Genomic DNA, 54,263 nt, shown 5'->3' with positions numbered 1-54,263 from the left:
GCTGTCGGTCTTGGCGATGTAGGCCAGTGCCTCCTCCGGCATTCCCGCCTTCCGTGCTGCGCTGGCTAGGCAAGCCCCGCCGTCCTTGTTGGAACTCTCAGTGCCTTGGAGGACAAGCTTGTCCAGTGCCTCGCCGAGGGCCATATCGGTGACCTTGACGGTGCTCACGGTCGGACTCGGCGCAGACGGCGCCTGGATTGTGCTGCCGTCGCCACTGGAGCATCCGGCGAGTAGAACGCCCGCTGCCACAGCGAGTGCTGCGGCCGCGGGCGCAGCCTTCCTCGTCCTCCAGGTCTTCATCGCTTCTCACCTCGCCTCTCCTCGCCTGTTGCCGACCAGTCCGATTGGATCGACTGGTCTCCGAGGGTATCTTATGCGAATGCCTATTGAATGGCGGTCTGCGATGAGTCAGGATGTCACGAGATAGAGGACGCGGAGGGTGCGCCGAGCGGGGCTCGGGCGTGCAGGGTGCCTGCGGGGCTGTTTGGTGCTTGGGGATCAACGGAGTTGATCCGGAGGGCTCTGTGACACGTCGTGCGCGTGTCGGCTACGGGTGGCCCCTTCTCGGGCGGCTGTTCGTGGGCCTCTCGTCTCCTCCTACGAAGGACTGCTCGACATGACTCCTCTTGCTTCTGCTCGGGCCACCACCGACGTCGATCTGCTGACGCTCACGCTGCACGTGAGCGATGACCAGAAGACCTGGTGCCGATCGTCTTCGAGGGCGAGAACCCGGTCTACGTCGACAAGCGGGCCTCCGCCTGGCTCAAGGAACGGCCGTATCTCGCCGTCGAGATGGACGGCTCGACCTGCTGCGGCTAGTTCCCTCGGACCTTCAACGCGGTGTTCGCGTCCATCACCCGCGACCAGCAGCTCGTGCAGGTGTACACGCTCTGACGCGCGCCCGCTTCCAGAAGGAGAGCACCGGCCATGACTATGCATGCTGCGCACGTCCCCGCGCCCATGAAGCCCGGTCCGGTCGTCTACACCGACCGGCAGCTCCTACGCGTGCTCATCCGCCTGGCGCAGGGGGAGAGAACCCTCGGACGTCGCACCTTCGAGCAGCGCCGCAGGAGCACTGATCCATCGGCTCCGCTTTACGAGCGCCGCTTCGGCAGCTGGAACCGTGCGCTGGACCTCGCGGGTCTCACTGTGACCGAACAGCCCCAGCAGCTCCGGACTGCGACGACGAAGTGGACCCAGGAGCAGCTCATTGCCGCAATCCAGCAGTGCCTGAGGGAGACGGGATCCACGACGCTAGCGGCCTACGAGGCATGGCGCAGGGATTCGGCGGACCTGAAGGGTGATGTCCCGCCGGCCACCACCATCCGCTTCCGAATGGGCAGTTGGTCGCGGGCCACGGAGCTGGCTTGCGGCTGCAGCCCGCCACCACCCGCGTCGCCCTACTCGCCGCCACCCTCGCCGCCTAGACCGGCTTCATGGGCGCAGCAGACGACCCACACCGCTTGCAAGGAGCCTCCGATGTCCGAGCCTGTCGACTTCCATCGCGTGATCGTCCGCGCACCCAATTCCGTCACAGCCGCCGGCTGGCACATGGTGATCCCGCCCGCCGACGCCTTCGACCCTGCACTCGTCCGCGTGGTCCCGGTCGGCGAAGTCCGCCCCGGCGACATGGTGATCGGCACGATCCAGCCGCACTACGACCATCTGCTCCGGCCGCTGGACCGCGCTCAGTGGGTGTCGTACTTCTCGCACGCGGCCAAGCCGCAGACCGGCGGTACCCGCCCGTTCGACCTGCAGCACTGCAACCTGTGTGCCCACGAAAGCTACGTGCGTGGTATCGGCGCCGGCTCCGGTCACTGGACCGTTGACGGCTGTACCACCTACCGGCCAGGCAGCCTCCTCCTCGCCATCCGCGGCAACCGCGCCTGAGCGGTTCCCGCCCTACTTCTTTTCGCGCTGTGCGCTGTCCAGCTCTGCGCAAATCCCGCCACGACCGAGCCGAGAACCCCATGACCGTCATCGCCGCACCGATCACTGACCTCTTCCTGACCGACGCCGCGTCGGCCGCGATAGCCCGTGCAGTCACCGCGCCTGAACTGCGCGGCGTCGCCGCGCAGCTGCCCGAGCTGGAGTGGTGCCCCTTCTGCTCCTACGACGAGACCAGTGAGCCGGGCCTGCCCCGCGACATTGTCAAATGCACCGTCGAACCCGCCCTGCCGCCCGAGGACTGGGAACCGGGCTGGGGCCAGGGCCCGCTGTACGAGGTCACCTACCTCTCCTGTGGCCACACCCTCGCCGAGCTCTGCGAGTCGGCGGCTTCACGCTCCGCTCACCGAAAGGACCTTCCCTACGTACCCCCTGACACCCTTACAGAGCCTGGCGCTCCTCTTCATCGTGCCGGCCGTCGTCGCCTGCATCCTCCGGATCGCCCGTGAGATCAGCACCCAGACCCGGACGCCGGCACCGGCCGCGCAGCGCCCGGAAGCCGACGGGTCCACACCCATCGTGCACATCGCGGTCCACCGGCCGGACGAGCCCTCGACCACGAGAAACACGGTCTCTGAAGCCCAGCACTCCATTCATCTGACCGCCCTCAACTCCCACGGCTGGGGCTGCGGTCCATCCTCGAGAAGGAAGGAATCCGCACGGCATGGCCAATTCCCGACGGAATCGGATCACCACAGTCGAGGGTCGGCAAGGGGCCATGGCGTGCGGCCAGTCGCCGACCCGTCACGAGTCGCACCTGGTGCCGGTGAATCTGACCAAGCCGTACGTCTACGGGCAGAGCGATCCGGCATCCCGGCCGGTGGTGCCGGAGGTCAAGCGGCGTAAGCGGCGCAGCGCTCGGGACGTCGTCAAGTCCGTGCTGTTGCGGGCGACGCGCATGGTCGAGCCGCCCGCCGAGCGCTCGGAGGGTGAGCCGGCGGTCCGGGAGCAGCTGACGTACGCGCGCATCGTGATCGACGACATGCTCCTCGACCTGGACGCCGGTGATGTGAAGGAGCAAGACGCCCGGTCCCTGCTGCGGACGGTCGAGGACATCTGCGCCCAGGCGTCGGGCGTCGAGGTGATCGAGGTCGAAGGTGCGAGCGCGTCAGCAAAAGGGCGAGCCTCGGTTCCGAATGAAGGTCCGTGAGCGCGAGGGGCTCAATTTCAGTTAGGCATTTGTTGTGCACGTCGATGGAACGTGCACGCCCATTAGTGGGGAGGAATGAACATGGCGAACAAGGAGACCGAGACGGACAACGAGCCGGAGACGTATGTCAGGTATTCGGCGTTCAGCAGGGAGGTTCGGCCGATCGGTGAGCCGATCACTCATGCCGAGGACTCGGCAGAAATGCTGGCGGAGAACGGGACGCTGGTGCGGGCCCGGCCGCATTACCGCGTGCCGACCAGCCAAAGTTGCCTCACGGTGGTCCGGTCGCCGTTCTCCTTTGAAGCGTACGTAAAGCGTGTGATCTGCGACGACATGGTCCTGGTCGAATTCGCCTGGAAAACAGAGAGCGCACCGTGGCAGATGACGGGCGCGTTCAAGCCGAGCGAACTGCACAAGGTGCATTTCTGCGAGTGTGCCGCGTGCAAGGGAAAGAACGGAATCCAGGAAAAGGACGGGGTGTAATTCAATGCCGCAGATTACCGAACTGGGCATGGATGACGACCTTCCCGGTGCGCGATGGGCCCGCGAGACGAAGGCGCAGATGACCACGGACGGTGCGGAGCCAGGCATCCACCAGTTCGAGCGGCTGCCGTCCTACGAGGGCTACGCCGGTATGTGCGCGTGCGGGTTCCGGACGCCTCAGCCCTCGTACGAGCACATGGGCGACCTGACCAGGCTCATCTGGGAGCACCTGGAACGGGACGTCTTCCCGCCGGTCGATGAGGCCCTGCTGCTGAAGGAAGCCCAGTTGATCAAGCTCGGCGACCTGATCGGCTACCACCGCCTGGTCGAGGCGACCGAAGAGCACGGCATCCGGCACCTGGGCTGGCTCGTCGCCGGGACGCGCGGATCGATGCGCCTCAAGGACGGCGCGGAGTTCGGCGTCTTCCAGGGCTCGTGGATCAAGTTCAGCAACGAGAAGCAGGAGGGCTGAACATGGCAGTCGTCGGCTACACGTATGCACACGACAACCTCTGCGCCTCCTGCACGGTCGGACGGATGCGAGCGAACGGCATCAAGGTCGCCCGCAGCAGTGAGCAGGACGAGGCCATCCGACGGGCCGCCGAGCGGGTCGGAGTCGACTACAGCGACGAGCGTTCCTACGACTCCAGCGACTTCCCGAAGACGATCACCAGCCAGCAGACCCGCACGGAGCTGACCGAGCTGCCGGACGGAGAGCGCGGCGAGATCGACGACGAGAAGTGCGACCGGTGCGGGAAGTGGATGAAGCTCGGGGAGAAGTCGCCGACCGAGGTCGGTCTGACCCGCTGGGTCCGCGACGACTACGAGCTGCCGCAGGCCCTGGCCCGAGAGATCGCCAGGAAGTTGCGCGAGTGGGGCCTGTCGCACCCGGAGTTCATCACGGAGGACAACGTCCGCCAGGCCGCCGTGATGCTCCCGCATGACTACGCCACCGTGCACGCCGAGGGCAACCCGCAGCGCATCGTGTTGATGCGCACGCCGCAGTACGACGACGACCCCTGCTTCTACTGCGAACAGCCCTGGGAGAAGCACACGTTCACCTGCACCACCTGCGGCAACCACGTGCCGGCCGATGCGCCGCACGGCCACGAGGTCCAGGTCAAGGGGCAGATCAAGTTCCGTGAGGCCAAGCCCACGACATGAGAAGGATTCGAGGAGTAAGTGTGGCGGAATTCGAGTACGAGGACATCACGGTCGACGCGGAGTTCCCGACGTTCCGGGTGTGGTACAAGGCCGGGTGGGGACTGGACCTCCTCGGCGTGCTTCGGAACACCAAGAACAGCCTGGCGAAGAAGCGGTTCCCGGACTCGCCGCTGCTGTGGACGGCGGCTCTCGCGATCGAGGCCGACCCCCAGACGTGGGACAAGAAGGCCACCAGCTCCGTCTACACCCAGCGCGAGGGTGCGATGTGGCTGCTGGGGTGCCGCGACGCGATCACCAAGCCGAAGAACGACGCGGCGAGGGCCATGTTGGAGGAGGACCGCAGGCGCAACGCCGCCGACAACGTGTGCCCGGTGTGCGGGGGCAAGGTGTCCTCCAAGTTCATCGACGGCAACACGACCAAGTGCGAGTCCTGCGAGGCGGAGCTGTACCGCATGGAGGCCGACCGCACTCCTTTCCAGAAGCCGCTGTGGAAGCAGGCCGGCAAGTAGCAGCAGACGTACAGATGGGGCCCGGCGATTCCGTCGGGCCCTTTCGATTTCTACGGGAGGTTGCGATGTACCGCATTGTGGTTGCGCAGCAGCCCCACATGTCCGCAGCCCAGAACCGCGTCTGCTCGTCGGCGACCTCCTCGAAGTGCGGGTACTCGCCCACGGCGTCCGGCGGGACCGTGAAGTTGATCTTCTCCGCCTTGGTGGCCCAGTCCCCGGTGGGAATCCTCATCTCCATCCGGATGGCCGCCACGACCCTGAACCCGGCCTCGATTGCGGCGGCGTCCGCGGCGTCGAACTCCTCCAGCAGACGCCCACGCCACGCTCGAAGTGCCGGCGGGGGTGAAGGCCCGGTTCGGCCGGCCCATGACCCCGTGCACGGTGGTCGAGACCGAGACCGAGACCGAGCCCTACGACCTCGGCCTTCGACGTGCCGGCTACGTCATCGTCCGCGCCACGGGCGGTGAGCGGCGCCGCGTCTCGGCGGAGAAGGTCTCGGTCGAGCCCGACGAGGCGTGACCCATCCCCGATTGTCCGAGCCCCCGTGCCTGATGTGTGGGGGCTCCGTCGTGATTGGAACGAACAGAATGCAGACGGACAACACCTACACCTACGCGGGGCGCCCGGTCGTACACCGAACCCCGATGCCGGACGGACGGATGTTGATCATCGCGGTCGGCGCCGGTCTCCTGGACCCCTGGACAACCGGCTTCCTCGGCGAGGGCAACGGCACATACTTCACCACCGACAGGGCCGCGTGGAGGGACTACGCGAAGCGCATGGCCGAGGGCCTGGGGCTCATCGTCGCCCCCGGGGGCTCCGTGGTGCTCACCCCCGGGCACATCAAGCAGGTGCAGGCGCAAGTGACGAAGTTGGCGAAAGCGCACGACGACTTCGAGAAGGTGCTCGGGACCGACAACTGCGACGCCGACAGGTGCCTGTCGGCCGAGGACGGCATCGCCGAGGAAGCCATGCGGGTGGCCGACCTGCTGCGGGACCTCGGGCTCTACAAGCCCGCCGAGCCCAAGGACGAGCCCGACATCGAGGCGATCGAGCCGCGGCAGTACACCGCCGCCGCGTTCGTCGAGGACGTTACCGGCGGCTCGAACTGGAACAAGTGAGGTAGGCCATGCAGAACCGAGTGAAACTCCCCTGCGGCCTGACCACGGGTTCGGGACCGGCGTACAACAGTCGGGGCACGCTCGTGACGTGCAGCGACGTGTTCTGTGACGACGAGCCCACGCATGTGATGGAGCACCTCTCGTGGGAGGGCGAGGTCATCCGCTGGGGCGCATACTGCGAGCCGTACCTGATCAAGCGCATCGCCCCCGCGGCCGAGGTCGAGGCTGCCCTGGAGTACGGCGTTAGGCGCCAGGGTGAGAGCTTCGATACCACGCGACTGCCGTTGTCGGACAAGGACTGGCGGTACCGCGAGTTCACCGATGAGGAGCGGGCCGAGATCGAGCAGATCAAGGCTGGGGAGCTGGTGGAGACGTACATCAGCCCCGGCGACTTCGAGTGGCGCGAGCCCGACAACGAGAACGAGGGGGGCACCAACTGATGACCGAGCTGATGACCGAGCCGTACTTCGACTGGTTCGAGGACCTGGCGTCCGAGCGGAAGCTGGAGCGCCAGGTCCTTCTCGTTGCGGGCACCCACGGGGATTCCCGCGTCGAGTCCGACACCCTGCGCAAGACCCTGCGCCGTGAGCACACCAACCCGATCGCCAAGCTGGTGGACACCACCTGGGACCTCCAGCGCCGTGGTCTGCTCCACATCGCCCCGGAATCTGACGACGCGAACGGCGGACCGTGCACCTACACACTGACGCTGGCTGGCAGCGCGTTGGCCGGCGAGATCCGGGAGCAGGCCCTGGCCTACAGTGATCACTGGCTCAAGCAGCGGCTCTACCCGCAGGTCGAGGTGATCGACAAATCCGAGGGCAACGGCACCCGGACGGTGTCCTTCCAGTCCCACAACCTGGTGAACGAGTCGGGCTCCCGCCCGTTCGCGACGTGGACGTGCGGCGAGCACTACGTGCGCCTGTGGAGTGCGGAGGGAACGTTCCGCGACGTGATCGGGTGGACACCGCAGCGGCCGGTGTCCTCCGAGTCGGTGCAGGAACTCGCGGGTGTCTGGGGGCCGGTTGGCCTCCGCATCACCAGCACCGCATCTACCCCAGCGCGGAGGCGTGATGCTCGCTGAGAACATCGAGTTCATCGACGCCACCAACAGCTACACGTCCGGTTTCCTCGTCGTCGGCGTCGCCGACCACGACGAGGTCCACGGATACGTGTGGGAACACCGGCTCGCGGACGGCACCACAACGTGGGTGGCCCAGCCGGACACAAAGTGTGGCGGCGATCTGGTCGTCCCCTCCCACGTCTACGCGGGCGGCTACCCCTGGTGCGACGAGTGCGTGGTCGAGCACGGGGTGGACGGGCTGCGCTGGCCCGGGTTCCCGCTGGTCCGTATCCGTCTCGACGAGAACGGCGAGCCCGTCCACCAGGCGTGGCAAGCGTGGGACAAGACCTGGACGCCGATTCCGGGGTTCGCTTCGGCCGGCCGGATCTTCATGGCCAAGCCGTACTCGGAGGGTGGCTACCCTCACGTCATCACCGAGAGGCAGTTCCGGAACTCCTGCGTCGAGGACACGTACGACGGCTACCTTCGCCGTGCCTTCGACGTTGAGGGGCCGAGCGGAGAGACCGTTCACATCATCACGTGCACCGGCGTGAGCACCGGCAAGATCCTGCGTGTCTACTGGAAGGAAGCGGAGAAGTGAGCCTGGCTCGAACGGTGGAAGTGGTCTGGTACTACCGGGACCCGCGTGGCGGCCTGGGGCAGGACGAGACCGCGGAGCGCAAGACGGACGTGGTCCGGCTGGAGAAGTACGCCGACGAGCACAGCATGTCACTGGACGTGTTCGGCGAGGTCCGTCGCTCCCTGGTCGTGAAGTACTTCGGAGAGAGCCTCAAGGGCAACAACATCTTCGCCGACAGCGTCACGAGCGTCTGCAACTGCGAGCCGACCGAGGCGTGCGAGTACGCCGAGTTCGACGGTCGGCGGTTCAGCCTCAGCGACGGCTCGCGTATACGCAGCATGACGATCCGCGAGAACGTGCCGAACCCGCACGAGGGCTACCCGAACCCAGACCCCCGGCGATGAGGACGGTGCCGGCGCGTGGGGCGACCCGGATGTGGCCATGCGCCTGGCCGAGTTGATTCTCGAAGAGAAGAGCCGCGTCCCGGAGCATCCGAAGTTCGAAGAGGGCGGCGAGCAACTCACCCTCGCCGACGGCACGCCGTGGCACCCTCGCTACAAGGACGCGGTGAAGTTCGCGCACTTCACCGTGACGCCGGTGCCGGGCAAGACCGACCAATGGTGGGTGCACTTCGACACTCACGGCGTCGGCAAGGCGGTCGGCACGATCCGCCAGACCGCCGACGGCATGTCCGGCAGTAGGACCGCCGGCAGGAGTCCCATGAAGATCGTCCCGGCCGTGAACCTGGACATGACCTTCCTCCGCCTCATGACGCACTTCGACCCCGCACCCGGCATCTATTGATGGGAAACTCTTCGACTTCCATCGCGCAAGCCGCTGACCTGCGGCGACGCATCGTGAGAGGCAGAACCGCAAGAGTTTCTCATCAATAGCTCGTCAGAGCGACAACAAGCGCGGGACTGTAGACGTTCGACCTGACAGACCCACAAGCGCGCTGCCTCGGCTGGGCCGTAGGGCGTACGGATTCAATGAAAGACAGCCCCTTCGGGACTGTCTTTCATTGTGCCCGCACAGAATACGGAGGAATAAATGAGCCAGAAATTCGCCTACGATGCCAAGCTCGACTGCGTCCTGCGTGTTATCGCCTTCAACCGTGAGGAGGCCGGCGAGAAGATCCACGCGATCGTTGAAGGCGAGACCGAAACCGGCGCTAAGTGGGACGACGGCGTCGAGCTGACGACGGGGTCCGTCAACGAGATGGCGGATTACTTCGAGACGGAGATCATCCGCGAGCCGGACTGTCGCGACGACGAGTGCCGCGACAAGAAGTGCACCGAGTCCACCGAGAACGGCGAGGGCTGGGACGGGTACTGCGGCCACCACGCCGACGTCATCTACGCCCACGAGGAGGGTGAGCACGCCAACACCCCGCACGATGACTGCCCCGACTGCACAACCGCCTGATCTGTTCCCATTCCGCCTGTGACGGCGTGATCGAGGTCCGCGTCCTCTTCTACTTCACCGTCGAGTACCAGAAGTAACCGCACCGCCTCTTTTTCTCTGGCATCGGCATCAACGAGGACAGCGTCGAGATCGTCGCGAACTGCTCCGAGTGCGGCGCGTCCCCGGCCCGCGTGATATACCCGTCGATCTTCGAGGCCGTGCGCCAGCTCGCGGGCAACCCGCCCACCCTTTGACTCCCCGAAGGGACACCCCAGGATGAACGCCCTGGACAAGGTCGCCGCCGCCGTCACCGACTTCCGCGAGCGCCGGAGCTCCATGTTCGACGCCGCCTGGCAGCTCAAGCCCGGCTACACCACCGAGCAGGCCGAGCGGTTCTACTCCGACTTCGGACAGAAGGCAGCCGCACTGCTGCCCGAACTGCTCGACCATCTGGCCCTGAACCGGCCGCGGATCGACGTGACCGTGCACATCGACAGCGACGGCAACCCGAGCACGTCGGTCTTCCTCGACGGCGTGAAGCTCGACGCCTCGCTGCTGCGCAACATCCACGAGCACACCATCGACGGCGGCCGATCCGGTGAGGACCACGAGTGGGCGTGCTCGATGTACGAGCAGGCGACCAACCCGGCGCTCCCCAAGGCCGTACGTGCCGAGTTCGCCTCCGCACTCGCGCACACGCACCACGACTGCACGAGCGAGTGGGAGAAGTGCGAGTCCTGCGAGAACTGCGGCGATGGGCTGTGTCCCGTGATCACCGCCGCCAATAGCACCGAGGAGACCTCCAAGTGAACGACACTCTGATCCCTGTCGCCGAGACCCGTGCCACGCAGAACCGCCGCCTGGAGCTGCTCGGACTCGACCCGGTGTCCGAGACGGAGTACGAGAACATGCGCCACCGCAGGCGTGGTACCCCCGAACTGCCCCATCCGGTCCGTGCGACGTTCGAACAGATCGCCGCGATCGACTGGGACAACGTCCCCGTGGACGGTGACGACCACAGCGATGCGCGCGCACTCGCCGGACGTATCCGCGACATCAACGAGTACTACGCCCCCGAGAACACCCACCTGCGCTCCATCGTCGAGGGCTGGCTCACCGATTACTCCGCCGCCCACACCTACCGGGAAGAGAACTGACCATGCCCCGCTACACCATCGCCGAGCACGAGACCCTGGACCATTTCGTCGTCGCCGTCGCGGTCACCCCGAAGCTGGGGACCAAGGCCAAGCAGCACGTGGGCGTAATTTTCGGCGACTACGCGAAGGCCGGCGCCGCCGCCGACGAAATCAACGACTGGGCCTGCGTCCAGACCGCCGGCGTCGAGCCGCTGCACCCGAACCGCGGCGCACACCTGACCGGCTTCTGCTCGAAATGCCGGATCGACGGACGCCGGCTCTACATCCCGACCGTCACTCCCGACACCGCGATCAAGGAGCGTTGACCGTGCAGAAGCCGAAGTTCAACCCGCCCTACGGCGGTGCCATCAGCCACGTCGCCGATCCCGCCGAGCACCACGGCTATCTGCACATGGTCGCCTGGGCCGTAGAGATCGGGTCTCACGCCGAGTACATCAAGGACCGGTGCGCGAAGGTGAAGGCCGCAGGCGCCCCTCTGGACACCCTGTACGAGCGTTCGGGTCCCTGCGGGGTCGGTACCGGAGAGTGGGTGCGGTTCAGCGACATCAACACCACCGGCCACGACGCGGCCCGCGGGTTCGTACGCATCGAGCAGTACGTGCGGGAGCTGGTGCGCTACCAGCACGCCGTTGCTCAGTACCCTAAGTGGCGCAGGACGGCGCCGCCGCTCAAGACGTTCACCGTCACGATCACGGCTCCGATCACCACGACCGTCCGTGCGCTGGACGAGGAGGACGCGCGCCGGACGGCGATGGCCGGCTGGGGACCGAGCCCGGACGGCACCGCAACGGCCCGCCTGACCGGACCGCCCGGATCGTGGGTCGCGAAGTTCAACGGCACCCCGAGCGTCAAGGAGGTCCGGCGACGACCCCGATCGAGGTGCGCGCGCTGATCCACAAGGACCTGAACGCGCAGGCTGGCACGCAGTGCAGAGACATCCTGACCGTCGAACCGATCCCGCCGGTGCCTGGCGAGCCCGTGCGCCTGCGGGTGCAGGCATCGGCTGATGGGCGCGATCCACACCGACCTGATCGAGATCAGTGAGGAGCGCTGACGCCGCCTGCTTCCGTCGTTCCCGGCCGGTGTGGAGGGGGGACTTCGGCGCCTACGGTGCCTGGCTCGCCCGGGTGCTGGCTGCCGCCGGTGTCACCGTTGGGGACATGGACCGTCCGGACCGGACCGCATGAACGCCGCTGGGCTCAGAAGGGCCACGGCGGGTCAGTCCCCCTTGGCCGAGGTGAAGTCGTCGACGAAACCGCCCTCGCCGGCCGGCTCGTCTGTCCGCTCGCGGGTGCTCATGCCGTACGCGCCGGCCTCGCCGACCTGTTCATCGCCTGCCCGCTCGACGGCGCCCCGCAGCCGCTCGTACGTCACGGCGTCGAGGGTGCCCTCGGCACGCAGCACGTCGAGCACGCCGAGGGCGTTGTCTTCCAAGGTGCGGCCGGCGTCGTCAGACGCTTTGAGAACCTTCGCGATCCCTTCGAGGCCGACGTCGCCGTCGGCGTATATGACGGTCAGCTCGTCGAGCACGCGCCCCGCGTCGTTGGGCACGAGGTACGGCCGGTAGCCGAAGGGGCGCCGTACGCGCGTCTCGCGGTCGTCCTGGTGGCTGGTCTGCTCGGTCACGGTGTCTCTCCGGTGTTCATCGGCGCGGGCCGTTCTGCGAGCGAAAGCCTGCCAGAAACCCCACGGTTGTTCGGGATGTGCAGTGGCGCCCTGCGGGACCCGCCCGGCGGGGTGCCGAGCGGGTGCTGCAGGGGCGGCCGGTCAGTCTTCCCAGTGCATCTGAGGTACTGCGGGCAGCCCGGCGTCTTCCCGGCGCTGCATCTCACGTCGTACTGCGTCGGCCGACTCCTCACTGAGCCCGCCGAAGTGCTGTCCAAGCAGCGTGTCGCGGTGCGCGTCCGATTCGGCGTCCATGTCGTCGATCGTGACTGCCTCTGCTGCTACTTCCGCCCAGAGCTTCCCGTTCACGTCCTCGATCACTCGGACATGCATCGTGGCATCGCCGGAACTGCCCAGGGATCCGTACCACTCTCCGTGTTCACGCGTAGCGGCCTTGACGTCTCCGGAGGCGAACGCCCGCTTCACATACCTCGTATCACGCACGAATGTGCTTGTCGCCTGATTCAGGCGACTGTCAATCGCCGCGAGCTGCCTCGCCGGCCTCTTCGATCGTCGCGTGCCGCGTGAATGCCCCGTTGATCGACAGCAGATAAGCAGTCATGACCGCATTGTCGCGTTCCACGGTCAACGGGGCCGCCCATTCTGTGACTTCCAACCTGCCTGAACCCGCGGTTGTCCGTGACGTATGTCGTCGACGCGCCCCCACGTCTGCCGCCCGCGGTCACCATACGACGGCGACCACGGCGGCGAGTAGCCGCACGAGGTTGCCGACGAGGATCTGCAGCGCGAGCATGCCGAAGTACGAGCCCGCGCCCGCGCCCACAGCGAACACGCCCTTCGCGGCTGTGCGCTGCGCCTGCGGGTCGAGCCCGGACGGCGCCGGGGGCGGGGCGTAGGCGACCGGATGATACTCGGGCCCGTACTGCGGGTGCAGCATGCCGTCGATGCGCACATACCCGATCACGCGCATGCCGGGCGGCGGGGCGGACGCGAGGTGCTGCTCGGCGGCGGGCACGACCTCGGTCACGCGGGCGATGCGGGCGAGTGTACGGCTCGGGCTGCATCTGTTCGGCGTCAGCCGCGAGACCGCCTGCCAGCTGCTGACCTCGGCCGGGGACAACCCCGAACACATGCGGTCCGAGAGGGCGTTCGCGCACCTCGCCGGTGTCGCTCCGATCCCGGCCTCGGTCGGCCGTACCCACCGCCATCGCCGCAACCGCGGCGGTGACCGGGCCGCGAACAACCTGCTGCACACCATCGTGCTGGTCCGGATGCCCTTCGACGAGCGCACCCGTGCCTACGTCGAACGCCGCACAAAGGAAGGGCTGTCCAAGAAGGACATCATGCGCTGCCTCAAGCGACTCCTCGCCCGCGAGGTCTACCGCGCCCTGACCAGCACACCGGCCACGCACATTACTCAAAACGACCTCGCTCCAGCTGCTTGACAGCTCTAGGAGCATCCTGAGAACGGAAAATCCGATGAGCACCGAGCTGTATGACGGGATGCGGCTGACCGCGCACGCGCCCGACCTCTTCGAACTCACCCGCGTGATCTCCAAGCGCATGCGTGAGGTCTTCCGCGAGCTGGCTGTGCCCGTCATCGCCAGGAATGTCGCCCGCGTCGCCGATGACACCGAGGTGCGTGAACGCGACATGGGCGGCCCCCTGCACAACTACACCGTCTACCGGGCCCAGAAGCTTTGGCTCGACGAGCAGGCCGGGCTCGATGACCGCATGACGTTCCATGACCCGCTGCGTTTCAGCATCGTCTTCGGCCAGGTCGACGACGACTACGGCACGCGCCGGCTGGCGTACCCCTTCGCCGGGAACCGCGCGTACACCGACGCGCTCATGGCTCTCGAAGCCGACGGCCGGCCCTTCTTCGTCGACTACCACTACCAGAACCAGGCTGACCGGCCGAAGGAGATCCGGAAGGACGAGTGGATGCGCCGGCGCGACGACTGGAACCGTTTGTTCGACGCCAACGACCGCGAGACGGACGGCACCTTGGGACATCTCCCCGGCTGGCAGCTCCCAGACAGCATCGAGGGCGTCTTCGACGCGGTGCTGCTCGGATGCAAGGACACCACCATCGATCTGAACGCGCACTGCACCATCGAGCACCGCATGCGCCGGGCACTCAACCGGGCGGTGACCCTCGACCTGGACCTCGACGAGGTCAACGGCATCAGCAGAGTGCTGACCCGCAACAGGCGTATCGAGCGCGCGATCGAGCTCTACCTGAGCACTGCCGACGGAGCAGCGATGCTCCGACCTGAACCGTTGCCGGATGCCCGAGACCTCGACATCGCACTCAGCGAGCTGCCGCCGGTCTATGAGCCTCCAGCTGAAGCCGTTGCCCGGATCAGCGAGCTGTATCGCGAACAGGTTCCGGTCGGTGACTGATCTGGATCGACGTAGTCGATCCGGAAGTAGATCTGCAGAGGCATCGGCATCCCCCTCGCCCACGGGCGCGATTGCTTCGTGGGTTCGAATCCCACCGCTGTGCCGGAGCCCATGAGGTCGGTTGTCTTCCTGCCGCTACGAGCTCAACGCCGGCGTAGCCGCAGTCGCAGTCGCTCACCTCATCGGACAGATCACCTTCTGAACCAGGAGCACGTCATGTTCGGCATCATCCGCACCCGCACCAACCGGCAGCTCAACACCGCGATCCAGGAGCTGCACGAGCGTGCTGAGTCCGAGCGACGCTAGCGCCTGACGACCGAGCAGCGCATCGAGCGGGCCCTGGCGCTGCTGGAGGGTCAGGACACCGACCTGGCCGCCCGGCTGCGCGCCGTACTCCAGGGGGACCAGCCGTGACCGCGTCCGCCCCTGCCTTATCGCCCGTGCTTCAGGCCCACGGAGCATGCGAATGCGGAGGAGGCATCAGCTGATCGCGCCCATCGGCGTCCACAATCCACATCACGAGAAGAGAGAGACCACCATGGCTGAGTCCACGACCACCGTGAAGCACGACGTCACCGTCGACTTCGGCGCCATCGAGCTGACCGGAGCGCTCGTGCACGACGACGAGAACCGTGTGCTGGAACTCGAAAACGCAGAGGGCCCCGCCGAGCCCATCTCGATCAGCCTGCAGGGTTACGGTCTCACGCCCGAGCCCGGGAACGTCTTCATCAAGGACTGGTCTGAACACTCGGGCTTGACGGCTCGCCTGGCGCAGGCAGGTCTGGTGACGCCCATGCACGCACTCACCGTTGGGCCTTACCACTCGACGGCCTACGAAGTGCAGGTGACGCTGTGAGGACTTCCGCCCCTGAGTTCCTCGGGCCGTTCCTCGTAGGCGCTCTCATCATCTTCGCAATGGTCCTGGTGTTCTGGTTCACCACCGCAACGCTCCACCGGGCCAAGATCGCGGATCTCGAACACCGCTACCCGGCTCGCCTGCACCAGAGGCGACACCGCCAGAGCGGGCCGGGTAGAAGCGGAGCTGCGGGACATCCGGACATCACGTCGGGGGTCTGGTCGGGGAAGTGGCCGGTAAGCCAGCGAGAAGCACGAGTCTGATCGGCGAAGCCGATTCGGGACTCGGAATGACAAAGCATTCGATCAGCGCAGCTGATCCGGATGGTGGCATGACAGACAACTGAGCATTTTAACTCAACCCACCCAACTGTGCGTGCATCGACGACGTCGATCCGTGCGCTGGGCTGTCCTCAAGGAGAATCCACCATGTCGAACCCGAACAGCACCGCATCCGTCATCGGCCGCCTGGCGAACGACCCGAGGGTCTTCGAGAACAAGGACGGCTCCAAGAAGGTCATGCTCACCGTCTTCGTCGACCGCAGCTACACCGATGCCCAGGGCAACCGCATCTCCGATGCCCTGCCGTTCGAGACCTTCGTCCGCGCCCAGGCTACGGGCATCGGCCCCTTCGCACATGTGCACAAGGGTGACCTGGTGGCCCTCAGCTACGAGCCGCGCATGAACCGTTACACCAAGAACGGTGTGGAGGTCTTCGAGGTCAAGCTGGAGATCCAGAACATCTCCTCCCTGGAGTCGCGTGCGACCACCCAGGCCCGTCTGGCCAAGCGCGTCACCAAGGCCGAGGCCCAGAACCAGAGCCTGCAGGCACAGATCGCGCCCGTCGCGGCTGCCGCTCCGGCAGTCGCGCACGCCAGCGCCGTGCAGGACGAGCAGCTGCCCTTTCAGACCGCTTGACGATCTATAGAACTTCGCCATCACCGGCTTCCCCAGCGCCCCGGTGCGCGCTCTGCCTTCGGGCAGCAGCTGCGCCGGGGCGCTGTGTTTTTTCTTCTTCGGGGTTGGCCTTGCTCGTCCCGTGAAGGCAGTGAGCACAAGGGATCAGCGGAGCTGATCCGGATCTGGCGTTGATGAACATCCTCGTCACGTCAGGAGCCGAGCCATGAACTGCCCGAACTGCACCATCGACATGGAGTCGAACACCCACGGCGTCCGCGCTAGCAAGAAGGCCGAGAAGGTCACGCACACGTGCTCCGAGTGCGGCTACAGCGAGACACGCTGACCAGCGGATTCCTCCCTCCGACTGCGATCTCGAAAGAGAACACGCTCTTCGCCGAGATGGCCAAGGACGCATCCGCCGGAAGCTCCTCGTGATCTCTGCCGCTCCACCGGATGCCACTCGCTGTTCGGCAGCAAGAGCGTGCGCCCGCTGCACGCCGGCGACCGGGGCGCCGTGCACGACCTGCATTCCGATCGCGCCGGAGCAGATCGCCCCTTTCGTAGCCGGCGTCGTCGTCGGCTTACCCATCATCCGGTGCTTGCTGCGGCATCAAGACCGGTGTTGCGGCAGCCGCCGATATCGCCGCCTTGGCCGCGCACTCCATCCGCCTTCCGTGGACCTGATCTTGGCCTGGCACGGCCGCACCCCCAGAGGGGAACCTGACCACAGATGGAGCACCAGTGCCTTCTACCGTTGCTACGCCGCAGACCGCCCCCGACCCCGATGCCACGGCCCGCCGCTGGCCGCCCATCATCTGGGCGGCACTCATCGGAACCTTCACCATCCGCGCCTTCGGCTTCGCCTACCCTTTCCTCCCCTACCACGCCAACAGCCTGGGCTTCTCCGCCCATATGACCGGCTGGATCGTGGCCAGCTTCGGCGCCGGCTGGCTCGTTGGCCAGGTCGGGTGCGGATGGCTGTCCGACCGATTCGGCCCACGCGCGACGCTCGGCTACGCCATGGGAGCAGCTACCGTGACCCTGCCGGTGCTTGCTGAAGTGCAGTCTCCAGTGGCACTCCTCGCAACGACATTCCTCACCGGAGTGGTATACGACGCAGCACGGCCGGTGATCACGGCACTCATCGACGACACGTTTCCCACCAAGGCGCAGCGGGTGCTCGTGAGCGGGTGGCGTCACTTCTGCGTGAACGTCGGAGCCGCGCTCACTGGATCACTGGGCGGGTACCTTGCCGGCGCCGCGGGACTGCCGACGCTGTTCTGGATCAACGCCTGCGCCTGCGCATTGTTCGGGCTCGCTGCGGTGCTTCTGCTCCCGCCCCCACCCCGAAGCCGAAGAGCCGGCCCGGGCCTGGACTGCAGCCGTCCGAGCTACTCCGACGCCCTGCGTGACAGCCGCCTGTGGTTGCTCTCCCTGGTCAGCCTCTGTGCTCTCACCTGCGCCGGCAGTGTTTTCACGGCACTGCCGATGCTTATGAGCTCGGACGGCCTCGACGCGACCGCGTACGGGTGGACGCAGGTGGCAAACGCAGCCGCCGTACTCCTGCTCTCCCCCTTCTTGACCCCTTGGCTCAGCAGACGCGCTGCACAAGGTGAACCCATGACAGGCCTACTCGCTGCCAGCTCCATCCTGCTCGGCATCGGCATGGGTCTAGCCGGCCTGGCCGACTCCACGATCGGCTACTGTCTTGCCGCTGCCGCCGCTGTACCCGGCGAGATCATCCTCTTCATCGCGGCAGGAGATCTTGTCAGCCGTCTTGCCCCGCCCGGGGCACACGGACGGTACGCCGGCCTGTGGGGCAGCAACCTTGCGCTGGCCGTCATCGCCGCACCGCTCCTCGCCGCGTGGTCCCTCGACCACGGCGGCGGCATCACCGCGACTTGGGTCATCTGCGGTACCGGAGTGCTCGGGGCCGTCCTGTGCTGGCCCTTGCACTCCAGCATCCGCACGACAGACGCATCTTCTCCGCAGTCACCGAGTCGGGCTGACCGCACAGCCAGGTAAGGAAGAGGCCTCAGCTTCCAAGGCAGCCTTTCGCCGCCGGCTCCCCGACGACCAGTGCCTTGCTCTCCTCCGGCAGGAACGGCATCGCCGTCCGCCATTCACGGAACGACATTGACGGAGCCGAACGAACTCGTTCGCTAGGACCTCGCCGCTCTGGAGGCCGCACGCATCTACAGCGTGCGCTGCGAACTCGACGAACTTGAACACTTCTCATCCGCGTCGGTTGTCCCGACCAAGCACTGACCAAGGAGAACTGACCACCATGAGTTTCCTCAGCCGCATCGGCTTCATCGAGACCGAAGAGCAGGAGCAGTCCCGACTGGCCCAGGCCCCCGAAGGCTCGCTGAACCACTACCTGTCAACTTTGCCCGTGACCATCGACGAGTGGCCCAAGGACCTACTCGTCGAACTGCCCTGGCGGCAGCCGCGCAGTGACCAGGCCTACCGCGTCGTCGTGGTGCCGATCGAGTTCCGCAAGGACGCTCTGCCTGAGAGTGTCGAGGAGGAGCCGCTGCCGCGCAAGCGCCACGCCGGTTCCTGGATGTGCGCCGTGGTGTTCTCGACCCACCCGAGCTACCCGGCCAGCGGCTTCCGCATCGACGTCCCGGCCGCCGAGATTGCCCGGGGCCGGAAGATCGACCTCGCCGAGCCCGCAGCATGAGCACGACCCTCGACCGCCCCGGCACCAACACGGACACCGGCACCCTCTTCGACTCGATCGTCGAGAACGAGGAGCGGGTGAAGGACGACGGCGCTGGTGACCACAACCGCCCGAGCCACTACGTCAGCAAGGAGGACATCGTCCGCTCCTCCATGACGGGCGAGCCCGTCTTCGCCCTCTGCGGCAAGAAGCGGACCCCATCGAAGAACCCGGAAGTACCAGGTCTGCCCAGAGTGCAAGGAGATCTGGGAGAGCCTCAAGGAGGCGTAGCACCATGACCATCGGCGAGGAGCAGAAGGTCGCCGCCGCCCACAGGCTGAGCGTGATGTCCGAGCGGCACCCCGAACTGAAGCGCCGCGTGGCGGACGTCCGGCGCGAGCTCGCTGCCACCATTCTCGCCATGGACGCCGTGGAGGAATGCATCCAGGCCGGGGAGAAGATCCATTTCCTCCAGGAGCAGGCCGCCGTCGAACAAGCGAAGAACGCCCATGCTCAGGCCTTGGCGGAGCTCCTGCGAGGCGAGCGCTGAGCCGCACTGGCTCGTCTCCGCAACGATCACCGAACTGCACATAGGAGGCTCCGTCATGCCCGCTGCACCCGAATACACGCCTCGCAGCATCTACATGCTGGAACCGCACGCTGATCTTGTGACCGCCGAGAACGGATACATTCCGATCGAGGCCATCGGCGAGCGCGTCTACGGCAAGCCGTACAGCTCGCTGCGCGGATGCCAGCGGGACGACGAGCACATCGGCAATGACAGCGTGAAGCTCTACGAGCTCACCTCCGACGGGGACTACCTGCAGGCACTCGGCGACCTCGACGGCACCGAGATCTACCTGGGCTGGGACTCCCGCACCGGCGAGAGCGTCTTCAAGACCGGCATGACGGAGCTGGACTACTGGCTGAGCATCCGCGTCGCCGACGAAAACACACCAGCCACCGTCGAGGCGAACCCGCCGGCGACGCAAGACCTTGAGAACGCCGTGTTTGAGGGCCGGTTCTTCGCTGATCGCACTTTCTCGCCGTCGCTGCGGATGGTCCTGGCGGATCTGATCCGCCGTGGCGAACTGCCGTGCGGTGACTACCTGTTCCGGCACTGGTGGTGATCGAAGCGGAATGAAGGTTGGAACCATCGCTCAGTCTCAGACATCCGTCTTCGACGTCGCCGGGTACATCCTGCAGAAGCCCGCCGCGGCCGAGCCCGATCGGCCGGCGATGACCGCGATGAAGCTCCAGAAGCTCGTCGACTTAGTGCCAAGCCTGGCACCTCGCCTGGGAGGGCAGAGCCCTCTTCCCGGAAGCGATCCAGGCCTGGGCCTCCGGGCCCGTCTGCCCTGAGCTCTACGGGCTGCACCAGGGCCACTTCACCGTCCAGGCCGGCTTCTTCGCCAAACGGCTGCGAATGCGCAGCGACCTCGGAACCGCCTGAGCACCAGCAGAAAGAGAGAGACCACCATCATGTACAACATCCCCTTACGCAGGCGCTCGCTCCTTCGCGGCTGGGCGATCTCGATCGCGATAGTTGCCGCCCTGGTCGCAGGCGTGTTCCTCTGGCTCAACCACGTCAAGGAGCAAGACGCCCAGGAGCGGGCTGCCATGGTGAACACGAAGATCGTCTACGTCGCGGACCCCGTGCAGAAGCTCGTCAAGCGCGTCGACGGCAGCTACTACAGGGCCACGACCGCCTCGGAGTATTCGTCCGACATCAGCTACGACTACACGACGGTCCAGGACCAGGACGCCGTCGTGCCCGGCACGGTGACTACCCAGGAGCAGAGGCCGACGGGCTTCCTCTGGTAGCAGAAGACCTTCGCCAACGACATCACGGTCCGGATCATCGATCCGCACGAAGCAGACCAGACGCCGCGGCTGGAGCGGCTGCGCTGCACGGTCGAGCCCGTCGATGCGTCGAAGCCGAGCTACACCGGCGACCCGCACGACAGAAGTCGGCTGAAGATCGGGCCCGACCAGGAAGGCGCGGACGCAGGAAGCCAGCAGCTGTGCCAAGACCGGATCACGATCCTCGTGCCGGACGGCAGCGTCCAGCCGTAGCCGACTGGGGCTCGCCTCTGGGCGTCGGCAGGTGAATTCCGCAGAACTCCCGTCTGCTGAGCATCACGCTCGCCGGGCGGGGGTCCTTCTTTGTCTGCCTGATCAGCGGAGCTGATCCGGTCTGGTCTTCAGGGTATGAGGACCCGTGCACGGCGCGCGGCAAGGCGGCCCGCATCGCGGCGGTCGCCGAGCTGCACGACGGCAACGCCCCCGAGGCTCCGGCCCCGGCGGAGTACCGCAACGGCGCGGGCAGCAGCCTCGGGCAGACGGAGGCCGCGCCGGTCGAGGCGGAGACCACCCAGGAGCAGGGAAACGGCCGAGACCGCGCGCACGGAGGTCACGGCGGAGGCTGCCCGCTCTGGCCGCCCCCACCTCAGAGGCACGGCCCCCGCGTGCCCGGCGTGCCCCTCAGCGGCGGGTGAGCCCCGAGCGCCGTATGGCGATCAGCGCCGGTCTGGTCCCCGCCCCTCCGCACGGACCAGGACGCGCCGCTTCCTCTGATCCACCCGCGCCGCCCGGTAGGCCGGTTGCCCGGCCGAACCGGGCCGCACGCACTCAGCCCACCCCCACCACGTCGATGTGAGAGGTACACCATGACTTCCTGGCCCCACGACCTGAGCAAGACCGCCCCCGCCGCCGCCGAGCGCACCGGCGCGATCCTCAAAGCCGCGCTGACCGCGCACGGCGTCACCTTCCGCGTGGTCAAGCCTTGGCGCTCCCTGCCCGGCGCCTCCCTGGTGACCACCGCCCCGGGCCAGCCGGACGTGTGGATCGACGCGCACTCCTACACCAACGGCCCCGCCGTGTCCGGCTACGACGTGCCACTGGCCGGACTGTTCGGCATCAGTGCTGTGATCACCGACGATTTCAACACCCGTCATGTGCACTACGACTTCACCGAGGCGCCCGCCGACATCACCGACCCGGCCGCCGCCGCAGACGCCATGGCATCGGCCGTCGCCGCTCACCTGGCGGTCTATCCGTCCCTGACCGGCGCGCGGTGGGTCACCATCGCATCCCACCCGGCCAGCCGCACCGAATACCGGGAAGTCGTCACCACATACGGCACGTGGGCGCACGCATCCTCCCCCACCGGCTACACCACCGGCCCCAGCCTGGACACCGCAAGCGTCTGGGGCGCCTACCAGCGGCGCGTGGCCGACCTCACCGCCGAGACCCCCTGAACCCGCGACCGGCCGCGACCGCGACGAACTCTTCTGGTGGTACCGGCTCGGCTCCACCTGGGACCTGATCCCCGCCTACCGCACCGCGCGCGGCCTGACCGGCCACGGCACCTGACGCTGCCCCAACCCTCTTGCGGCGCCCTGCACCTGGGTGGGACGTCCACGGCCGCGTAACCCGAACCAACCCTAGGAGGAACCCCCGCATGTCCAAGCTCACCGCATGCCCCAGCCTCACCAAGACGCACCCCGCGTATGACGGCCACACCGGCGCCATGCTCCGTGACGCGCTCGAAGCGCTCGGGATCGTGCACCACGTGGACCAGCCGTGGCGCGGGCTGCCTACGGAGTACCTGGTGTGCAGCGTGCCGGGGCGTGCGCAGGTGTGGATCCACTGTGTGGCCGACCCGTCCGCCCGCACTCCGGAGGGCCGCCGGTTCGCCGATCACTACGACCTGCCCACGGTCGCACTGCGGGCCGTGGCCGCCATGGTCACCGACGACGAGTCAACCCGGTTTGTGTTCAACGGGTTTGGCGACGAGCACGAGCCCACGGCGAGCGCGGGTATGCAGGCCGGGCAGTGTGCTGCCGCCTTGGCCGAGCACTTCGGGCTGACGATGTCGGAGCCTGAGTACACCTGTCTGCACTGCGCGCGCGTTATCGAGTGGATCGAGGCCGACGGGCAGGGCGCTTGGCACGACTCGTCCAACTGGATCGGGTGCGTGGACGGCGAGAGCCTGCACGCCCCGGAGCCGCTGTGCGGCTGGTGCGAGGACTACGGGCTGATCGAGGTCTTCGACGACTCCACCGACGCCCTGAAGGGGCACACCACGTGCGACAACGCGCCGTGTGTCGCCCGGCGCATTATGCGCAGCAATCAGGCCGAGCGCGAGCGCCAGGCCGCGCAGGCGCAGGCCGCCGCGCACGAGTGCACCGGCCCCCTGTGCTGCCCCCCGTTCTAGCCCTCATAGCGCCCCCGACCCTGCGACAAGTGCGGGCAGGTCGGCCGGTTCGAGAGCGGCCGGGGGCACTCAGCACACACCCGACCACGGCAGCAACCCGAGAGGAAACCCAGCATGACCACGCAGGCCCGCAGCATCGTCCGGGAGACCGTCAAGCCCGAATACACCCGGTACACGCCGACCAACGGCAAGAAGCCTGACGGCGCTGACTTCGGTGTCGAAGGCTGGCTGTTCGCGCTGCCCGGCGAGACGCTCGGCGGGGTCCGGTTCCCGCAGACCATGTACGCCGCCTTTCAGGTGAGCGAGCGCGGCGCGCTGTTCTGGAGGGTGCGGGAGGTGGGGGGCGAGCGCAGGCAGATCGGATCCGACAGCACGACGCGTAAGGGCGCGCTCGCGCTCGCGGTGAACGCGGTTGCCCAGCAGCGGGAGAAGGCCGCCGCGCTGGCAACTCGTGACCCGGGCACCCGTGCGCGCGGTGCCGCGTGGTGCCTGGCCGCCGAGGGCGGCGAGCGTTCCCAGGTGTCGGCCACCATGACCGAGCGGCTAGCGCGGATGCGTGCGGGCCAACTCGCCGCCCTGCCGACCGTCGCGGAAATCCGGATGGCGTACCCGCTCGCCGGTGGGGGCGCCACGCTGCGGCTGATGACCGCCGAGGGCAGCACGGTGGAACGCCACATGATCCCGCTCACGGAGCAGGGCGCGGCCGGTCGGGAGAACGACCCCGCCGGTATCTACCTGGACGCCATCACCGACGGCGCGAACACGGAAGGGCTGAAGGCCGCCGCCGGATGGCACTTGATGCGGCTCGGCTTCAACTACGCGCGCGGCGCGGCCTGGGCGCCGTACGCCGGCAGCGCGAGCAGCGAGGCGCAGTGGAAGGAGTGGGCGCCGATGCTGCCCGAGGGGCACCGGTGGCCGCACACGGTGCGCGTCGCCATCACGGCGACGGCCGAACACCTCGCCTACATCGACCGCATGTACGGTCCCGCGCCGGAACTGCCGGACCTTCCGGACGGTGTGAGCGCGCACCCGTCCGGCCCGCGTTCCTGGCAGATCTGCTACGCCAACCGCCGGTTCTGGCAGCTCTCCTACTGGCCCCGGATGGGCGACGTGTGGACCCTGTACGCCGACCCGGCCCGTACCAAGTCCCTTGCCAAGGCCGCGAGCCCCGGCGAACTCCTCGCCACCATCCCCGCCCGTGACGCAGAAGCGCAGGCCCGCGCGGCGGCCCGCAAGGGCTACTGAGACGGGATCCGACACGATGACGGTCACGGTCACCGCAGCGCACGGCCGGTTGGTCCGGCGCCACACGGCCAGCATGCGTCCCACGGAGACGCGATCCTCCGCCTCGTCTGGGTCTCGGAGCAGTGCAGCTCGAAGCAGGAGCTGGAGAGCGAGCGAACTGAGTTCCGGCTCATCGGCTGGAGCGAGTGAGCCCGCCCCCGCCCCGGCGCTGGCCGACGAGCGTGGCGATCCGTCATATCCGGTTCGTCAACGGCCGCACCCACCACCGCACCCGACGGCCCGACGACCAGCGCTGGTGGGATCTCCTGGAAGCCGCCTGCGGCGGAAAGCGCGGCTACCTGCCCCGCGGGTTCACGCTCGGCGGGATCAGCCATGCCGCGGATGCCAGACAGCCATAACCGCCGACCAGACCAGCAGCGAGAAGTGAGGAACACGAGCATGCTTGCCACCCCTGAGCGAGTCCGAAAAGACGGCGGCCAGAACGAGATCCCCGTCTGGCACAGACCCGTCGGTCGCATCGTCGAAGAGTTTCAGCCCATCACCTGCTCCGACAGTGACGGCATCGTCTTCCCGGCGCCGAAGCAGGATGTCCCACTGGACCTCGACCGGCCCGGCGAACGGTGGTGCACCGACTGCATCACCCTCATCCGTGACGCACGGAAGCGAAGGAGCAGCTGATGAGCGCCACCTGGCCGTTCGGTACGGACGCTGACGAACACGATCCGCTGACGAAACTCCGCATCCCTGTCGTCACCAGCTTCAACTCCGACTGGAAGTACATCGCCGCCTATATCGGCGTCGACACCAGCCGCTACAGCTGGGGCAGCCGGGAGCGGCCCACCGACGCCGAAGCCGCCATGCTCGCCTCCTACATCGACGAATACATCCACTACTTCCTCGGCGACCGCGAACGACAGCGCATGCTGAAACGCCCGCTCGATGTCGAAGGTCGCGTCGTCACCCGCGACTTTATCAAGTACGGGCCCGCCGACTGGGGATATCGCGTCGTCACCTGGCAGTACGGTCCGCTGTTCGTGCCCGGCCCGCCCGGATCCGAATCCCGCCAGACCGTAGGCCCGCTGTCTCTGGAGCAGGCCATGGACCGCGACCACGACATCTACCCGAAGCGGTGGCTGGACTGGAAGGCCGCGCACCCGGAGGTGTTCCCGACGTGAGCGCCCCCGACCCCGTCGGCTTCCTGGCCGCCCAGTTCGGCCCACGGCTCGCCGCCCGCCTCACCACCCCGCGGCAGCAGGCAGACGCCGCCCGCATCCTTCAGCAGCTCGCCCAGGTGGAAGGCGAGGCGACCGCCCGTGCGTGGATGGTCGGCATGAACCCGCACCTCGACAACATGGCGCCCATCCACGCCATCACCGATGGGCGGATGCGGGACGTCGAAGCCGCAGCCCGTGCATACCTGAACGGAGACTGGACGTGAGACTCCGCCAAGCCCACGCCATCCTCGAAACCGTCACAGCGCTCGAAGCGGCCGCTCTTGGCATCGACATGGCGCCCTTCGACTACGACGAACCCGGCCACACCCGGCCCAGCGGCGGCGATCAGATGGAAGGCGGCTGCGAGCTCACCGACCCCGACCGAGCAGCCGGCGAAGTCGCTGGAGGGTTGCTACCACTACACCGCCGTGCCGCAGCGCTGAAAGGATCGGGCCATGTCTGAGATCAACGCCAGCCAGGGCGACCCGCAGCAGGAAACCGTCGCGTACCTCATGGGCAGTTTCTGGTTCTGTCCGCCCTGCGCACGGGAGCGGGACGACATCGAGACGCTGATGCCCGCGCGACGCGCGGACCTGATGGACGTCTACGGCGTACCGCTGCGACCAGTGCGGGAAGCCCATCCGCTGACTGATCGTCACAGCAGAACCGATGTGGGGCCAACTCGGCGCCGGGGCTCGAGAGTCTGGGCACGGACTGAGGAGGAGAGCACACGGTGAACACGACCACCATGGCCGCGCCTGTCGCGCGGCGGGACCTGGACGTCAGCGACCCCGGCGAGGTCGTATGGCCACTGTGGGCAGCCATGACCGCATCCGGCGAGTGGTTCCGGCGGGCAGGGAAGGCATGACGCACGGACCCGGCAAGCGGCCAGCCGCGACCGGCAACGGCGAGGGAGGTCAAGACGTGGGCCACGCTCCGGCTGCGCGTCGAGAAGACCAGGGAAACCCGGGGCACGCGGACGCACATGTTCCTGCAGGAGAACGGCACGCCTGCCGAGGGCGCGGGGTACGACACCGCGTCCGGGTACTGGATCGCCCCTGAGTTGGACCACATGCCGGTGAGCGCGGAGCCGACGGCGGCCGAGTTGGACGAGGCGCGGCAGGTGCTCGCCGACCACATGCGCGGCTGGAACTTCGAGGCCGCGAGTGATGTGGCGGGCATGGTCGCACTGCACCTTGACCCCCTCGTGCGCATGAACGCGGGCAGCCTCGCGCCGGGGGTGGCGATCACTGCCCCGACCATGGCGAGCGGCGACGAGGTCGGCAACAACATCGATGGAGACCCTCGCTGAGCCCCCGATGTGGATGTCTCCCGCCGGCCTCCGGGTCATGGACGACCTGCGGCATCGACATCCACGGCTTCAACGGCGTCCTGTTCGTTTGACCATCCCGCCACTGTGGCTCGGCCTGCGCGCTGACCCTGCTTCACCGTTCCTCGTCCAGATCGCCAGCGAGTTGGACGACCAGTACCCCGACACCGCCACCTGGCAGTTCTGGAACGGCGAGCAGTGGCGGGCGCTCGACCTCCCGGACATACGGTGCTGAACACCCCGACGAACGTGGCCCACGCATTCCGTTCGGCTCAACAGCGCCCTGATGTACGACCAGGTCGCCGTGAACCTCACGCACGAGCCAGTCGTCGGCATCGGCTCCACCGCCAGTGGACCGACGGGGCCGCCTGTGTGCCACACCCGGCATTCCTGGGCCTCCAATCCTACGAGTGGCCGGAATCAACCCGCCTGCAAAGTAAGGACACCGATGGTCACCGTCGAATTCACCCCGAAGGACATCCCCGCCTTGCGCCGGGCCGCGAAGTTCCTGCGCCGCACGGAACTGAACCTGCCGGACACGGCCGACTCCAAGACCCACGACGCCATCCTCATCTCCGCTCTGCGGCTGGACGACCAGGCCGACGAGCTGGGCGGGCAGGCCCCGGATCCGACCGTGAACGGGACCCGGCGCCCGATCTTCAACCAACTCGTCGCCCCCGAGGCCGCCGGGCCCATGCTCCACGAGGAGGCGAATGCGCTCCTCGACGCCCACGAGGACGCGGTCCGGGCCGCCGCCGCGGTGGGCGCGCTCTGTCTCCAGGGCGCGATGCTCGCCCTGCACCCGAAGACGGCCAACCCCCGGCACGGCTGCTGCGCGACGCCGAAGGTCTGCAAGGGGACGCACCGGCCGGAGTGCCGGAGCAGCGAGCACACGATCGGCGGTCAGGTGCCGTGGCCGTGCAAGTCGCTGCGCGCCGTCGGGATCCGCACCGACGCCGACGCCGAAACCGTACGCCAGACCCTGGCCAAGCTGGAGCGGGATGCCGGGCGCGACGGCTACCCGAGCCGGAAGAAGGCGAACCGCGGCTACGCCGTACACGCCACCAGGCAGATGGACGGCGGCATCGGCGACACCGGTGCGTGCGGCATGTACTTCCCGCAGGACACGGAGAGCAGCCTTGAGGCCCCCGGCACCGACGTGTCGTGCCAGGCCTGCGTGAAGGCGCTCCTCAGCAAGCGCGAGGAGGCCGCGGCCGCCGCAGAGGCCACGCACCGCTGCACCCTGCCGCCGAACCGGTTCCTGCCCTGCGGCTGCTGCCCGCACCAGGTCTGCGAGGACTGTGAGCGCTGCGCCCACACGTGCGAGTGCGGCACCGGCGGACCCCCCCCGCCCAGCCCGCCGGGGACGCCGATGAGCTGTGCCCCAACGGCCAGCCCCGCCCGGAGTGCTCCGAGAGCGACCCATGCGAGCCCTGCTGGCAGGACCAGCAGGAGGAGGGCGACACGATCGAGGCCAGCATGGGCCTGCGCTGAACCCCGCATCCACGGCCTGCGCCGACCGGCGGGGGCGGGGCCGTTGGCCTGCTCCCGCAGGACGGGCTCGGTGCGCCCGCCCGGGCGCACCGAGCCGCAAGGACGGCGCCGTAACGCCTCCGCCCCCCGGCGCAGGCCGACCCGAACGGCCGGCCGCCCGCCGGTTCCCTGAACTCCGTAGAACCCCCGCCTGCTGAGCATCACGCTCGCTGGGCGGGGGTCTGTCTTTGTCTGATCAGCGGAGCTGATCCGGTCTGGCCTTCGAAAGATCACGTCCACGCCAGGAGTACAGCCATGAGCCAGTCTCTCGAATCCACTGATCCCCGACAGACGGAGCACACGCGCTGCGACGGCGTTCCGGACCTGGGGCCCGCGCACTGCCACCTGTGCTCCGAGATGAGGGGGCGAGACGAGGTCTCCCCGGGACCGCACTGCCCGACGCGCGCCGTCGAGGCCGCCAAGGTCGCCTTCGAGGTGGCGGCGGGCTACGAGCACGCTGCGCCGGTGGTCTTGCACGCCGGCGAGTTCGCTGATGTTCATGGCGCAGTGAGCGCCGCGTTGCAGGCATGCGCAGAGCAGATGCCGGAGCTGCCGCGGCACACGGTGCCCATTGCGGCGAGCCACAGCATCCGCGGCGCGCACGCGGAGCTGGATGGCGTGACGTTCCCGTCTGCGGCCGGACTCACCACTGCCGTGATCACCATCCGCACGGCCCACCCGATCGACCGGCTGACGCTGATCCTCGTGATCAGCCAGATCTCCCATGAAGTCGAGAGCGCAGCCGAGGAGCAGGACGACGCCTACGTCGCCGAGAAGATCTACATCATCGAGGAAGGACCCCGCGCATGAACGCCACCACCAGCAGCGCGGGTTCGACGTGGCGCGACCGCGCCGCCAAGACGATCGGCCGGGTGCTCCTCACCCTCATGATCGCGACGAACGTGATCGTCCTCGCACCGGCGGCAGTCTTCTGCGTCATGACCGGTCAGTACACGCCGATCATCATCAGCATCGCCTTCAGCGGCGGGTGCTGGTGGATCCTCCTGCGTGCCCTTCGGGCTCTTGCCGAGAAGCGCCGCGCGAAGAAGGCGCTCATGAGCGCACCCCAGAACTGAAATCGCAGTCCAGATCCGATCCGAAAGAAATACAGCGCCATGAGCACCAGCACCATCAGCACGAACGATCTTGCGAACCTTCAGGCCGGCGACAAGGTCGTCGTCAAGAGCCTCGACGAGAACACCGAGGAGAGCATCTGCACGACCGCGGTTCTCGACCGGCGCGACGTCCCCGCCATCCCCGGCTGGGGAGGTCGGGAGGAAAAGACCTTGGTCCGGCTGGGCAACGGTTCCTGGTACGACCTGGCCACCGGGCTCCAGGACGACTCCGGCGCCACGCGCATCGAGCGCGTGGCCTGACGAACAGCACAGCCAAGACCCCCGCAGAAGACCGTCGCCGGGGGTCTTCCTTTTTCGCGCGCTCAGCCCCGGCTTCTTACTCCGAGTCAGTCGGGCTGTGCAGTCCTTATTGAAAGTTCTTTCGAATGGCGTGGCCTCGAATCGACAGGTGATCCCGAATGGCCTGACAGAGGGACGAGTTGGGGGAGAGGGATCGGATGTGACGCGGGCAGTGCGCTGCAAGGCAGCGCCGGGGGTCTCACTGCCGAATCCATCACATCTTCCCGGGGGAGACCGCCATGCCCGAGCGCAGCGAGCACGCCCTGCTCTACATCAAGTATGTCGACGACGCCCTTGCCGAGCAGGGTGTCGCCGCAGTCGAAGGCGCGATCTCCGGCATCAGCCTGAGGATCCTGGCGCGGGCTCTACCTGACGGCCGGACGTCCGTCGCTGTCTCGCTCTACAGGCGCGTGCACCGCATGCGCGCCTCGGGCAAGGCATTCCACTACTGGACCTCCGAGAAGCTCACGTCGATGGCCCGCACGAAGAAGGACCTCGTCGTCCTGCGCGAGATCGACCGCCGCACCGGCAAATCCACCACCCGCCATGTCTTCTCCGAGACCGTGGTCGAGTCCTGGATCCACGGGCTGTCCGCGACACTGCAGCAGTGGATGCGCAGCAACCCGCAGGCCCGCCGGCTCGAAGGACCGGAGCCCGAGGGAGTCGACAACGCCGTGGACCAGGCGATCGCCGCGATCCGCGAACACATCGGCGAGCTGCCGAACTGGAACGACCGCTTCCCACTGCTCAAGGACGACCGGCAGGATCGTCCGGCCTCCGCCTACCTGCCCTATCTCGATGCCCACAACCATGCGCAGGTCGCGAAGAACCTCTTCGGCGTGCGCGCCTACCGTCGGCCGCTGGCTCGCGAGGTGGAGCGTCTGGACATCAGCACCCTGAGCTGGTTCGCCATGTTCCGCGGGCTGGTGCCCGTGGACTGGCTCATCGACGCAATGCGCACCACGAAAACAGCCAGCGGCCGCAGCCTGATGCGCGAGCTGTCGCTCACATCCCTGCAGCGGCGAGGCATCCGCTCGATCCTGCGCCGGACTCCGCAGCCGGTGCTGCGACGGATCCTCAAGGAGCCCGTCCACCAGGCGCGGCGCACGCTGGCCGATGCAGCCGACTGCACGGCTCACCGTTTGGCCATCACCCGTGACCTCGACCTCCTTCCGGAGATCATCGCTGCCCGCGGGCAGCGCCGGGTCCGCGGCTCCCGTGACCTCGAGCATCTGGTCCGGGACTTGCCCGCAATAGAGCGCTGGCACGACCCCCGGGGCCGCACGGCCCAGCGCGTCATACAGGAGGAGATCTACGCCCATCGCGAGATGGAGCACTACAACCGCGAGATCCGGCTGCTTCCCGAGGGCACGGCCCAGGTCGCTGAATGGGACCTCTGGAAGGACGAAGCGTTCCGCGTGCAGGCGTTGGGTCTGATCGAGGACCGACGGCGCGAGCTGATGGCTGCCCGCGATCGTGAGCGCTACGAACGCGAGGAGGCGCGCCGCCTCGCGCGGATCGCGAAGCAGGCCCAGCGCCACCAATGGGCACTGCATACGGCCGCACTGCTGGATGGTCGGGAAGCAGCTCCCGGTCTGAGTCTCGTCGTCGCCCGTGATGCCGAGACGCTCTCCCGCTGGGGTGCGATGCTCAACAACTGCATCGGTGGGTACGCCGGCGAACTGGAGCTGGATGTGTTCGCCGCGGTCTGTGAAGCGGATGGCCGCATGCGTCTGAACCTGCAGATCACGCAGTCGCATGGCGTAGAGCAGATCCTCGGGAAGAACAACCGCGACGCTGTGCGCGAGCTCGGCGAAGCGGCCCAGCAGGTCGTCGACGGGCTGGTCGCCATGGAAATCAGCTTCCACCCGGATGCTCTGGGCATGGACGGGCTGCGACTGCCCCAGAGGACTCACTGACGCCAAATCTCTACAAGAACCCCGACCTGGTGCTCCGGCATCAGGTCGGGGTTCTTCTCTTGCTACCCGGAATTCCGGAGGAGCACGTGGGCTGATGGGAATCTCTTTTCTGTGCTTCCCCTGCTCTGTTATCAGCACAGCTGATTCGGGAGACGAATCGCAAGTATGAGCCCATGAGACGTCAGGGGTGACCACCGTGGCCCAATACAGTCAGATGCCCATGTTCACTGACACCCTCGGATTCCTCTCGAACTTCAATGAGACGCCCTTCTTCGTCCCGCTGCTGGGACGCAAAGCTGCCTCCGGTGAACACGCATTCAACGCACTGAAGACCCTCGATCCGGCTGAGCAGAACCACGTGCTCAGTGCTCCGACTCCCGGCGAAAGCAAGGGGCGGGGCCGCCGGGTGACGCTTCGCCCCGGATGGAACACCGGAATGCGCGTCTGGGCCATGCAGCGTGTGCTCATGGCCAAGTTCGCTGTCCCCGGCCTGAGTCAGCGGCTCGTCACCACCGGTGACCTGATGCTCGTCGAGACGAATCACTGGCATGACCAGTTCTGGGGCTCGTGCTTCTGTCCGAAGCACGAGCGGGTCCCAGGCACGAACATGCTCGGCGAGTTGCTGATGGCCATTCGCGCACACCACAGCTGACGGTCAGTTGTCACACCGGAAGCCCTCCCCTGGCAGAGCGTCATGCTCCGCTGCGGGAAGGCTTCCTTTTTCACTTCCCGCTCTGATGCTGCAGACAGTGCAGCGAAGACCCCACCGCCCGGAGCAAGTGCTCCGAACGGTGGGGTCTCTTTTTCCGCGGCCCTGCGTGTGCCTACCTTCTGAGTCCCATGAACGGCGGGAAAACGATCTCCCCCATGAGCAGTGCACCGAGCAGAAAGGACAGCACCGAGACACCCATGACACCGAAGGCGAAGACCGTCGGCCTCTCCTTGTACAGGGTCTTCGTCTTCGCCCGGGCAATGAGGCCCGGGCTCTTCTTGTGCTCGTGCTTGCCGTCATGCGGGCCGATCGCATTCTCGTCGCGCATGATGCTGCTCCTCCTGGAATCATCGTGTCGGGTTGGTCTGGTCTGGCTTCAACGGCCGCGGATGTGAGCTTGCTGATCTCCATGCTCAGTTCTCTACCTTCTCCTCCGCATGGTCCTCGACCTGGGAGGCCCTGTCGGGGAGTTCGGCTGCCTCTTCGACCTGGTTGTCCTTGACGGGGTATACGCGCCCGTCAGCGGAGCGGTAGAGCGTCCCGGCCTCGATCAGCGGCAGCACCCGCGCGGGGCTGACCATGCGTCCGGCGTGCGCGAACTTGTCGCCGTCGCGCTGCCACAGCAGACCAGCGGCGCCAATCTCGATGATCTCGGCATCGGTGCCCGGGGTGGCGGTGGGGATGAACTCGCGGGAGACACGAAGGGGTTCGCCGCCGTCGGCCTGGTCGTCGTCCTCGTCGGGGGCGACGTCGTCGCCCGCGAACATCACAGCGTCGAGTACCCATGCGCGGGCCTCGGACATCGCCTTGAGTTCGGTTCGGTCCCCCTTGCCGTCGAGCGTGCCGCCCGTGGAGAACTCCCAGCCTTCCGGCGTCCACTTCCACAGCATCCGCACGACCCGGCCGCGCTCCTCGTTCACGTCGTGGACTTGCACCACAGCTGCACTCGCGGGGTGGACCAGGGTGCGCGAGGTCCACCGGCCGGACTTCTCGGCCTGGGAGATCAGCTCGACCGCTTCCGCCGGGAGCCGCTTGGACTCCTCATCGAGGCGGGCCGCCTTCTCCTCGGCCGCTGCCTTCTCGGCCTTCTCGGCCTCCTCGTCCACAGGGGTTTCCCCCGGCCAGTACTGACGGGCAGACAGCAGCCGGTACGGCTGCCCCTTCACGTCGTCGTGGGCGGTGTCGGTCTCCGGCTCGGTCACGGCCTCAGCCTTCATCACCCGGGACCACAGGCGGTAAGCCCGCTCCCCGTCCTCCGTGAGTCCGAAGGCGCGCACGCTAGGCGCCACGGCGAACACCTTCACGTACCCGGCCGACCACAGCGCCGGGACACGGTCCCGCTTGATACGGGCCGACACGTCGGCACGGTCCGGGCTGACGTCGTACGCCTTGAACCCCCTGCGCGTCTCCCTGACCTTGCCCTCACGGATCCAGCCCAGCGCCCGCCACTGGTCGCGGGAGAAGCTCGCGGCGGCGGCCTGCTCGATCTCGGCCGGTGTGACCACGCCCTCATCACGGCGCGCGTCGTCGTCGGCGTGCAGCTGGGCGGCGTGCTCGGCGTCGGCCCGGTTGTCGAACTGCATTGCCGCTCTCTCGTACTCGGTTCCGTCGCCGAACTTGTCCACCCACACCGTCACGGGGGCGTGCCGGGTGCACTCGACACCCCAACGGGTCTCCGCCAGGTCGAACGCGGCGGCTCGGGCGAACGCCTCACCGGTGTACGCCTCACCAACGGCCATCGGCTCGGCGTCGTTATCATCGTCGGTCGCAGCCGGCTCGGGGGTGGAGGTCGCGACCGGGGCGGCCACTGGCTCACCGTCGGCGTGCCTGCGGACGATGTCCCGGACGTCTTCAACGAACTCGCCGTCGATCACGGACGGGCTACCGATCCGGTCGCCGTTCGGGGCGACGATCACCCACGGCCACACCTCGCGCTCCTCATGAACCACCCTGTACACCTCGCCGCGCGTGATCGCGTGCCACAGGCCGTCAGTGATCCGCTTCACCGTGATCCGCCGCTTACCCGCCATGCCCCCGAGCCTTTCTGTGTCGCTGCCGTTCTGCTGTGTGTTCGTGCTGCCTGCCGGGAGAGCGGGGAAGTCCTCGATCCCCCGCGCTGCCAGTTCCCGGCACTCCCCGCACCGCCAGTCCATCGGCCACACCCCCCGGCAGCACCGGCGCGGCGCCCTTGCCTCAGCCTCCCGGGCCGCCTCACACCGGGCCTCCCGGCGGTCCCGGATCCGCGCCCGCCGCATCAGCGACTCGGTGCGCTTGCGCGTCTTCTCCGCCTCGACGGCCGCCCGCGCCGCGCCCTTCCGGGCGACGGCCAGGCGGCGGCGTTCCTCACCGCCCCCGGGGAGCACCGGCAAGGCGTGCGCGTCCTGCCCAGCGTGGCTGTCCCACTGGCGGGCGCGGCGGGCCTTGCGAACGGACGCCATGACGTCGGCCTCATCGCGCAGCACGCCCGGCCCGGCAGCCTCGGCGAGCCTGAGCGCCTCGTGTCCGTCCTCCGTCGCCACGACCAGGCCCGAGGCATGACGCGCGAGGTAGCCGCAGCGGACCAGTAGCCGCACCCGCTCACCCTTGACCCGCCGCCCTGTACGGCCGTCCGCGTCTACCGCGCGGAACCCGGAACCGTCGGCCTTCAGGCCACCGGCGACAGCCAGCCGCACCGTGTCCACGAACGCGGCGCACCAGCCGAGAGCGGCCATGGTGCGGGCCGCGTCGTACGGCGCCGCCACCTGCCCCCCAGCAGGCAGAGCCAGCCGGGCGGGAGCACCCGAATCCAGGGTCGCGTCGCTCTCCGCCACCCCCGAGCCGACGAGTTCGGCGAGGGCAGCGACAGCCTTACGGGCGGCCTCGTTCGCCCGCTCCGCCTCTTCGGCGGCGTCGGCGGCGGCCGGACCGTACCCGGCGGCGTCCGCCACGGTGGCGGCTTCGATGGCTGCCGACGCGTAGTCGGACGCACGCGCCGCGTATTCCTCGGATGCCTGGAGGTCGCCGGCCTCGGCGGAGCGCTCCGCGTCCTTGGCGGCGGACTCGGCATCGATCCGGGCGGAGAACGCAGCCAGGCTCGCCCGGACCGTGGCGACCAGGGCGACCCGGTCGGCGCGCATGTCGGCGGCCAGGGCGGCGGCAGTGTCCTGCGCCTTCTTGTCGCCGCCCCGCTCGCGCACAGCCGCGCGGGCTTCCCGCTTCGCACGGTCGTCGCCGTCGGCCGCGCCCTGGACGATGAGCGCATCGGCCAGCGCCTTGGACGGCCACGGCGCCCGCTCGCCGTTCTCCAGAGCCTCAGTGAGCAATTGCCCGCACAGCTCTGCCGCACGGTCGCCCCACTGCTGCCAGTGCAGGGCGCACGTCTTGGGGTCGCCCTTGGCCAAGTCGCGGGCGAGGCCGACCACTTCCCGCCCGGAGAACCGGCCGCCCCCATGGGCATCGTCGAGGATCCGGCCGGCCAGGCAGCGGGCGCAGGCGACGAACCGGCCGAGTTCGCAGCCCTGATCGGTGACCACAGACACCCAGTAGCGGGCACCGGAGCGCTTCGCGCTGCACTTGCCGACGTAGGGCGCGGACATCGCACAGTACGCGTCGGCGTCGGCCGCCGTGTCGTCGTCGGCACACACGGAGATCACGCGGAGACGGGAGTTCGCCACGCCCTCCAGGGCGAGACTCCACACCTTCCACTCGGCGACGTAGCGCCGGTTGTCGGGCCCCTTGCGCGCCCAGTCCTCACCCGTGCGGCCCTGATCACCGCCGAGCACGGCAAGGTGCTCGAACCCCCAACGGCATTCGGCGACCAGGCCCACGGCACCGAAGCGGCGGACCAGGAACACTCCGCGCTCAAGCTCCACACGCTCCGGCGCGCACGCGAACGCCGGGGCCTGCGCTGTGTACTGCCCGTACTTCGCCCACAGGGCGGTGAATCGGGTACGGGTGGCGGAGTCCTCACGGATCCAGGCGAGCACGTTGGTAAGGGGGCGGTTCTCGATGTTGGCGGGCCACCAGTACGAGCCGTCAGCGTCGTGTCCGGCCTCCCACTGGTCCTCTTCCGGACGGCAGTGGGTGACGGGCCGGATCCGGAACGCGTGCCCGGCCGCCGTCGTCAGCACCCAGCCGGAGGCGGGCTCCCGCCCGTCCAGGAACGACACGGCCGCGATCGACTCGCCCTCTTCCAGCGCGGCCGAGAGCTGCCCGGCGGCGACGTCGGTGTAGCGGGACAAGGCCGCCTCAGCCGCCGCCAGCTCTGCCACCGCCGTACGCCGCGCCAGGTCACCGGACGCGCCGGGGGCGTCGGCAACCTCGGCGACCATGACGGCCGCCTGCTCCCGCTGCTCCTCGGCCAGCTCACGCCCCGACAGAGAAGGGATCCGCTCGCACTCCGCGACGCGCGCCGCCTCGGCCGTCTCCTGCTCGGCGAGCAGGGCGGCCACCTCGCGCGCATAGTGCCGAATGAGCTTCCGGCCGCCGGCCGTGCCGTGGGCGTGCCCGATGATCGGCGCGGAGACCGCCGACCCGCGCCAGGCCGGAGCGTCGTCGCTCTCGACGTCAGAGAGATCGGTTCGTTCTTGCGTGATCGTCATCGCTGCACCTCCAGAGCATCAGTGGGTTTTCCGGTGGTCCCCTGAGGCGACGCGATGATCAGCCGCCGTGATCCATTGACTGCCCGGGCCAGCCTGAGCTTCCGGCCCCACCCGCCCAGGACATGAGCGAGAGAGGGCCACGACTCGAAGGTCTCCAGCGTGAGGACGTCGCGACGGCGCACCAGCGCCGGGATGTGCAGCAGCGTCAGTTGGACGTAGATCATGTGCATGGCCTGCGGTGCTATGTCCTCCGCCGTCACATGCAGCTGCGTCTGCGGATTCAGGCCGTGCCCCAGCATCGCCTGCGACAGGGCGATGATGAACGCGCCCGCGCCGCAGGCAGGCTCGTACACATTGGCGAAGCCGTCCCTCTGCACCTGCTCGACTACCGAGTCGATCTGCATCTCGGCCATCAGCTGGGCGATGTCGTAGGGCGTGTAGTACTGGCCGAGCCGCTCGTTGCCGAGCTCCAACTCCATGTAGAGCCGGCCGAGTACGTCGCAGGGCTCGTGCTGCATCTCCGTGGTCACCAGCGCCAGGGCGTGAGCGAAGCGGTCCAGCTCTTTTCTGCTGTAGCGGCCGGCAATCTGGAGGTACTGCCCTTCGCGCGCTTCCCAGGCCTCGCTCCCGCGGACGTCCACGGCGTTGCGCAGAGCCAGCGCCGCCATCTCGACGAAGTTGTCGAAGACTTCGCTCATCCGTTTCGCGCCGGTGTTTGCTGCCAGCAACTTCACGATCTCGCGGTAGCCGCTCATGCGCCCGGCTCGGGGCTGCTCTTCGAGCTGACCGTGAGGACTGCGGCGGAGCCCGGAAGCTCCTCATCCGACCCGAGCGGCTTCCGCCGGGCCTGCTCGCGAAGCGGAACCAGCGCCCTATCGCGGATGAACGCGAGCACGATATCGTCCGACAACTCGATGCGGCTGCTGATCTCTTCGACTTCGGCCTTCGAGGTCGCATCCAGTGCCTCACGCATCAGACCACCTCTTTACTGCGCTTGCCCGCGGGCTTCGCGGCGAGGGCCTGCTGTTCGACGTGGCGCGCCGCGATGTACAGGCCTTCGCGGTTCAGGTGCCGCGAGTAGCTCGAGTCGAGGTAGAGCACGGGCACGTCGCCCGCGGCCTTCAGCAGCGCCGGGTGCAGCAGGTGCTTGATCGGGCCCGAGCCGCCGCCGTAGACGTAGACGACCTCGGTCGTCGCGCCGGCCTGGGAGAGGACGTCACCGAAGGAGGAGACGATTTCGTCGACCAAATAGCTGGCCTCATCCTCGACGAAGCCGGCGGCACGCTGGTGACGGTTCTTCACCAGCACCGACGGCTCCGCGTGGAGGAAGTCCGCCAGCTGCTTGCGCGAGGAGAACTGCAGCGTGGCGTCCGACTCGCTCATGCGCTCCATGGCGTTCATCAGTGCGGTGCCGTAGCCCTCGTCGAGGGTGTCGGCCGCCTCGGGGTTGAACCGGCCGTCGGTGAAGACCGGGAAGTTCACGGTGCCTTCGCCGACGTCGACGCCGATGGTGTTCTGCACCGCCACCAGATCGGAGGCCGAGACGCCCTCCACGATGGACGCGTCACGGGTGCGCAGATCATCGAGCAGGGCCTGTGCGAGCGGCTCGCCCTTGTCGGTGATGGCGAACTGCGCGGAGGCGCCCTCGGCCATCACCTGGACGTCGACGAACTGCAGACGCACCGAGACGGGAGTGCTGAAGTTCTTGATCGTCACCAGGTGCACCGTCGGATCCGCGCTGCCCAGCAGACCGATGAACTCGGCGGCGTAGGCGTGGCGGCGCGCGACGAACTCGGAGATCGGCAGCGCCAGGCCGGCGCGCACCTGCACGCGCAGCTCGTGATCGGGCAGCGCGCCGTTCTCGCGGACGTAGTCGCGCAGGGCCTTCGCGGCGAAGACACCCAGGACCAGGACCTTGCTCAGCTCCTGATCGGCCTTGGAGTGCTTGCCCAGCACCTCGAACTCGGTGAACTTCGAGCCACGCACAGACAGCGCTGCGCGGCCGAAGATCCGGCGGTCCGACGCCGCCACCAGGGGAGTTGTGAGCGAGCAGTCGATCTGGTTGTAGAAGTCGCCGGCCAGCACGGATGCTGCATCCGCGTCGGGGAGTGGCACCTTCGGCGAGGTGCGGGAAGTCGAGACGACCGCGCTGGGCAGATCGATCTCGTCGAAAGTCCCCTGCTTCGTGTTCTGGATGACGCCTTTGACGTAGCCGTTGCCGACGTCGATGCCGCCGGTAAGAGTGATGGTGTCGTTGCTGTTGGCGCTCATGAATTCGGTCCCTCGGTGTCTGTGTTGTCTGCCTGGAAAATGAAATTCACCGCGTCACTCAGCGCCGAGTACTCGCCATGATTTCGTCGATGGATGCCTGCTTGGGCGGCTCCGGCGGTGCGCTGGGGGCGCTTGCCGCGGGTTTCTCGGCCGTCTCAACCGGTGCGGGAACCGGCTCGGGCTGGGCTACTGGCGCTGGGGCTGTCTTCTCGACGGCGGCGGCCGGGTCGATCTCGGCCTCGTCGGCGACTGCGGGCTGAGGCTGAATCGGCCTGGCGGCCGGACGGCGCTCGGTGACCGTCTCGTCGTCCTCGCGTTGCTCGATGCTCTCCAGCGGCGGTCGGCCGCGACGCGGCAGCTGCTCGACGGGCTTGTAGTAGACGTCGACGTATCCGTCGCGCTGAATGGACTCGCGAATGAGCAGTCGCAGCGACTGCGAGATGTTCTCCTGCTGGTCGAGCCACTCGATCACCGAGGTGTCGGCAGCGGGCACGGTCCAGCGGACCTTGCGAGGTTCACCCGACTGATTCGCCATTGCACTCACCTTGCCCCGACACTCGCTTCTGCACTTCATCCGGTCGTTCGCCGGATGTCTCTCGCTCTGTCACATGGACTCACCGCCCTTCGCGCTTCCTCTCGAATGTGAATCCACTCTAGTGTCCCTATTGAGTCCTATGCAAGTCCCATTCGATACACGAGTTAGGTGCCAATGGTGTCCCTATCGAGTGCTGGCGGGGACACCTACGAGACACCTCTGCGCCTCCACCTGGGGCGACCGCGCGCAGGCCGCCGAAGCCATGCGCTTCTGCGCCCCACCTGCGACACCATGGGTGCTCACGCTGGACGCCTCCGAGACGCCCGCCGTACCGGAAGTGATCCAAGAAGGCCGCATTGGAGTACCTACGGCGTCCCGTCTGTGTCTCTTGGGAGACGCCACCCGGCACCCCTGCACAGGCGAGTCCTCAAAGAGCACCGGGGGCGACGCCGGAGCGGCACAGCCGGAGCGCGGGCGAGACGCCAGGGGGACACGCACGGGACTCTAAGTAGCTCACCGCAACCAGTCGGTGTCTTATCGGCGTCCCTGTCGCGTCTCGGGAGTGTCCCGATGAGGTGCCTCAGAGACACGGGGGAGACGCCGTTTCACGACTGCCGCATGAGGCCGGGAAGCCTGACTGCACCCCCTTGTCGAAGCCCGCCGGCGGGCACGGCGAACCAGCCGCGGACAACCGGCGGAGCGAGACCGGAACCGTCGGCGGCGTGCCACCGGAGCAATGCTGTTGCGACGGTCGGTGCAGGGGCGTCATCGGGCCGTCGTGGTCACGCGGAGGAGAGCAGAGGGAGAAGGCGCGGAGGGGAGTAGACCCCGCATGCAGCGAGTGGGCGAGGACCGGCTTGCTTCTGGGGGTAAAGGCCCGTGAGGCAGAGGCATTTGCCCCCAGAAGCAGCGCCTGGAGGAAACTCACAACGGCCCGATGACGCTGGAGCCGTTCGGCTCGCTCGTCTCGATGAGCGGCTGGTCGCAGCAGGTGGGCTCTCTTCTTCTGATGCGTCCACGGGGGAGCGCCCCGGGCTCGCCGCGCAAGAGCGAGACGGAGCACCGCCCGGGGCCGGAACGTGCGTCGTCGACACAGTGCAGAACGCCCGCCTCGGACGCGATGCATATAGTGCTGGCGCGCTGCTGCGGCAGCACCGGAGCAACGACCGGGGCACGGTCGAGTCACATCGGTGCAGCCAGCACAACACGATGGTGCGAGGCCGGCTGCGCCGTCCGCAGCGAGCGATGGAGCAGAGCGTTATCCACAGCCGGAGCGACGGCGTCGCGAGAGGACGGATCCGCTGCGCGGCGAGGGCTGTGTCGCCTGCGGTAGCAGGGTGATGAACCGGGGCTGCGCCCCGTCGGGAGCAGACCCGTACCCCCGCCTTGCTCGTGCCTCGCGAGGACGGATCAGCGTGGGGGTACGGCCGTATCACGGACGGCAAAACAGCAGTACACCCAAAAGGTGCGATGACCAGGCGAAACAGTCAGACCCGTACCCCCGCTGCGCGGAAAAGGGGGAGGGGTACGGGTCGAGAGGGTACGGACTGTTTCCCCTGATGTTCCAGGCTTCCGCTAACGCTCCAGCCGTGGAACAGCGAGGACGACGACAAGGAAGCAAAGGGCATAAGGGAACCTGATAACACGTGTCCTGCGGACCCTCGCTTCGCTCGGCCTCTCCGCTGCGCTCCGAGGACGTGTTAGTCGGCATAGCCGACGGGTTCCACCGCTCGCTTCGCTCGCCGGTCCGTCGGTCGCTGGCGCTCCCTCCGGCTATGCCCAGCGCTGCGCTTGAGAGAGAGGAAGCCCCACCACTGCCCCGCTTGTCCACAGATGTGGACAGCAGCAAAAGGGCGCAGCAGTGGTGGATCGCCTGGCGCTGCGCGCCTGGCTCAGGCGAGAAGTGACGACCCGTGCGACGGCTCGCCACGCGATCCATCCGGGAGCAGACCGCGCCAGCAAGATCTTCCGAGTCGTCAGCCAGCAAAGCTGGCACGGGAGCTGGTTCGAACATCGCGATCACACGGGCCCCACCGGGGTCCGCACTCGATGGTCGCCACCTGCACCCGAGTCCACGAAGAGGCGCCACCGTGACGCAGTCCCAGCCCGAAATCTCGCCCTACGACACCGGGGCCCGCTGCGAGCCGAAGTTGTGGCAACCGAACAGCGAAGCCGTCGCCGAGGTGATGCACTCCGGCGAAGCCGGGGACACCGGCAACGTCGACTTCACCAACGGCGAGAACGGCACCGTCGTCACCGTGCACGTCTCCCGCAGCAATGACGGGATGTACACCGTCCACCTCATGCCGATGTGTAACGACGATCAGATCCGCGTGGAGCTCCACCGGGAGAAGGACCTGGCCATCATCGAGCCCGGTACCAGCCGGCCGGTATGAGCCAGCGACATGCAGGCCGCCACGCCTGTCCAGACATCATGGCCACAGCTCTCGACTCCAGATGTGGAGACCGTCGAGTCACAAGGAGAGGAGACTCGAATGATTGCTGAAATGATTCCAGAATCGTTCTCGCACGTCGTCCTCGTCACCGGTTCCCGCAGCTGGAACGACGAGAAGAGCATGCGTGAGACGTTCAACGACGCCTGGCGCGACTGGGGTCCCAAGAACGTCACCCGGCCGGTGCTCCTCTCCGGACACTGCCACGAGGGTGCCGACGCCATGGCCGAGCGCCTGTGGCGGGCCGCCGGCTTCGAGATCCGCACCTTCCCCGCCGCCTGGTCGGCTCATAGGAAGCGGGCCGGCTTTCAGCGCAACCAGGAGATGGTCGACGCAGCCCAGGTCTTCCGCGACGCCGGAGCTCAGGTGCTGTGCACGGCCTTCCTCGACCTCTGCCGGAAGCCCGGATGCCCGCAGCGAGACCAGGAGCAGCTCATGCCGCATACGCCGGGGCACTTCTCGCACGGCACCATCCACTGCAGGTCTCGCGCGCGAGCCGCGGGGATCAAGACGACCAACGTGATCCATCCGTCGCTGCCGCCGTTCTGAGACGCACGAAGGGCCCTGCAGTGTGCTGCAGGGCCCTTCAAGGACGGATGGGAGGAAGTGGCCGGGAGGCGAACACCAGGCTCAGCGCTACTTGCTCCGATCGATGCCGTGTGCCTCGTCATAGGCCTTCATGACCTTCTTCGGGATGCGTCCCCGTTCCGCGAACTCATGGCCCTCCTTCTTGGCCCACTCGCGGATCCTGTCGCGCTCCTCGGCAGTCGTCTCGGGTACGACTCGCTTCTTGACGGGCGCCGCCTTCCCGGCTTTCCGGCTGACCTTCAGATACGACTTCAGCGCGTTCTCAAGGTCCTTCTGCTCCTCAGCGGTGAGGTCGACTTCGTACCAGGTGTCACCCAGGCCAAAGGTCACGGTAGCCGCATCCGGCTTACCACTGAGATCTGACTCGATAATGCTTCGAATGGCCATACCGGCGAGAGTAGCCGATGCGCAAGGACCTTGGAAAGTCTGTCACGGTCATTCGAGATAAGTGTGCCATTTGAACCCGAGTGAGACTCGAAAGTAACTGCTAAATGAGCAGAAGGAGATAATCTCACTGCTAAAATCACAGCAAATGAGGGGTGTCCCATACCTCGTTCTCCACCGACCAACAACCCCGATCGAGAGGTTCCCGCCATGTCCACGCTCCACACCGTCGACGACCAATCGCTCACCGACGAGGACACCGACCTCTTCGAGCTGCTGTGCCAGCGCAGGGGCTGGTCGGATCAGTACCTGAAGGAGATCGAGTCCACCGAGCACGACGAGCTCCTGGACCTGGCCGAGATGGTCGAGGCCCTGCATGAGGCCCGGACCAGGGGCAAGAAGATCGCCATTGCCCCCGACTTCGACATGGACGGCATCTCCTCCGGTGTCCTCGGCTACGCCGGCCTGTCCGAGCTCGGCTTCGACGTCGAGCTGCACCTGCCCGACTACCGCCGCGGCCACGAGCTCGCGCCCGAGGACATCACCGAGATCCACGCGAAGTGGCCCGACACGCGGGTCCTGCTCACCTGCGACGGGGGAGTGAACTCCCATCGCGGTATCGCCGCCGCGCGTGCCCTGGGCTGGACGACGCTGGTGACCGATCACCACGAGGAGCTCGCGCCGGGGTCGACCGCGGACATCACCGTCGACCCGTGCCGGATCGACGAGACCTACGCCCACACCGGGATCTGCGGTGCCCACGTGCTCTACCAGGTGATCGAGGCATACACCCGCGTGCACCGGCCCGAGAAGCTCTGGGAGATCCACCTGCTGGGCCTGTTCGCTGGCCTGGGCACCGTCTCCGACGTCATGCCCGTGCTGTACGAGAACCGCCAGCTGGTGCGTGATGCGATCTCGATTGCCCGCCTGCTGCGCGTCGCCGCGCCGAAGACGATCCCCAATCCCTGGGGTGGGTTCGACGCTGATCCCGATGCCATCGACGTCGAGCAGTCGATCCTGATGCAGCTGTTGCGCACCGAGTCGCATCACCCGGTCTTCTTCCGGGCTTTCGAGGGCTTCGCGATCGTGCTCAAGGCCTTCGCGCAGATCGGCAAGATCCGAGACGTCGACGACCTCGACGAGGGCTTCTTCGGCTTCTACCTCGCCCCGGCGATGAACAGCCCGCGCCGTACGGGGGCCTCGCTTGAGCCGTGCTTCGCGGTGTTCACGGCCGCCGGTGCTGACGTCAAGCTCAAGGCCGCTCACCAGGTGATCGAGAGTAACGAGTTGCGCAAGCAGCTGGTCATCGAACACATGGTAGAACTCACCACCGGGGACCAGCCCTTGGCCCCGTGGGTGTACTTCTCGGACGCCTACCCGGGCATGTACGGGCTGCTGGCCAACCGGATGATGGAGCTCAACGGTCACCCGGTCGTCGTTCTCAACCGCCCCACCAGTCCCGACGATTTCGTCAGCGGCTCCGGTCGCGCGCCGGGGTGGTTCGACATCATCACCAGTCTGGAACCGCACGACGGACTCAGCGCCATCGGACACCAGCAGGCCTGCGGCGTCCGCGTCGCGAAAGCCGAGAAGCTGGGCGACCTCGTCGCCGTGCTGCAGGAAGCCACCCAGCTCGCCCTGCTCGCCGTCAGCACCGATGGCCCGAGCGGTGATCTCGTGCTCGGCCCGGACGCCGACTGCGACGCCGGCCTCGAGGACCTGCAGCCGTTGTTCGAGCTGGTGCGCCGTACCGAGCGACTCAAGCCCTTCGGGCACGGCTTCACCGCTCCGGTCGTCGAGATCGCGATCGAGCCCCTGGGCCTGCGCGTGGACCGGATCGGATCCGAATCGCAGCACCTGCGTCTGGTCACCCGGTCCGGCCTGTCCTGCCTGTGGTGGAACGTCGCCGAGGAGAAGTTCGACATGCTCCGGGGCTTCGTGCAGCGCGCCAACCGCACCGAACTCGGCACGCTGCGCTTCACGGCGACGCTGCAGTTGAACGCCTTCCGCGGTGACACCCGCGTCCAGGCCGTCATCAACGAGCAGATCACCACGGCTGCTTGAGCCCCGTAGAGGAGGAGACCTTGACGACTTCACCGATCACCTCGCGTCTGTTCAGCATCGGGTGGTGCGTCCTCGTGCCGTTCGCCGCCGTCGCGGTCTACCTCGGCCTCGGCACCTTCGCAGTCCTCCTCGTCGGAGAGCCGATCGTCGCGACCGTCGTCCTGGGCATGCTCGTCGTCGTCCTGGTCGGTTCGATGAGGATCCAGCGGCCCCGGTGGCTCGCGCATGCGCCGGCCCCGCGGCCGAGGCCGGAGATCCCACGCTTCGGGTGGACCGTCCTCGGCTGCGCGGCCCTGGCCTTCCTCGCCGGGCAGTCGCTCGCCTTGTGGATCTACGTCACGGCCGGGTCCGCCGGCTTCGACGCCTCGAACCAGACCAGGCAGGCGGCGGCGGCTGTGGCGACCCTGCTGCTCACCCTGGTCGCGGCTCCCGCCGGGGAGGAGTTCCTGTTCCGAGGGCTGATCTACCCGTTGCTGCGCAAGCGGGTGAGCATCCTCGTCTCAACGCTGGTCACCGCCGTAGTGTTCGGCCTGGTGCACGGCAACGCCGTGCAGTTCGCCTCGACCCTGCCGCTGGCGGTGCTCCTGGCTTTGGTCTACGAACGCACGCGCGTGCTGTGGCCCTGCGTGCTCCTGCACCTGGGCTTCAACCTCGCTGCCGCCCTTGTCCCAGCACAGGCGCTCGGCGCTCTGGCGAACCCCGTCTCCGCGGTGTTCCTGTGCCTGGCCTTCGCTGGTTGTGCCTTGGGGCTCTACCGGCGGGTCGCCGGCGGGACTGTGCCGGGCGCAGTCCAGGGCGCGGGAGGCGAGTCCGCGATGCAGTAAGCGAGGTACTCAGCCTCTTCTGAAAACGATGGTGCCCTCCGTGCGGGACCCGGCGGCCTTTCAGCCGCCGGTCCCTCGTGCGGAGGGCATGCTCGTGGTGACCGGGGTGATCCGGTCACCGGGGGTGTGACTGAAAGTAACTATTCAGTCATACTCATCAGGAGAGGAGAGGATCTCATCATGGCTATCGTCAGCACCTGCACGTACGACTCAGGAGGACAGCTCGTCCGTCCCGACGCGCTCGACATCAGCCGTGCGAAGATCCGTCTGGACCTCGACACTGGTGAGAAGCCCACCTTCGATCGCGGTCACACGCACGTCTTCGTCGTCTCCGACATGGGCGTCACGGCTGAACAGGCCCGTGAGCGAGTGAATGCGAGGCTGCGCCGGTTCTTCGATCGCGCTGAGTCTGTTCGCGGCTTCCGCAAGATCACGATGGAGAAGAGCCAGAGCAAGAACCGGCTCAACCTCAACACCACGATTTCCTACGAGATCCTCTACGTCGTCGAAGCAGACGAGCGATCCCGTAGCCGCAGTCCCGAGTCCCCCAATGCGGGATGCCAGCGAGGCTGAAGCACGGTCACCCCCGGGGTGGTTCGCGCCATCCACGCCTCGCACTCATCAGCACATGCAAAGAGGCCGGAGAGCTCCCTTCCCACGGGGATGCTCTGCGGCCTCTCTGTTTTCACGTTCCAGTGCAACATCGATCACCTGGCGTCAACGATAGCAGCTGTCGTGGATCACTCGCAATGAGCAGCGAATGTCAGTCCAATGCCCTCTCGTGTCGAGTGGATCCTCATGAGTGAACAACTCGGACAGAGTTCTGACTCGTGCTCGGAGGGCGCGTCAGGAGCCTTCTGTGAGCCTCAGGGCGCCGAGGATGTTCCATGCGGCTTCCAGTCCCGCTGAGGCTCGGCCGCGCCGCCTGGGGGCCGCACGGCGGCTCGGCGTGGAAGTCCGCCTCGACTTGGTCGCCAGGGGGCTGGGCGCATCGAGCTGCCAGCTGTACCACGAGACGTGGTACACACCCGAAAGCAGTGTCTGACCTGGGAAAACACCTGGACCGTAAGGCTCTTTCCCGCATCGGGTGTACCACATAGGAGCGCCGACGTGGTACGACGTTTTACCTGGTCGCCCAGCATTTCCCGTCGATGTACCACGAGTACCACGCCTTTTTGACCGTTTACATAGGGGACGCGTTCGGGAGCGGTCCAGGCGGCTCCAGCCCCAGCTCGCCAGTCTGCTCTCTTATCCCCCCTGCGCGTGTATCTAGTCTCTATTTCCTGGTACAAGTGGTACGGGGGGTATATAAACACCGCCTGACCTGGGCAAACACCTGTACCACGTAGAAAGTGCCACGTGGTACACCTTGCTCTTGAGCTCCCGGAATTCTCGCTCTGACCTGGGGGAACAGGTGTACCACGTCAAGTGGTACACGCTCGTTTACCCCTAGAGGGTATGCGGGCGTGCGGCGCTCGGGATCCTCCTGGAGAGCGTCCGGTCGATGCTCTGGTGGCAGCTGGCTCGACCGGTCAGAAGAACTCCTCCGAACCTCGACCGCGGGCCGGGCGGCTCACGCCGCCCGCGGGTGCGTGGTCGAGTACGAGAAGCCAGCGACTCCGTGGGGCATGTGCCCGACGAGTCGCTGGTTCTCATGTCCCACCCAGGCTCGCGACGCGTGTGGCGTGGCCGTGGCGGTCGCGCGCTCTCTCCAGTCCCTGTCGGTGGCCCTTTGGGCCTCCATTAGCCACCATTCGTGACATCAGTCGACTCTCTTGTTGGATGGTGACTCAATCGTTGAAAAAGGGCACTCGGATGACGTAGGGTCAAGATCACGTTTCGTTCGATTACGAGTCCAATCGGCTTCCCACTCATCGCCGGCAGGAACTCGATCATGATCGAGAAAGCAGCAACATGACGCCTCCTGATGCCCTCATGTCCGTACCTGCCGCCGGTTCCAACGCCGGACCGCGCACCAACCCCGTCGCCGACGTCCTGGCCAGCGTCATGGGGTACTTCTCGAGCCGCGACGACATGGCTCCGCAGAACGAGATCGTCACCTACGTCACCGCCGCCTACCTCGACCAGATCGACCCGACCGATCCTCCGACGCCTCGTGTGCTGGAGAAGGAGCTGCTGGCGATCGTGGGCGGGGTCATCAAGGCCGAGAATTTCAAGGCGGCCACGGCCGCCGAGAAGTACCCCCTGCCGAGATATCTGACGTACTGGCAGGTCGCGCAGATCCTCCTGCGTCTGCACCACGTCATCCGGATCGCGCCCAACGCCAAGGACACCGACCGTGAGTACGACCTGCTGGCGATGTACCAGGCCGCGGGCCGTGCGCGTGGGACGTACACCACCAGCGAGGACGACATCCGCACCACGGCGCGCATGTACAACACCCAGCTGACCCTCAAGGAGTTCGCCGAGGTCCTGGCCGTTTTGCGCGAGGACAGCCCGCGTCGGCACCAGAGCACGAACCGCGACTTCATCGCCGCGCGCAACGGCATCGTCTTCTACGGCACCGAGCCGCTGGACCTCACGATCTTCGGCAAGGACTTCCACTTCGAGCCCAAGCAGGTCTACCCCTTCGACCCCGCCATCGTGCTGCTGACCAAGAACGACGTCGACTACGTGGACGACGCCCCGCAGCAGGTCATCACGCACCCTGAGGACGGAGATTGGGAAGTCGGCGCCTGGATCGAAGAGCTCTTCGACCAGCCCGGTGACGAGGGTCTTGCCGACCTGATCTGGGAGATCATCGGCGCGATCATCCGGCCGCACGTGCGCTGGGGTAAGACCGCCTGGTTCTACTCCGAGCAGGGCAACAACGGTAAGGGCACGCTCTGCGCGCTCATGCGCAACCTCGTCGGCAGCGGCGCGCACACCTCGATTCCGCTCTCGGACTTCGGCAAGGACTTCGCGCTCGAACCGCTGGTGCGCGCCAACGCGATCATCGTCGACGAGAACGATGTCGGCACCTTCATCGACAAGGCGGCCAACCTGAAGGCGATCGTGACCAACGACGTCATCCAGATCAACCGCAAGTACCGGATGCCGATCGCCTACCAGTTCTTCGGCTTCATGGTCCAGTGCCTGAACGAGTTCCCGCGCGTGAAGGACAAGTCCGAGTCGTTCTACCGGCGGCAGCTCTTCGTGCCCTTCACCAAGAGCTTCACCGGAGCCGAGAAGAAGTACATCAAGGACGACTACCTCCAGCGCCGCGAGGTCCTGGAGTACGTCTTCTGGTACGCGGTCAATCGCGCCGGCGCGTCATCTCCGGGTGACTACTACCAGCTCTCAGAGCCGGTGGCCACCAAGGAAGTCCTGGCCGAGTACAAGGAGGTCAACGACCCCGTGCGCGCCTTCTGGGAGGAGTTCCGCGGGCGGCTGGTCTGGGACCTGGCACCGTTCACGTTTCTCTACGACCTGTACAAGGCCTGGTTCGCCGACGTCTCGCCGTCGGGCTCGCCGGTGAGCAACAAGCAGTTCATCACTGACCTCGTGGCGATCGTCCGGCCGGATGCCCTGTGGCACTGCCCGGACAAGAACCGCAAGATCCGGCCCGGCCAGATGATGCACACCCCCGAGGTGCTCATCGCCGAGTACGAGCTGAAGAAGTGGATGCACCCGAGCTACACCGGCAGCGACCCGAAGAAGAAGTCCCAGCCGACGCTGCAGGCCAACTACCGCGGGCTGCTCCGGCAGACGGGCACATCCGCCCCGACCGACGACACAACTGACGAACAGGACTGATGCACCCATGCCGAAAACCGCTGGCGCACTCGGCGAACTCACCCGGGCCGTACTCGAACTCGCCCGCGGCCAGGGCCGCCTGATCACGGCGATGTCCGACGTCGCGCGCGAGCAGCGGATCACCAACCTTATCGACCGCTCGCAGATCACGACGGACCCCGTGGAGAAGGCCCGGCTCATGAGTGAGGCGTCCGGGCGCATGGATACCCCGCGTCGGCGCTCTCCTCACGACTCCCTCTGAGGCCACGCGCGCCTCCTCCCCAGACACCGGCCGTGATGGTCGGACCGACGAAAGGAGATCCCCACCATGACCACACAGCGAACACCCGACACGGCCTCGAAGGCGCGCTTCACCTTCTACGACATCGAGTCGTTGCCGGACGTCTTCACTCTGTGCGCCTACACCCCGCGGCGCGGCAGAGCCGTCGACGATCTGGAGATCTTCTTCCTCGCCGACGACCAGCAGCTCTCCGACGCCGTGGACCCGCAGGCGCTCTATGAAGCCGTGGTGCGCTCCAACCCGGGCCTGCCCGCGGTGAGCGTCCAGCTGTGGAACCTGCGCGGCGAGCGGGGGAACCTCCGCCTCGCCGCGCTGATGGGCCTCTCGAACGCCGACCAGGTCAACGACCGCAGCGAGGTCTCGTCCTATCCGGCGAGCCTGCGCCCGGTCTGCGACACGGATCCCGAGTACGACCCGCTGAAGCATCCGTTCCTGGCCGGGTACAACTCGCTGAACTACGACATGACCATGCTCGCGCTGTACCTGATGGAGACCTTCCCGGCTCCGCACTCCGGTCGTCTTGTCCAGCCGACGACCGCGCGCGAGATGCGCGAGCACAACGACAAGCTGTTCAACGAGCACATCGAGTACATGCCCGGCTACCTCGGCTGGGACGGCCCGGCAGCCAAGATCCGCCGCGCCATGATGCACTCGGGCCGGCACCTGGACGTCGCCCGTCTCAACGAGCTGCAGACCAAGGTGAGCCTCAAGCGCCTGCTCGGGATGCTCGGCCACCAGATCAAGGAGTCCGAAAAGCTCAGCCACGACACCTCGATCGCCGCGGTCGAGGATCTCTACGAGCTGCTGGCCTACAACGTCTCCGACTGCCTGGGCCTGGCCCAGCTCTTCCAGCACCCGGCCTACGCCAGCAACTTCGACCTCAAGGCCGGCCTGCTGGCGCAGTACTCCGAGACCGTCTACGCCAAGAACGGCTCGGTGCGCCGGGACCGCCTGACCATCGACTCGTCCTCGGCGAAGTTCGTCGGCCGCATCCTCGCGCCGTACACCTCGCTGAACGACATCGAGGCCGTGTCGTTCCTCTATCCGGCCAAGGAGGTGGCCGAGGAGCAGGGCATCTCCCAGGTCAACGTGCTCGACGAGTGTGTGCGCTTCTTCGAGGACAAGGTGGCCCCCGACCCTGCCAAGGACCCAGCCGCGACGCCGGCACAGGCGAAGGCGCACCGCCAGTTCATGCAGGTCGTCAACTACTACCGCTCGATCGAGGGACAGAACTTCAACGACTCCGAGGAGTACCGCGACCTGTTCGACCTCCCGGCCAAGTCCTTGCGTGAGCTGCCGAAGACACCGAACAACGTGCCCTACTTCCACCGTGACGCCTCCCCGTCATCGTGCTTCGCCACGTTCAGCACAGGCGGCATCCACGGAGCCGAGGCAGACATGACAGTCTTCGACGCCGACTCCTTCGAGCACCGAGAACAGGCAGCCATGATCGGCCTCGCCAAGCTCTTCTACCCGGACGCGAAGGACTTCGTCGCCGAGGCCAAGCGCCAGCACAACCTGCTCGCGCTGCCCGACGGCACGACCGTCGACAAGCGGCTCGTGCTGCTGGGCTCGGACCCGAAAAAGGTGAAGTACCGCAAGCCGAAGAGGGACGACCCGGACCAGGCCGCGCAGCTCGCGCGGGCGCAGGCCCAAGTGCCGGATCCGGCCCAGCTGCTGGGCACTCAGCGCCCGGACAACGAGGCGATGCACGTGCGCCTGGCCGACGGGACCGTGCTCGACGGCAAGATAGTCCTGGCCGTCACCTCGGCGGTCAAGGCCGTCTATCGCGATGAGCCGGCGAAGAAGGCCCCCACGCTGTTCACCGCGAAGGCCGACCAGTCCACCAAGCTGCACCCGAAGTTCGCACGGACATCGGCAGGCCTCGTCATCCACGAGGACTTCACGAGCTACTACCCGAACCTGCTGCGCAACATGAGGGCGTTCTACAACCCCGAGCTGGGCGAGGACCGCTACACGACGATCTTCTTCGAGAAGGAGCGCCTGGGCTTCGAGATGAAGAAGCCGGAGATCTCCGCCGAGGAGAAGGCCCGGCTCACGACCCTGCGCAACGGCACGAAGCTGATCCTCAACTCGGCCTCTGGAGCTGCTGACGCCGCGCACCGGACCCCGATCAGGATGAACAACCGCACCATCTCGATGCGGATCATCGGCCAGCTGTTCAGCTGGCGGATCGGGCAGGCCCAGACGCTGGCCGGCGCGCGGATCATCTCGACGAACACCGACGGCCTCTACTCCGTCGTCGGCGGCGAGAACGGCTTCGATGAGACCACCAACAACCGGGTGCTCGCCGAGCAGCAGGCCGCCATCGGCATCGACATCGAACCGGAACTGATGTTCCTCATCAGCAAGGACTCGAACAACCGGCTTGAGCTGGAGTCGCCCAGTGAGGACCGGAGCGTCGCCGACAGTCCGATCATCACCGCCTCCGGCGGGACGCTGGCCTGCCACGTGGGCCCTACCCCGACGAAGTCGCTGGCCCACCCGGCCGTGATCGACTTCGCCCTGGCCCGCTACCTGCAGACCGTCGCCAGCAGGGGAGAGGAGGCTCTCGCCGAGCCGTTCGATCCCGCGCTGGGCCGGAAGATGATCGAGGAGGCGATCGACCCGGCCGATCCCGTGGGGACGCTGCTGCTGTTCCAGAACGTCCTCGCCGCCTCGCGTGGATCAATCACCTACCCGTTCGCCGCCGACCCGGTCAGCGCCGCGCCTGACCGTGACGACAACGAGGACTCCAATGCGCAGCTGGTGAACCCGCGGGCCCTGCAGATGGTCAACCGGGTCTTCATCGTCCACGACGGCACTGATGGTGCCGTGAGCCTGCACAACGCCGGCGCATGGAAGGTGAACCCGGCCAGCCAGAGCAAGCGGCGCGAGTCCGGCAGCGCCGGGGTGCGACGTGACCCGATCGCGCTGGAGATCCTGCGCCACCACGGGTGGGCGAAGAACCGCAGCGAGGCCAGCACCTCCGACGGCCTCACGCTGCTGCCCGATGACCAGGACGTCGTGATCCGCCGGATCAACGGCATCGACCCGCACTGGTCGGTGATCGTCGTCAACGACGACCTCCGCGCGCTGCCGGCCGCCCGAGTCGAGCAGCTCATCGGGGCGCTCGATCTCGACATCTACACCCGGATGCTCGACGAGACGTTCACCAAGAACTGGAAGAACGCCGCCTGATCAGCGCCTGCACCACCACCGGACCACAGGGTGCCGGACCGTGTCGACACGACGCAGCCCGGCACCCGAGTCGTTTGAGATGAAGGCGAGTCTGGCTCGCCATGGCAAGAGAATCGAGAGACGTCATGTTCCAGACCACATTTGTGTCCGATGCCGTGCCGACCGAGACGTCCGCCCAGGACGACGACGCCCAGGCCCAGCAGGAGAAGAACACGACCCGCGACGGCATTCTGGTCCGCCGGGGCCAGATCTGGGAGGAGCTCGACACCCGGCAGGGCAAGCGCCGTGTCGTCATCGAGTCCGTTGCGGACGGGGAGGCCCAAGTCCGGGATCACTACGGCACGAAGCACTCCACCCTCAGCGTCTCCCGAATGCACAGGCACTCCACGGGCTTCCGCCTCGTCGAGCCCGGTGAGCTGAAGTACGGTGCGCCGACGGTCTCCTCGGACGAGAACACACAGCTCTGATGGCTCGCGCGCGCGAGAGCACCATCGAGGACTACCTCCTCAGCCAGTGCCGGGCGCACGGCTTCCTGTGCCTGAAATTCGTCTCGCCGGCACGCGGGGGAGTGCCCGACCGGATCGTCGTCGCCCCCGGCGGCACCGTGTTCGTCGAGGTCAAGCGCCCCGGTGTCGGCGTACACGTGAACGTGGCTCTGGCAAGATTTTCGTAGCTGGAGATCATCTCGGTGACACGGTCGTCCGGTCCGC

Annotated in this window: 68 protein-coding genes and 2 pseudogenes (1 of these 70 running past the window's edge); 59 read left to right on the top strand and 11 right to left on the bottom strand. The window is 67.2% G+C overall.

What is annotated here, in order from left to right; all coding sequences use genetic code 11:
- Window positions 1-168 carry the 5' end (the start) of a hypothetical protein gene (locus QCN29_RS15120; protein WP_279928522.1) on the bottom strand. 534 nt of this gene lie to the left of the window's left edge, so the window shows 168 of its 702 coding nt (coding positions 1-168); the start codon lies at window positions 166-168; its stop codon lies beyond the left edge, outside the window.
- A 759-nt stretch (window positions 169-927) separates the two neighbouring features.
- Here QCN29_RS15120 and QCN29_RS37105 point away from each other — a divergent pair.
- The 21 genes and pseudogenes from QCN29_RS37105 to QCN29_RS15020 all read left to right on the top strand — a co-directional run.
- Window positions 928-1,134: pseudogene (locus tag QCN29_RS37105) on the top strand (homing endonuclease associated repeat-containing protein); the annotation flags it as partial.
- Between the two features lie 345 nt (window positions 1,135-1,479).
- Window positions 1,480-1,890 carry a hypothetical protein gene (locus tag QCN29_RS15115; RefSeq protein ID WP_279928520.1) on the top strand — a complete coding sequence of 137 codons (411 nt, stop codon included), beginning with the start codon at window positions 1,480-1,482 and terminating at the stop codon, window positions 1,888-1,890.
- Window positions 1,891-1,970: 80 nt separating this feature from the next.
- Window positions 1,971-2,396, top strand: coding sequence for a hypothetical protein (locus QCN29_RS15110; protein ID WP_279928518.1), 426 nt, complete (start codon window positions 1,971-1,973; stop codon window positions 2,394-2,396).
- A 215-nt stretch (window positions 2,397-2,611) separates the two neighbouring features.
- Window positions 2,612-3,097 (top strand): hypothetical protein, encoded by a 486-nt coding sequence (locus tag QCN29_RS15105; protein ID WP_279928516.1) that lies wholly within the window; start codon window positions 2,612-2,614, stop codon window positions 3,095-3,097.
- An 81-nt stretch (window positions 3,098-3,178) separates the two neighbouring features.
- Entirely contained in the window at window positions 3,179-3,580 is a 402-nt protein-coding gene (locus QCN29_RS15100) for a hypothetical protein (RefSeq protein WP_279928515.1), read from the top strand.
- Between the two features lie 4 nt (window positions 3,581-3,584).
- The gene (locus QCN29_RS15095; protein ID WP_279928514.1) at window positions 3,585-4,052 is read left to right on the top strand and encodes a hypothetical protein; all 468 of its coding nucleotides are present in this window, start codon (window positions 3,585-3,587) and stop codon (window positions 4,050-4,052) included.
- A gap of 2 nt (window positions 4,053-4,054) precedes the next feature.
- Window positions 4,055-4,744 (top strand): hypothetical protein, encoded by a 690-nt coding sequence (locus QCN29_RS15090; protein WP_279928513.1) that lies wholly within the window; start codon window positions 4,055-4,057, stop codon window positions 4,742-4,744.
- A gap of 20 nt (window positions 4,745-4,764) precedes the next feature.
- Window positions 4,765-5,253: a hypothetical protein gene (locus tag QCN29_RS15085; protein WP_279928512.1), complete on the top strand. Its 489-nt coding sequence runs from the start codon at window positions 4,765-4,767 to the stop codon at window positions 5,251-5,253.
- Window positions 5,254-5,619: 366 nt separating this feature from the next.
- A complete protein-coding gene (locus QCN29_RS15080; RefSeq protein ID WP_279928511.1) occupies window positions 5,620-5,772 on the top strand; it encodes a hypothetical protein in 153 nt (50 codons plus the stop codon).
- Window positions 5,773-5,840: 68 nt separating this feature from the next.
- Window positions 5,841-6,374, top strand: coding sequence for a hypothetical protein (locus QCN29_RS15075; protein ID WP_279928510.1), 534 nt, complete (start codon window positions 5,841-5,843; stop codon window positions 6,372-6,374).
- 83 nt (window positions 6,375-6,457) lie between these two features.
- A complete protein-coding gene (locus tag QCN29_RS15070) occupies window positions 6,458-6,814 on the top strand; it encodes a hypothetical protein (RefSeq protein WP_279928509.1) in 357 nt (118 codons plus the stop codon).
- Window positions 6,814-7,458, top strand: coding sequence for a hypothetical protein (locus QCN29_RS15065; protein ID WP_279928508.1), 645 nt, complete (start codon window positions 6,814-6,816; stop codon window positions 7,456-7,458). The genes QCN29_RS15070 and QCN29_RS15065 overlap by 1 nt, the downstream gene beginning before the upstream one ends.
- Window positions 7,448-8,038 carry a hypothetical protein gene (locus QCN29_RS15060; protein ID WP_279928507.1) on the top strand — a complete coding sequence of 197 codons (591 nt, stop codon included), beginning with the start codon at window positions 7,448-7,450 and terminating at the stop codon, window positions 8,036-8,038. The genes QCN29_RS15065 and QCN29_RS15060 overlap by 11 nt, the downstream gene beginning before the upstream one ends.
- Window positions 8,035-8,421, top strand: a complete 387-nt coding sequence (locus QCN29_RS15055; RefSeq protein WP_279928505.1) for a hypothetical protein — start codon at window positions 8,035-8,037, stop codon at window positions 8,419-8,421. The genes QCN29_RS15060 and QCN29_RS15055 overlap by 4 nt, the downstream gene beginning before the upstream one ends.
- A 37-nt stretch (window positions 8,422-8,458) precedes the next feature.
- The gene (locus QCN29_RS15050) at window positions 8,459-8,821 is read left to right on the top strand and encodes a hypothetical protein (protein WP_279928504.1); all 363 of its coding nucleotides are present in this window, start codon (window positions 8,459-8,461) and stop codon (window positions 8,819-8,821) included.
- A gap of 246 nt (window positions 8,822-9,067) precedes the next feature.
- On the top strand, window positions 9,068-9,442 hold the full coding sequence (locus QCN29_RS15045; RefSeq protein ID WP_279928502.1) for a hypothetical protein: 375 nt from the start codon (window positions 9,068-9,070) through the stop codon (window positions 9,440-9,442).
- A 255-nt stretch (window positions 9,443-9,697) separates the two neighbouring features.
- Window positions 9,698-10,231 carry a hypothetical protein gene (locus QCN29_RS15040; RefSeq protein WP_279928501.1) on the top strand — a complete coding sequence of 178 codons (534 nt, stop codon included), beginning with the start codon at window positions 9,698-9,700 and terminating at the stop codon, window positions 10,229-10,231.
- A complete protein-coding gene (locus QCN29_RS15035; protein ID WP_279928500.1) occupies window positions 10,228-10,578 on the top strand; it encodes a hypothetical protein in 351 nt (116 codons plus the stop codon). The genes QCN29_RS15040 and QCN29_RS15035 overlap by 4 nt, the downstream gene beginning before the upstream one ends.
- Window positions 10,579-10,580: 2 nt before the next feature.
- Window positions 10,581-10,883: a hypothetical protein gene (locus tag QCN29_RS15030; RefSeq protein ID WP_279928499.1), complete on the top strand. Its 303-nt coding sequence runs from the start codon at window positions 10,581-10,583 to the stop codon at window positions 10,881-10,883.
- Between the two features lie 2 nt (window positions 10,884-10,885).
- Window positions 10,886-11,470 (top strand): hypothetical protein, encoded by a 585-nt coding sequence (locus tag QCN29_RS15025; protein WP_279928498.1) that lies wholly within the window; start codon window positions 10,886-10,888, stop codon window positions 11,468-11,470.
- Window positions 11,458-11,622, top strand: a complete 165-nt coding sequence (locus QCN29_RS15020) for a hypothetical protein (protein WP_279928497.1) — start codon at window positions 11,458-11,460, stop codon at window positions 11,620-11,622. Before QCN29_RS15025 ends, QCN29_RS15020 begins: the two co-directional genes overlap by 13 nt.
- Window positions 11,623-11,796: 174 nt before the next feature.
- On the opposite strand, the gene QCN29_RS15015 is transcribed toward QCN29_RS15020, so the two are convergent.
- From QCN29_RS15015 to QCN29_RS15005, 3 genes are all read right to left on the bottom strand, one after another.
- On the bottom strand, window positions 11,797-12,204 hold the full coding sequence (locus QCN29_RS15015; RefSeq protein WP_279928496.1) for a hypothetical protein: 408 nt from the start codon (window positions 12,202-12,204) through the stop codon (window positions 11,797-11,799).
- A 141-nt stretch (window positions 12,205-12,345) separates the two neighbouring features.
- Window positions 12,346-12,669, bottom strand: a complete 324-nt coding sequence (locus QCN29_RS15010; RefSeq protein WP_279928495.1) for a hypothetical protein — start codon at window positions 12,667-12,669, stop codon at window positions 12,346-12,348.
- Window positions 12,670-12,925: 256 nt separating this feature from the next.
- Window positions 12,926-13,231, bottom strand: coding sequence for a hypothetical protein (locus QCN29_RS15005; protein WP_279928493.1), 306 nt, complete (start codon window positions 13,229-13,231; stop codon window positions 12,926-12,928).
- Window positions 13,232-13,268: 37 nt separating this feature from the next.
- On the opposite strand from QCN29_RS15005, the pseudogene QCN29_RS15000 reads away from it, so the two are divergent.
- From QCN29_RS15000 to QCN29_RS14865, 28 genes and pseudogenes are all read left to right on the top strand, one after another.
- A pseudogene (locus tag QCN29_RS15000) lies at window positions 13,269-13,649 on the top strand (transposase); the annotation flags it as partial.
- A gap of 34 nt (window positions 13,650-13,683) precedes the next feature.
- Window positions 13,684-14,610: a hypothetical protein gene (locus QCN29_RS14995; RefSeq protein WP_279928491.1), complete on the top strand. Its 927-nt coding sequence runs from the start codon at window positions 13,684-13,686 to the stop codon at window positions 14,608-14,610.
- A 538-nt stretch (window positions 14,611-15,148) separates the two neighbouring features.
- Window positions 15,149-15,466 (top strand): hypothetical protein, encoded by a 318-nt coding sequence (locus QCN29_RS14990; RefSeq protein ID WP_279928489.1) that lies wholly within the window; start codon window positions 15,149-15,151, stop codon window positions 15,464-15,466.
- A gap of 428 nt (window positions 15,467-15,894) precedes the next feature.
- A complete protein-coding gene (locus QCN29_RS14985; protein ID WP_279928487.1) occupies window positions 15,895-16,383 on the top strand; it encodes a single-stranded DNA-binding protein in 489 nt (162 codons plus the stop codon).
- Window positions 16,384-17,106: 723 nt separating this feature from the next.
- Window positions 17,107-18,390 carry an MFS transporter gene (locus QCN29_RS14980; RefSeq protein WP_279928486.1) on the top strand — a complete coding sequence of 428 codons (1,284 nt, stop codon included), beginning with the start codon at window positions 17,107-17,109 and terminating at the stop codon, window positions 18,388-18,390.
- A gap of 262 nt (window positions 18,391-18,652) precedes the next feature.
- Window positions 18,653-19,051, top strand: a complete 399-nt coding sequence (locus tag QCN29_RS14975) for a hypothetical protein (protein ID WP_279928485.1) — start codon at window positions 18,653-18,655, stop codon at window positions 19,049-19,051.
- A complete protein-coding gene (locus QCN29_RS14970) occupies window positions 19,048-19,329 on the top strand; it encodes a DUF3039 domain-containing protein (protein WP_279928482.1) in 282 nt (93 codons plus the stop codon). The genes QCN29_RS14975 and QCN29_RS14970 overlap by 4 nt, the downstream gene beginning before the upstream one ends.
- Window positions 19,326-19,580, top strand: a complete 255-nt coding sequence (locus tag QCN29_RS14965; RefSeq protein ID WP_279928481.1) for a hypothetical protein — start codon at window positions 19,326-19,328, stop codon at window positions 19,578-19,580. Before QCN29_RS14970 ends, QCN29_RS14965 begins: the two co-directional genes overlap by 4 nt.
- Window positions 19,581-19,635: 55 nt before the next feature.
- Window positions 19,636-20,160 carry a hypothetical protein gene (locus QCN29_RS14960; RefSeq protein WP_279928480.1) on the top strand — a complete coding sequence of 175 codons (525 nt, stop codon included), beginning with the start codon at window positions 19,636-19,638 and terminating at the stop codon, window positions 20,158-20,160.
- Window positions 20,161-20,512: 352 nt separating this feature from the next.
- Complete coding sequence (locus QCN29_RS14955) at window positions 20,513-20,854, top strand: hypothetical protein (RefSeq protein WP_279928478.1); 342 nt, start codon at window positions 20,513-20,515, stop codon at window positions 20,852-20,854.
- Between the two features lie 845 nt (window positions 20,855-21,699).
- A complete protein-coding gene (locus tag QCN29_RS14950; protein ID WP_279928476.1) occupies window positions 21,700-22,290 on the top strand; it encodes a hypothetical protein in 591 nt (196 codons plus the stop codon).
- A 203-nt stretch (window positions 22,291-22,493) separates the two neighbouring features.
- On the top strand, window positions 22,494-23,249 hold the full coding sequence (locus QCN29_RS14945; protein ID WP_279928474.1) for a hypothetical protein: 756 nt from the start codon (window positions 22,494-22,496) through the stop codon (window positions 23,247-23,249).
- A 114-nt stretch (window positions 23,250-23,363) separates the two neighbouring features.
- A complete protein-coding gene (locus tag QCN29_RS14940) occupies window positions 23,364-24,494 on the top strand; it encodes a hypothetical protein (RefSeq protein ID WP_279928471.1) in 1,131 nt (376 codons plus the stop codon).
- A 185-nt stretch (window positions 24,495-24,679) separates the two neighbouring features.
- The gene (locus QCN29_RS14935) at window positions 24,680-24,892 is read left to right on the top strand and encodes a hypothetical protein (protein WP_279928470.1); all 213 of its coding nucleotides are present in this window, start codon (window positions 24,680-24,682) and stop codon (window positions 24,890-24,892) included.
- Window positions 24,893-24,932: 40 nt separating this feature from the next.
- Window positions 24,933-25,172: a hypothetical protein gene (locus QCN29_RS14930; RefSeq protein WP_279928469.1), complete on the top strand. Its 240-nt coding sequence runs from the start codon at window positions 24,933-24,935 to the stop codon at window positions 25,170-25,172.
- A complete protein-coding gene (locus QCN29_RS14925; RefSeq protein WP_279928467.1) occupies window positions 25,172-25,669 on the top strand; it encodes a hypothetical protein in 498 nt (165 codons plus the stop codon). The genes QCN29_RS14930 and QCN29_RS14925 overlap by 1 nt, the downstream gene beginning before the upstream one ends.
- Entirely contained in the window at window positions 25,666-25,932 is a 267-nt protein-coding gene (locus tag QCN29_RS14920) for a hypothetical protein (protein WP_279928465.1), read from the top strand. The genes QCN29_RS14925 and QCN29_RS14920 overlap by 4 nt, the downstream gene beginning before the upstream one ends.
- Window positions 25,929-26,171: a hypothetical protein gene (locus QCN29_RS14915; protein WP_279928464.1), complete on the top strand. Its 243-nt coding sequence runs from the start codon at window positions 25,929-25,931 to the stop codon at window positions 26,169-26,171. Before QCN29_RS14920 ends, QCN29_RS14915 begins: the two co-directional genes overlap by 4 nt.
- Window positions 26,164-26,445 carry a hypothetical protein gene (locus tag QCN29_RS14910; protein WP_279928463.1) on the top strand — a complete coding sequence of 94 codons (282 nt, stop codon included), beginning with the start codon at window positions 26,164-26,166 and terminating at the stop codon, window positions 26,443-26,445. The genes QCN29_RS14915 and QCN29_RS14910 overlap by 8 nt, the downstream gene beginning before the upstream one ends.
- Window positions 26,442-26,576, top strand: a complete 135-nt coding sequence (locus QCN29_RS14905; RefSeq protein ID WP_279928461.1) for a hypothetical protein — start codon at window positions 26,442-26,444, stop codon at window positions 26,574-26,576. The genes QCN29_RS14910 and QCN29_RS14905 overlap by 4 nt, the downstream gene beginning before the upstream one ends.
- A 117-nt stretch (window positions 26,577-26,693) precedes the next feature.
- Window positions 26,694-27,020: a hypothetical protein gene (locus QCN29_RS14900; RefSeq protein WP_279928460.1), complete on the top strand. Its 327-nt coding sequence runs from the start codon at window positions 26,694-26,696 to the stop codon at window positions 27,018-27,020.
- An 88-nt stretch (window positions 27,021-27,108) separates the two neighbouring features.
- Window positions 27,109-27,273, top strand: coding sequence for a hypothetical protein (locus QCN29_RS14895; RefSeq protein WP_279928459.1), 165 nt, complete (start codon window positions 27,109-27,111; stop codon window positions 27,271-27,273).
- Between the two features lie 213 nt (window positions 27,274-27,486).
- On the top strand, window positions 27,487-28,704 hold the full coding sequence (locus tag QCN29_RS14890; RefSeq protein WP_279928457.1) for a hypothetical protein: 1,218 nt from the start codon (window positions 27,487-27,489) through the stop codon (window positions 28,702-28,704).
- Between the two features lie 122 nt (window positions 28,705-28,826).
- Window positions 28,827-29,381 (top strand): hypothetical protein, encoded by a 555-nt coding sequence (locus tag QCN29_RS14885; RefSeq protein ID WP_279928455.1) that lies wholly within the window; start codon window positions 28,827-28,829, stop codon window positions 29,379-29,381.
- Complete coding sequence (locus tag QCN29_RS14880; RefSeq protein WP_279928454.1) at window positions 29,378-29,647, top strand: hypothetical protein; 270 nt, start codon at window positions 29,378-29,380, stop codon at window positions 29,645-29,647. Before QCN29_RS14885 ends, QCN29_RS14880 begins: the two co-directional genes overlap by 4 nt.
- A gap of 39 nt (window positions 29,648-29,686) precedes the next feature.
- Complete coding sequence (locus QCN29_RS14875; protein ID WP_279928453.1) at window positions 29,687-29,947, top strand: hypothetical protein; 261 nt, start codon at window positions 29,687-29,689, stop codon at window positions 29,945-29,947.
- A 278-nt stretch (window positions 29,948-30,225) separates the two neighbouring features.
- Window positions 30,226-31,905, top strand: a complete 1,680-nt coding sequence (locus QCN29_RS14870) for a hypothetical protein (protein WP_279928452.1) — start codon at window positions 30,226-30,228, stop codon at window positions 31,903-31,905.
- Window positions 31,906-32,125: 220 nt separating this feature from the next.
- A complete protein-coding gene (locus QCN29_RS14865) occupies window positions 32,126-32,557 on the top strand; it encodes an NADAR family protein (protein WP_279928451.1) in 432 nt (143 codons plus the stop codon).
- A gap of 172 nt (window positions 32,558-32,729) precedes the next feature.
- Here QCN29_RS14865 and QCN29_RS14860 read toward each other — a convergent pair whose 3' ends face one another.
- The 6 genes from QCN29_RS14860 to QCN29_RS14835 all read right to left on the bottom strand — a co-directional run bounded on the left by QCN29_RS14860 (window position 32,730) and on the right by QCN29_RS14835 (window position 40,003).
- Window positions 32,730-32,945 carry a hypothetical protein gene (locus QCN29_RS14860; protein ID WP_279928450.1) on the bottom strand — a complete coding sequence of 72 codons (216 nt, stop codon included), beginning with the start codon at window positions 32,943-32,945 and terminating at the stop codon, window positions 32,730-32,732.
- An 85-nt stretch (window positions 32,946-33,030) separates the two neighbouring features.
- The gene (locus tag QCN29_RS14855; protein WP_279928448.1) at window positions 33,031-37,197 is read right to left on the bottom strand and encodes a hypothetical protein; all 4,167 of its coding nucleotides are present in this window, start codon (window positions 37,195-37,197) and stop codon (window positions 33,031-33,033) included.
- Window positions 37,194-37,952 carry an N-6 DNA methylase gene (locus QCN29_RS14850; protein WP_279928447.1) on the bottom strand — a complete coding sequence of 253 codons (759 nt, stop codon included), beginning with the start codon at window positions 37,950-37,952 and terminating at the stop codon, window positions 37,194-37,196. The genes QCN29_RS14855 and QCN29_RS14850 overlap by 4 nt, the downstream gene beginning before the upstream one ends.
- Window positions 37,949-38,170: a hypothetical protein gene (locus tag QCN29_RS14845; RefSeq protein WP_279928445.1), complete on the bottom strand. Its 222-nt coding sequence runs from the start codon at window positions 38,168-38,170 to the stop codon at window positions 37,949-37,951. The genes QCN29_RS14850 and QCN29_RS14845 overlap by 4 nt, the downstream gene beginning before the upstream one ends.
- A complete protein-coding gene (locus QCN29_RS14840; protein ID WP_279928444.1) occupies window positions 38,170-39,468 on the bottom strand; it encodes a ParM/StbA family protein in 1,299 nt (432 codons plus the stop codon). Before QCN29_RS14840 ends, QCN29_RS14845 begins: the two co-directional genes overlap by 1 nt.
- A 58-nt stretch (window positions 39,469-39,526) precedes the next feature.
- Window positions 39,527-40,003, bottom strand: coding sequence for a hypothetical protein (locus tag QCN29_RS14835; RefSeq protein WP_279928443.1), 477 nt, complete (start codon window positions 40,001-40,003; stop codon window positions 39,527-39,529).
- 2,090 nt (window positions 40,004-42,093) lie between these two features.
- Between QCN29_RS14835 and QCN29_RS14830 the strand changes: the two genes are divergently transcribed.
- Together QCN29_RS14830 and QCN29_RS14825 are read left to right on the top strand one after the other, a co-directional pair.
- The gene (locus QCN29_RS14830) at window positions 42,094-42,399 is read left to right on the top strand and encodes a hypothetical protein (protein ID WP_279928441.1); all 306 of its coding nucleotides are present in this window, start codon (window positions 42,094-42,096) and stop codon (window positions 42,397-42,399) included.
- A 111-nt stretch (window positions 42,400-42,510) separates the two neighbouring features.
- Window positions 42,511-43,005, top strand: coding sequence for an SLOG family protein (locus tag QCN29_RS14825; protein WP_279928440.1), 495 nt, complete (start codon window positions 42,511-42,513; stop codon window positions 43,003-43,005).
- Between the two features lie 87 nt (window positions 43,006-43,092).
- On the opposite strand, the gene QCN29_RS14820 is transcribed toward QCN29_RS14825, so the two are convergent.
- The gene (locus QCN29_RS14820) at window positions 43,093-43,431 is read right to left on the bottom strand and encodes a histone-like nucleoid-structuring protein Lsr2 (protein ID WP_279928438.1); all 339 of its coding nucleotides are present in this window, start codon (window positions 43,429-43,431) and stop codon (window positions 43,093-43,095) included.
- A gap of 207 nt (window positions 43,432-43,638) precedes the next feature.
- On the opposite strand from QCN29_RS14820, the gene QCN29_RS14815 reads away from it, so the two are divergent.
- The 8 genes from QCN29_RS14815 to QCN29_RS14780 all read left to right on the top strand — a co-directional run bounded on the left by QCN29_RS14815 (window position 43,639) and on the right by QCN29_RS14780 (window position 54,226).
- On the top strand, window positions 43,639-45,492 hold the full coding sequence (locus tag QCN29_RS14815; RefSeq protein ID WP_279928437.1) for a DHH family phosphoesterase: 1,854 nt from the start codon (window positions 43,639-43,641) through the stop codon (window positions 45,490-45,492).
- A gap of 20 nt (window positions 45,493-45,512) precedes the next feature.
- Window positions 45,513-46,316, top strand: coding sequence for a CPBP family intramembrane glutamic endopeptidase (locus tag QCN29_RS14810; RefSeq protein WP_279928436.1), 804 nt, complete (start codon window positions 45,513-45,515; stop codon window positions 46,314-46,316).
- Window positions 46,317-46,496: 180 nt separating this feature from the next.
- Window positions 46,497-46,889: a hypothetical protein gene (locus QCN29_RS14805; protein WP_279928434.1), complete on the top strand. Its 393-nt coding sequence runs from the start codon at window positions 46,497-46,499 to the stop codon at window positions 46,887-46,889.
- Between the two features lie 1,362 nt (window positions 46,890-48,251).
- Window positions 48,252-50,072 carry a DNA primase family protein gene (locus QCN29_RS14800; RefSeq protein ID WP_279928432.1) on the top strand — a complete coding sequence of 607 codons (1,821 nt, stop codon included), beginning with the start codon at window positions 48,252-48,254 and terminating at the stop codon, window positions 50,070-50,072.
- Window positions 50,073-50,079: 7 nt separating this feature from the next.
- On the top strand, window positions 50,080-50,313 hold the full coding sequence (locus QCN29_RS14795) for a hypothetical protein (RefSeq protein WP_279928431.1): 234 nt from the start codon (window positions 50,080-50,082) through the stop codon (window positions 50,311-50,313).
- 66 nt (window positions 50,314-50,379) lie between these two features.
- Entirely contained in the window at window positions 50,380-53,553 is a 3,174-nt protein-coding gene (locus tag QCN29_RS14790) for a hypothetical protein (RefSeq protein WP_279928430.1), read from the top strand.
- A 125-nt stretch (window positions 53,554-53,678) separates the two neighbouring features.
- Window positions 53,679-54,020: a hypothetical protein gene (locus QCN29_RS14785; protein ID WP_279928429.1), complete on the top strand. Its 342-nt coding sequence runs from the start codon at window positions 53,679-53,681 to the stop codon at window positions 54,018-54,020.
- Entirely contained in the window at window positions 54,020-54,226 is a 207-nt protein-coding gene (locus QCN29_RS14780; RefSeq protein ID WP_279928428.1) for a PDDEXK family nuclease, read from the top strand. The genes QCN29_RS14785 and QCN29_RS14780 overlap by 1 nt, the downstream gene beginning before the upstream one ends.
- Window positions 54,227-54,263: the final 37 nt, after the last annotated feature.

The organism is Streptomyces chengmaiensis (assembly GCF_029846775.1).
In the GTDB taxonomy this organism is placed as follows: domain Bacteria; phylum Actinomycetota; class Actinomycetes; order Streptomycetales; family Streptomycetaceae; genus Streptomyces; species Streptomyces chengmaiensis.
The sequence above is the reverse complement of the archived record's forward strand: the minus strand, read 5'-3'. Positions and strand labels throughout refer to the sequence as shown.

What these genes read in the sequence shown, in the direction of transcription:
- QCN29_RS15115 (WP_279928520.1), top strand. Translation starts at nt 1,480, where the DNA reads ATGTCCGAGCCTGTCGACTTCCATCGCGTGATCGTCCGCGCACCCAAT.
- QCN29_RS15110 (WP_279928518.1), top strand. Translation starts at nt 1,971, where the DNA reads ATGACCGTCATCGCCGCACCGATCACTGACCTCTTCCTGACCGACGCC.
- QCN29_RS15105 (WP_279928516.1), top strand. Translation starts at nt 2,612, where the DNA reads ATGGCCAATTCCCGACGGAATCGGATCACCACAGTCGAGGGTCGGCAA.
- QCN29_RS15100 (WP_279928515.1), top strand. Translation starts at nt 3,179, where the DNA reads ATGGCGAACAAGGAGACCGAGACGGACAACGAGCCGGAGACGTATGTC.
- QCN29_RS15095 (WP_279928514.1), top strand. Translation starts at nt 3,585, where the DNA reads ATGCCGCAGATTACCGAACTGGGCATGGATGACGACCTTCCCGGTGCG.
- QCN29_RS15090 (WP_279928513.1), top strand. Translation starts at nt 4,055, where the DNA reads ATGGCAGTCGTCGGCTACACGTATGCACACGACAACCTCTGCGCCTCC.
- QCN29_RS15080 (WP_279928511.1), top strand. Translation starts at nt 5,620, where the DNA reads ATGACCCCGTGCACGGTGGTCGAGACCGAGACCGAGACCGAGCCCTAC.
- QCN29_RS15075 (WP_279928510.1), top strand. Translation starts at nt 5,841, where the DNA reads ATGCAGACGGACAACACCTACACCTACGCGGGGCGCCCGGTCGTACAC.
- QCN29_RS15065 (WP_279928508.1), top strand. Translation starts at nt 6,814, where the DNA reads ATGACCGAGCTGATGACCGAGCCGTACTTCGACTGGTTCGAGGACCTG.
- QCN29_RS15060 (WP_279928507.1), top strand. Translation starts at nt 7,448, where the DNA reads ATGCTCGCTGAGAACATCGAGTTCATCGACGCCACCAACAGCTACACG.
- QCN29_RS15050 (WP_279928504.1), top strand. Translation starts at nt 8,459, where the DNA reads ATGCGCCTGGCCGAGTTGATTCTCGAAGAGAAGAGCCGCGTCCCGGAG.
- QCN29_RS15045 (WP_279928502.1), top strand. Translation starts at nt 9,068, where the DNA reads ATGAGCCAGAAATTCGCCTACGATGCCAAGCTCGACTGCGTCCTGCGT.
- QCN29_RS15040 (WP_279928501.1), top strand. Translation starts at nt 9,698, where the DNA reads ATGAACGCCCTGGACAAGGTCGCCGCCGCCGTCACCGACTTCCGCGAG.
- QCN29_RS15030 (WP_279928499.1), top strand. Translation starts at nt 10,581, where the DNA reads ATGCCCCGCTACACCATCGCCGAGCACGAGACCCTGGACCATTTCGTC.
- QCN29_RS14995 (WP_279928491.1), top strand. Translation starts at nt 13,684, where the DNA reads ATGAGCACCGAGCTGTATGACGGGATGCGGCTGACCGCGCACGCGCCC.
- QCN29_RS14990 (WP_279928489.1), top strand. Translation starts at nt 15,149, where the DNA reads ATGGCTGAGTCCACGACCACCGTGAAGCACGACGTCACCGTCGACTTC.
- QCN29_RS14985 (WP_279928487.1), top strand. Translation starts at nt 15,895, where the DNA reads ATGTCGAACCCGAACAGCACCGCATCCGTCATCGGCCGCCTGGCGAAC.
- QCN29_RS14975 (WP_279928485.1), top strand. Translation starts at nt 18,653, where the DNA reads ATGAGTTTCCTCAGCCGCATCGGCTTCATCGAGACCGAAGAGCAGGAG.
- QCN29_RS14970 (WP_279928482.1), top strand. Translation starts at nt 19,048, where the DNA reads ATGAGCACGACCCTCGACCGCCCCGGCACCAACACGGACACCGGCACC.
- QCN29_RS14965 (WP_279928481.1), top strand. Translation starts at nt 19,326, where the DNA reads ATGACCATCGGCGAGGAGCAGAAGGTCGCCGCCGCCCACAGGCTGAGC.
- QCN29_RS14960 (WP_279928480.1), top strand. Translation starts at nt 19,636, where the DNA reads ATGCCCGCTGCACCCGAATACACGCCTCGCAGCATCTACATGCTGGAA.
- QCN29_RS14955 (WP_279928478.1), top strand. Translation starts at nt 20,513, where the DNA reads ATGTACAACATCCCCTTACGCAGGCGCTCGCTCCTTCGCGGCTGGGCG.
- QCN29_RS14950 (WP_279928476.1), top strand. Translation starts at nt 21,700, where the DNA reads ATGACTTCCTGGCCCCACGACCTGAGCAAGACCGCCCCCGCCGCCGCC.
- QCN29_RS14945 (WP_279928474.1), top strand. Translation starts at nt 22,494, where the DNA reads ATGTCCAAGCTCACCGCATGCCCCAGCCTCACCAAGACGCACCCCGCG.
- QCN29_RS14940 (WP_279928471.1), top strand. Translation starts at nt 23,364, where the DNA reads ATGACCACGCAGGCCCGCAGCATCGTCCGGGAGACCGTCAAGCCCGAA.
- QCN29_RS14930 (WP_279928469.1), top strand. Translation starts at nt 24,933, where the DNA reads ATGCTTGCCACCCCTGAGCGAGTCCGAAAAGACGGCGGCCAGAACGAG.
- QCN29_RS14925 (WP_279928467.1), top strand. Translation starts at nt 25,172, where the DNA reads ATGAGCGCCACCTGGCCGTTCGGTACGGACGCTGACGAACACGATCCG.
- QCN29_RS14910 (WP_279928463.1), top strand. Translation starts at nt 26,164, where the DNA reads ATGTCTGAGATCAACGCCAGCCAGGGCGACCCGCAGCAGGAAACCGTC.
- QCN29_RS14900 (WP_279928460.1), top strand. Translation starts at nt 26,694, where the DNA reads ATGTTCCTGCAGGAGAACGGCACGCCTGCCGAGGGCGCGGGGTACGAC.
- QCN29_RS14890 (WP_279928457.1), top strand. Translation starts at nt 27,487, where the DNA reads ATGGTCACCGTCGAATTCACCCCGAAGGACATCCCCGCCTTGCGCCGG.
- QCN29_RS14885 (WP_279928455.1), top strand. Translation starts at nt 28,827, where the DNA reads ATGAGCCAGTCTCTCGAATCCACTGATCCCCGACAGACGGAGCACACG.
- QCN29_RS14880 (WP_279928454.1), top strand. Translation starts at nt 29,378, where the DNA reads ATGAACGCCACCACCAGCAGCGCGGGTTCGACGTGGCGCGACCGCGCC.
- QCN29_RS14875 (WP_279928453.1), top strand. Translation starts at nt 29,687, where the DNA reads ATGAGCACCAGCACCATCAGCACGAACGATCTTGCGAACCTTCAGGCC.
- QCN29_RS14870 (WP_279928452.1), top strand. Translation starts at nt 30,226, where the DNA reads ATGCCCGAGCGCAGCGAGCACGCCCTGCTCTACATCAAGTATGTCGAC.
- QCN29_RS14865 (WP_279928451.1), top strand. Translation starts at nt 32,126, where the DNA reads ATGTTCACTGACACCCTCGGATTCCTCTCGAACTTCAATGAGACGCCC.
- QCN29_RS14860 (WP_279928450.1), bottom strand. Translation starts at nt 32,945, where the DNA reads ATGCGCGACGAGAATGCGATCGGCCCGCATGACGGCAAGCACGAGCAC.
- QCN29_RS14855 (WP_279928448.1), bottom strand. Translation starts at nt 37,197, where the DNA reads ATGACGATCACGCAAGAACGAACCGATCTCTCTGACGTCGAGAGCGAC.
- QCN29_RS14850 (WP_279928447.1), bottom strand. Translation starts at nt 37,952, where the DNA reads ATGAGCGGCTACCGCGAGATCGTGAAGTTGCTGGCAGCAAACACCGGC.
- QCN29_RS14845 (WP_279928445.1), bottom strand. Translation starts at nt 38,170, where the DNA reads ATGCGTGAGGCACTGGATGCGACCTCGAAGGCCGAAGTCGAAGAGATC.
- QCN29_RS14840 (WP_279928444.1), bottom strand. Translation starts at nt 39,468, where the DNA reads ATGAGCGCCAACAGCAACGACACCATCACTCTTACCGGCGGCATCGAC.
- QCN29_RS14835 (WP_279928443.1), bottom strand. Translation starts at nt 40,003, where the DNA reads ATGGCGAATCAGTCGGGTGAACCTCGCAAGGTCCGCTGGACCGTGCCC.
- QCN29_RS14825 (WP_279928440.1), top strand. Translation starts at nt 42,511, where the DNA reads ATGATTCCAGAATCGTTCTCGCACGTCGTCCTCGTCACCGGTTCCCGC.
- QCN29_RS14820 (WP_279928438.1), bottom strand. Translation starts at nt 43,431, where the DNA reads ATGGCCATTCGAAGCATTATCGAGTCAGATCTCAGTGGTAAGCCGGAT.
- QCN29_RS14815 (WP_279928437.1), top strand. Translation starts at nt 43,639, where the DNA reads ATGTCCACGCTCCACACCGTCGACGACCAATCGCTCACCGACGAGGAC.
- QCN29_RS14805 (WP_279928434.1), top strand. Translation starts at nt 46,497, where the DNA reads ATGGCTATCGTCAGCACCTGCACGTACGACTCAGGAGGACAGCTCGTC.
- QCN29_RS14800 (WP_279928432.1), top strand. Translation starts at nt 48,252, where the DNA reads ATGTCCGTACCTGCCGCCGGTTCCAACGCCGGACCGCGCACCAACCCC.
- QCN29_RS14795 (WP_279928431.1), top strand. Translation starts at nt 50,080, where the DNA reads ATGCCGAAAACCGCTGGCGCACTCGGCGAACTCACCCGGGCCGTACTC.
- QCN29_RS14790 (WP_279928430.1), top strand. Translation starts at nt 50,380, where the DNA reads ATGACCACACAGCGAACACCCGACACGGCCTCGAAGGCGCGCTTCACC.
- QCN29_RS14785 (WP_279928429.1), top strand. Translation starts at nt 53,679, where the DNA reads ATGTTCCAGACCACATTTGTGTCCGATGCCGTGCCGACCGAGACGTCC.
- QCN29_RS14780 (WP_279928428.1), top strand. Translation starts at nt 54,020, where the DNA reads ATGGCTCGCGCGCGCGAGAGCACCATCGAGGACTACCTCCTCAGCCAG.